The sequence below is a fragment of the Paenibacillus sp. JT22N15 genome, assembly GCF_059383755.1.
In genome coordinates, this window is sequence record NZ_JBXENV010000014.1 from 173,015 (window position 1) to 218,579 (window position 45,565).

Genomic DNA, 45,565 nt, shown 5'->3' on the forward strand with positions numbered 1-45,565 from the left:
AAGCGTCGTCATCCTCAACGGGGTCTGGCTTCTCGTATACAACGTACTCAACACCCATTGTTTTCGCCTCTTGAATGAAGCCTTCTCTACGATTCATGGTTTCACTGTAAACTGAAGTGACGCTTCCTATAAATGCCGGTTTTCTAGCACCCGCTTTTACTAGCTCCCTTAAGGCCAAACGCCCGCCTTCGTAATTATCCGAAGTTACGCAGGTAATTTTCTTGTTAAAATGCCTGTCGATACTTACAATCGGAATGTCGTTTCTCACGTTGTTCTCTATATCGTTGTAAGTAATGCCGACGATACCAGCCACTTTGTTTTGCTGAAGCATTTCCAAATAATAAAGTTCTTTTTCAGGCTTGCCTCCGCTATTACAGAGCATGAGCTTATAACCCTCAAGATCCAACTCATCCTCAATGTAATACGCCAGTTCAGAAAAAAATGGGTGCCAGATGCTTGGTAACATCAGTGCTACCATCTTGGATTTACGCATTTTGAAATTTCGGGCAATTTCATTAGGGACATAATTCAGCTCTTGTATGGCTTCTTCAACTTTTCTGCGTGTAGCGGGTTTTACAGCACCTGATTTATTAATGACACGGGACACGGTTCCTACTGCTACGCCAGCTAAGATGGCTACATCTTTAATACTCGACATCTAACCCCCCACTTAAACCCTCGATAAAAATTATAATATCACCAAATTGGAAACGTTTCAATATTTTTTTGAACGTTTCCATCAGAGTTCACTTCCTGCGGAATGTAGTTGTCCTTGAAGAATTGTCTGACCGCTAAGCCTCTAAGTGAAGGGCACTTCTGGCGGCATGTAATTTTCATGCGGTATGTTTACCATAGTTCTCCCTAACTCTCTTATCATGCAGACAGGAGTCCTTCTGATACCTAAATCAATACGGTTTGGTGCTACTTATGTAGCCTTGGAATAAAGTTTGATCATTTTCTGGCTATGATCTTCAACAATCGCGCCCGATTGCGGAGGATTAAAGAGAATACAGTTCTATTACTTTTTCTAAGGGAAATTGATTTGGAATACACATATCAACAAAATAGGGTAACTGCCATTTTTGAGTTTTCATCGCTTGTTTACTACTCGGACTATCCCAGCTAGGATAAACTCTTATTGCCATTTTGCCCTTTGTTGAAGTAGACCTAAGAATGTTCTGTTTTAAAAGTATTTCTTTTGGAAAAATAAATTGCCCAAACTCATTTTCATTTTTAAAGGTAGTTATAACTAATAAATCAGGGGCTTCCTCATATAAGTAAGGTTGATTTTGATTATTTTCGTCCTTTTCCCAAAATGCAACAAACTGCCCTACTTTGGTAGGGGTTATATTCGAAACTCTGAATCGCACTGTTTTAGAAGATAATTGAAATGTACCAGCACCATACTTAGAATTTTGCTTTTCTTCTTGAACTGACTTTACAGTTAAGTGATTCGGCTCATAAATCTTTTTATTTACATAAGTTAATGCTGTAAAAAAATTATTCATTTCTTCACTCCTAAAATTCACACAAAATGGCCCGATTGCTGAATTGTCATAATCCATCCTGTCGACGTAATTGTATCAAACTTTATTATAAATTATCGAACTTTATTCCAAAGCCACAACTTAACCCAGTCGATTCGGAGTATTGTCACTAAATAATGTATCAGGAAAAAAGTTCAATTATAATCGCTTTTTTAGACGCATAATTTTATCTCATTCATATAATTTCACTACCTTTTAAATTATTTGAATTTCATAAAGCCAATTTAACGGTGACACTAGCAAAACAATGTCACTTTAACAATCACGTAATGATAAAAATAAGGGTAGCCCTATAAATGACTTAGGGCTACCCTTGATGAATTATTAAGTTTTAAATTCCCGTTTCGTCACTTCCTATTTGGAAGAGAACAACACTTTATTGTAATGAATCAGATTGCATTAAACAAAAGGGCATAGACCCGTCGAGAAATGGGAGTGAAAGCCTCCAGAGGTGCGTGGAGCAGCGTGCAGCAGATCAACAAAAAAGGAGCAAAACTCGCCCCTTCTGTTCCCGCATGCTTGCCGGTTGCCCATTTTGACGGCTCTCGTCCCATTCAATCCGGGTTACGATCTTCTGGTGAAATCCTGCGAATAAGCGAGCATTAGTGAGAAAACTGCATCGTACCAAGGGGGCTTAATGAAGCATAGTCAGTCTAATACTTTATTTGCCGAGTCTAACATTTTATTTTCTTCTGACAGTAATGAATCAGTTACCACACTCCTCCGGACATGAGAATCCGTCATGAGCTACATCCGCCCAAGTTCTTGCCAGTAGATTGATCAGAGTTAGCCCTTTGCCATGTAAAGCTGAACACCACAATGTTGGAGCTGAACGTGTAAAAATAAATTCATAACAGCAACAAAAAATAAACAGCCTCAGTCCTATGGAATACAGGAAAAAGACCGTCTATTTTTCTAATTGTACTACCTACTTGACGTGGTGCAGTTCAGTCCTAGATTGCCGTTGTTAGTCTGAAGTATTAATGCTCCTGCAATACAATAAGGACTTTGTATTGTTCATTCTTTTATTTACTTGCAAGTAAAATAGAATGTTCACCTTGCTCTTGGCGAGTCGTTACTCTCTTGTGAAATTCTCCAACATCCCCGCAGGATATCGACTACCTGCCGATCCATTAGGAATGATTTCTGCAATACGCGCAAGGTCATTATCAGTTAGTTCAATATCCGCAGCCCCAACGTTCTCTTTAAGGCGACCAACACTTCGCGTTCCAGGAATCGGAACAATACTCTCATCCTGTGCTAGTAACCAAGAGAGCGCCAATTGTGCAACTGTGATCCCTTTGTTTGATGCCAATTCTTTAAGTTGTTGAACGGCCTTCAAATTATAGGTAAAATTCTCTCCCTTCCAGCGCTCATCTATACGACGAAAATCATCTTCAGGATACTCCTCAGCTGGTTTAACATCATTAGTTAGAAATCCTCTGCCTAACGGTGCATAAGGGACTAAACCAATGCCTAATTCCCTTAACACTGTAATTATGTTTCTATCTTCAAGCTCCCTCTCAAAAATAGAATACTCACTCTGCAATACCGATACTGGTGTCACAGCATGTGCACGGCGAATGGTATCTGGGCCAGCATTACTTAACCCAAAATATTTCACTTTTCCTTGTTGAATGAGGTCACCTACTGCACCAGCAACTTCCTCAATTGGGACATTTGGATCTGGAATGTGTTGATAAAAGACATCAATATAATCTGTTTGTAAGTAGCGCAAGCTATTCTCAGCCACTTTACGAATATTGTCTGGATGGCTGTTGAAACCTGCACCAACCTGCTCTGCTTTCATATCAAAACCAAATTTTGTTGCGAGCACAACTTTATCACGAAAATCTTTAACGGCTCTGCCAAGCACTTGCTCATTATGACCATTACCGTATAACTCTGCTGTATCAAAGAAATTGATACCGAGGTCATAAGCTTGTCGTATCGTCTCAATGCCCTCATTCTCATTAGAAGGACCATACGCTACTGAAATGCCCATGCAACCAAAACCAAGTGAAGAAACACGCAACCCCTGTTGTCCTAAAGAACGATACTGCATATTTTATTCTCCCTTCGTTTAAGGCTAATGAAAGCCTTGTAAATAATTATCTTTACTCCCTAGCGATCATCAACCTAATTGAAGTGGTCTACACTTCAGAGTTAGTATCATATCGTCGAAGTAATCATACCAAATTAAAATTACAAAGTAAACAAAAAGAATAAAGTTTGTATATTCTGTTTATAAAATGTATTATGTATTTCATGTAGAGGAGCGGTTATAATATTGAAAGGAGGGAATGAAATGAATAACAAGATTGTCACCGATAAGCACAATGAAACAAGAAGCAAACTCATGGCGAAATTACTTCCTTACGTGAGGAAAAATGGGTTTCAGTTGCTTACAATGGACGAAATATCTAGAATAATGGGCATTAGTCGAGCCACATTATATAAGTACTACTCTACAAAAGAAGATATTGTGGAATTTATAGTAGATAGTTTTGTTCAATATATTCATGAAATCGTTGATGAAACAAGTGGGGAGAAAATGGGGGATCGTTTTCAACAAATTTTCGAGCAAACCGTTTTATTAATGCAATACATTACAGATGTATTCTTGAAGGATCTTGAGGTCCATTACCCAGAGAAATTTGATCAACTCGGCGAGGCGCTAAAAACACGCGAGCAACAAATATTAGATTTTTATAATGCGGGAATAAAACAGGGGATTTTCAACAAAATTAACGTGAAGATTACCATTAAGCAGGATGAGATTTTAAGAGATATCTTGGATGCAAAGTATCTAATGGAAAATAATCTTACAGTATATAATGCGATTTCCGACTATTATACGATAAAAAAAATATTACTATTTATACCCGATAAACTGCATACCGTCGATGACAAGGCAATGACTCCGAAAATCGAATATATGGCTGCTAAAATAACCAAAAATCTTTTTTAATAATATCCACACTTAGGACTATACCAACTATAAGTATTCCCCTCTCCCTATTGATCAAAGAAGCCCTGCTAAGGGCTCTTTTGATTACACCTTTGATCAAAACAAAACCCTTGTTTTCATTACCCAAAACAAGCGCTCCCCAAGCATAGTATTTGCGCTGCCGCTTTAAAGGAACGGGGGTAGTGAAGAGGAACATACAAAAGTTTTAAATAAGTGTCCCATCTATTCAATCCTGCCCCTCCTCCCCACAAGGCTTCCCAGCCCTTTCTCCTCCCTTCTCCCTAACCCCTAAAGCATAATAAGTTTGAGCTGAGCTTAGGAAGTGATCAATCAGGTAAAGCAGTCGAGGAAACACCTGAGAAAATAGCTTGAGAACGCAGGCGTGTTACGGAATTCCAAGGCTGTGGATGCTGGGAAAAGCCTGCTTCCTGGGGAAAAGAGTGAGAAAAATGCCGAGCGAAAATCAGGGGTGGATACCTGAAGTTCGTCGGTGACGAAAGAAAACAAAGTTGTGGACTAAGAGGACGGCGAAGCTGTAGCCGTGCGCCTGCTTGTTCTTCCTGGATCGGTATGCTGGTGCCGGCAGCGGCGAGCTGCGGATCATGCTTCCAGTTTGTTCTTTCAGAAGTTCCTGTTCGGCACGATCTTTCACCGCCGGTCGCTCCAGTCTTCCAGCGTGATACAGTTGGTTTTTCAGTCTAATACCTATTTCGCTGGGCTGACAATTCTAACAGCTGTAAAGCGCGTAACATCAACCATGCTAGTCTACAACTTAATTTTCTTTCGACAGTCGACTCGTGAGCAAACTTTAAGTGGAGAGCGGCAAACATAGTGTGGAGAGTTGCAGACTTCAATGGAAGTCTACACCTATCTCATTCATTTGGTTTCACCGCTCATTCATTTATTTGAGCTACTAATAGCTAGTCTAAAAAATTCATTATTAAAAGTCATTTAAAAATCTCACGACGAAAAAACAAGGGCAGTCCTATAAAATAACTTAGGACTACCCTTAATGATTAAAAAAGTTTTAAACTTTCGTTTCGTCACTTCCTATTAAGAAAGAGAAAAAAGACTTTATTGTAATGAATCATGGACATAAACTATTTTGAAAAATCACACACTATATTGTTAAAGAAACGACTATATTGTCTAGACAACAACTTTAATGTCACTAGACACAGGGGGGAATTTATTACTCTCCCCTACTCCACCGTAACACTCTTCGCCAAATTTCTCGGTTTATCAACATCATGCCCGAGCGCAAGCGAAGCATAGTAGGAGATCAATTGCAGTGGTACAACGGACAGTGCTGGCGTCAGGATCGGCAGTGTGCGAGGGATCGAGAACAGTGTATCAACCGACTTGTTCGCTTCCTCTTCATAGCCAACATTACCAATACCGAGCACATTCGCGCCGCGCGCTTTTACTTCTTTAATATTGCTCAATGTTTTCTCATACAACTCTTCCTGCGTGACCAAAGCGATAACCGGAACGCCTTCTTCGATCAGCGCCAGCGTGCCATGCTTCAGCTCGCCAGCTGGGTAAGCTTCCGAGTGAATATACGAAATTTCTTTCAGCTTCAGCGAGCCTTCCAGCGCTACTGGATAGTCAATGCCGCGGCCAATAAAGAATAGGCTCGGATGCGAGGAGATCGATTCAGCAATATCGCGCAATACCGGCGCTTGCTCCAAAATGCTTTCCACTTGCTCAGGAAGCTCTTGCATCGCAGCAAGAATTTCGCTTACCTCCGCTGTATTTTTCGTTCCCAGCGTATCCGCGAAATACAAGCTGAGCAGGTAGAATACTACGAGCTGCGACGTATAAGCTTTCGTCGAAGCAACCGCAATTTCCGGTCCTGCCAACGTTACCAGCACATCATCCGCTTCGCGGGCAATCGAGCTGCCCACTACGTTCGTAATCGCCAATACGCGAGCGCCATTGCGCTTCGCTTCACGAAGTGCAGCAAGCGTATCCGCTGTTTCACCGGATTGGCTGACTACAATTACGAGCGTGTCTGGCGTAATGATCGGCGAGCGGTAACGATATTCCGAAGCGACATCCGTTTCAACCGGAATGCGGGCAATGGACTCAATAACCGTTTTACCAACAAGGCCAGCATGATATGCTGTTCCGCAAGCTACGATATGCACTTTACGAATCGATTTAATATAATCCTTCGTCATCGCCAGTTCAGACAGCTGTACCGATTTGCCGTCGTCAGCAACGCGGCCCAGCATCGTGTCGCGGTATGCTTTCGGCTGCTCATAAATTTCTTTCAGCATAAAATGATCAAATCCGGCTTTTTCTGCGGTTACCAGATCCCAATCGACATGGAATATTTCCTTGGAAATAGCTGCGCCTTCTGTCGTCATCAATTCGACACTATCACGTGTCAAAATAGCCATTTCGCCGTCGTCCAAAATATAAACGTCACGCGTATGCTCCAAAATCGCCGGAATATCCGATCCGATGAAGTTTTCGCCTTTGCCTACGCCGATGACGAGAGGGCTTGCAAAACGAACTGCAACCAGCTTCTCCGGTTCAAACTCTGTCAAAACGCCCAGAGCGAATGCTCCGCGCATACGTTTAACGGCACGCTGCACCGCTTCAATGATGTTGCCGTCATACTCATCAGCTACGAGATGCGAGATCACTTCTGTATCCGTCTCCGATACGAATACATGGCCTTTCGCAGTCAATTCATCTTTCAGATCCAGATAGTTCTCAATGATACCATTGTGAACGACCGAAAATTTAGCGGAATTGTCCGTATGCGGATGAGAGTTCACATCGGATGGCTTGCCGTGTGTTGCCCAGCGCGTATGCCCAATGCCGACGGAACCATGCAATGGCTCGCCTTGCAGCTTGCCTTCAAGATTAGCAAGGCGTCCTTTAGCTTTCGAAACTTCAAGACCGTTGTCTGTGAATACAGCAATACCTGCCGAGTCATAGCCGCGGTATTCCAGCTTTTTCAGCCCTTCGATCAAAATCGCCTGCGAGTCACGTTTACCAATATATCCTACAATTCCACACATAATTTAATAGACCTCCGTTTTAGGTATAATGCCCTTATGACGGATGCCTGCCTATATGCGGCACAGGCGCTATTCGGTTGTCACAAATTCAGTTCTGCTTTTGTCCAAAGAAGTTGTGTAACCCTCTGCCCATACCAGCCCCACAGGCGGCACCATAGACATACGGGAATAAAAGTTCAATTATTTCGTCTGTTGATGCCTGCTGAACGTTTGTATGAATGGTCGCCCAATCATTTTGCGTCTCAGCTTTCGGTTGGCATGCTATAACCGGGAGGCCCCCGCCGAACATTTCGAACACCTCCACCTCGTCAGCTTCCCGTATGATCGCCCCGAGTGCTTCTCCATAACCACTGTCCGCACATCCATCATGCAGTCCATATCGGTTACGTCGAGCATCAAAACGAATCATCACGCAAGCTCTGGCGCTTATATTGCAGTGTAACCTCGATCCTCGCTTTCCTTCTGGAATGAAATCATTACTCTCTATTGTATTCATTATCAGGCAAATATGCAACAGCATCGGGCTCGTGCCCATTCATAAGCAGCTATACCCACCGATTGTCTCCATTGCCTCATTCATTCTATGTCTCAACAAATTATCGGTGCCTAGCCGCCTGCCTCCCGCAAATCACCTTAGCATGCGCTCAAGCTTCAACGCATATGCTTCGGTTCAATCACCGGAGGCAAGCGGCCTTAATCATTAAAGGCACTGATTATTGTCATTTATGCCGCTTAACATTACTATCGTTTACTATTGCTCACATAAAAAATAAGTCACGTATAATATTACTGCCATTAAAGTATATAGGCGCCAACCCTTACGGACATTGAAGATTATGGTTGAAGTTTCCTATCGTTAACGATTATCGCCGCTGAAAACTCAGCCCATTAATCTTTAACCGAGTTCTTTTTTCACCACATCAACGATTTTTGCCACGTATGCTTCAACCTGAGCCTTGTCTGGCCCTTCTGCCATGACGCGAATGAGCGATTCCGTACCGGAAGGACGAACGAGCACGCGGCCATTGTCGCCAAGCTCACGAGACACTTCTTCCGCTGCTGCTTCAATCGCCTGGTTGCCCAGGTATTTGCTCTTGTCTTCTACGCGCACGTTAACAAGCACTTGCGGGAACTTGCGCATAATGGTTTTCAGCTCGCTGAGCTTGCGGCCGGAAGCTTTAATCGTATCGACCAGCTGCAAAGCGGTCAGAATGCCGTCACCCGTCGTAATATAATCTAGAAAAATAACATGGCCGGACTGCTCACCGCCCAAGTTGAAGCCGCCGCGACGCATTTCTTCCATCACGTAGCGGTCGCCAACAGCCGTTTGCGCGGTTTGCAGGCCAAGCTGCCCCGCCGCCTTGAAGAAACCAATGTTCGCCATAACCGTCGTAACGACGGTGTCATGCTTCAGCTTTCCAGCCTGTTTCATAGCGTCGCCAATGATGCACAAAATATAATCGCCATCGACCTCTTCGCCCTGGTCATCAATCGCAATCAGACGATCGGCGTCGCCGTCAAAGGATAGTCCCAAATCCGCTTTATGCGCCAGCACCTGCTCACGCAAATATTCCGGATGCGTCGATCCGACGCCCGCATTGATGTTGCGGCCATCCGGCTCCGCTCCTACCGTAATAATTTCCGCACCAAGCTCGCGGAATACAGCTGGCGCCAGCTCATAAGCAGAGCCGTTCGCGCAGTCGAGCACGATTTTAAGGCCGCTGAACCCGCCTCTAATCGTCGTTTTCAAAAAGTCCAGATAACGCTTCTTCGCGGAATCGTCATCGGTTACAGTGCCAATATCGCCGCCTACAGGGCGCGGCAATTCATCCTGCTCCGCATCAATCAGCTGCTCAATGCGAATTTCCGTCTCATCCGACAGCTTGAAGCCGTCGCCAGCGAAAAACTTAATGCCATTATCCTCAACCGGATTATGCGAAGCGGAAATCATAACGCCTGCATCCGCCTTCAGCTCGCGTGTAATATAAGCGACTGCCGGCGTCGACACGACACCTAGGCGCACAACGCTTGCGCCGATAGACAGCAAGCCAGCGATAAGCGCTGATTCCAGCATTGGACCGGAGATACGCGTATCCCGTCCAATAACGACTACCGGCTTATCTGCCTCTCCCGTTAATACAAATCCGCCGCAGCGGCCAATTTTATAAGCAAGCTCTGGTGTCAATTCCTGATTCGCGACACCGCGCACGCCATCTGTACCAAAATATTTCCCCATTGTCGTTCTAGCCCCTTTTATTATATCGATATTGACTGAAAAACCAGCCAATCCTATGCTGCTCATTAATCAACTAACCATTTGCGTTTGCGGAGCTGCCGTTGCTAGGCTCGCCGCCCGCATTCGTAGCTCCATTGCCATCATTGCCGCCATCGTTTCCCGAGTCAGGACTAGGCGTACTTTCTTCCTCATCCGGCGTTGCCGATGGCTCAGGCGTTGGAGTCGGCTCCGGCTTGGTCGTACCGCCGCTTTCTTCCGGATCTGCCGTCACCGGATCAGACTTCTCGCCAATAACTACCGTAGCGGTTAATGCCGCTTCTTCGTTCGTCAAGGTCACGAAACGCGGCACCGTTGTCGACAGCTTAATCGTATGCGTTCCAGCCTTCAGTCCCTGCAAATCAGCTGTCAGCTGCAAATCCTTGTCGCTAATTGCCGATAGCACATCTGGTGCGCCGTGAATGGTGAGGCTCGCCTCGCCGCTCTGCGGCTTGCTGATTTCAGCAAAAAGCCCTTCGCCAACATTTGTTAATTGAATCGCTCTCGTCAAGGTCAGCGCTTCCCATGAAACGACATTCACCTCAACATTAATTTCAGCAGGCTCAACCATCACTATGCCATCCAGCTTCGTGACCTTCGCCTTCACCGTGCCCGACTGCTCGACAGCTCCGAGATCAATCGTCACCCCATTATATACTTCGAGAGCATCAAGCGTTTTTTGATCCGCATAAACGGCAACTTTGTCGATTTCCGGTTTAATCGAAGCGATGCTTAAACCTTCCGGCAAGCTGCCCGTATAGCTGATCTGGAGCGGAACCATCTTGATTGGCGGAGTGACGGGAACCTCCACATCGACGATCTTCGGATCGGTAATGGCATGCTCCATCACTTTGCCTTCCGTATCATAAACGACAACACCCGCTTTTTTATCCTCAACTGTCGATTTCGCGCCTTCCACACTAACGGTCGCGCTTACCGAACCGACATATTCCATTTCATCCTTCGGAAGCGTCACTTTAACGGACGGAGCTGTTTCCTTGCCGACCAGTGATGGCGTTCCAACAATATAGCCGCTTGAAGGCGTACCAGACGTCTTCAGCCCCAAATCAAAGGACTTCGTCTGAATTTCTTCGATATCTACCTTTATCGTACGCTGTGAAATTTCCAGCAGGTTGACGCCGCTCGGCATCGTATACGTTAACGGCACAACATGCTCGCCTTCCCCAAGTCCGGTTAAATCAGCTGTAATAATATAATCCTCGTCTTTGGCAGTGAGCAGCTTGGAGCGGCGGCCTTCTACCATAATCCTGACAACGGTCGGCTCCATCTGCACGAGCGAATATTTAGCTTCATCCAGCCCGGTTGGAATAATTTGCGCGGCCTCGATAATTTTTTTATCTGTATTGGAGGTCACCGCAGCAGGAGTCGATTCCGGATCGAAATGCACGACTGCCCACAGCAGCAGCGCAATGACGATAGAAATAATTTTGATCGCTGTCGGATGACTAAGCCATTTATCCATCCTGGCCTCCTTTCCGCTTCCAGAACGCGAACGACTGACGTTCCTTCGTGCGTCCATTCGTCTTCGGAGTCAGCTCCTCGAACAGCTTCGAGATTAGCGATTCTTCTTTAATATCACGAACGATCATGCCGTTGAGCGCCAAGGAAACTTGTCCCGTTTCTTCCGATACGACGACCGACACCGCGTCACTAACCTCGCTGACGCCGATGGCCGCACGATGGCGCGTCCCAAGCTCCTTGCTTATAAAAGGATTTTCAGACAGCGGCAAATAACAGCCCGCCGCCATAATTTGATTACCCCGAATAATGACCGCTCCATCATGCAGCGGCGTATTTGGCGTGAAAATATTGTTCAGCAGCTCGGAGGTAATCCGCGACTCCATCTGTACACCTGATTCAATCAGTTCATTGACGCCGGTTGTCCGTTCAAATACAATTAGCGCGCCAATTTTTCTTTTCGCCATAAACTGAACAGCCTTCATCACTTCATCAATCTGCTCATTGACGACATCCTTATCCATGAAGGAGGAGCTGACGAACAGCTTTCCTCGTCCCACCTGCTCCAGCACCCGCCTCAGCTCCGGCTGAAAAATGATGAGGACAGACACGACGCCAAAGGTGAACATTTGGTTCATTACCCATTTGAGCGTATATAAATTAAACCATGTGCTAATCGCCCATACAGCAATAAGCACAAGGATTCCCTTCAAGAGCTGAACCGCTCTGGTTCCTTGTACAAGCAAAATGATTTTGTAAATAATATAGCTGACGATCCCGATATCAATGACGTCCTTGATGCCGTTCTGCCAAGTCAAATCTGCAAAGTAACTCATGTATGAACCCCCAAACAACCGAGCACGTATCGCATGTATTTTGAATTTCAACTTATTATTTTCTATATTCGGTGCGGAAACTCCTTTATTCAAGGTGAAACAGCTGTCGCCATCCTTTGGCGGTGCAGCACGTTTCATTCCGAGAAATATAGAGAAAGGATGGACACATCATATCCTTTCCTATATTTCCGAAAAAAAAGCTGCCTTCCCGTCAGGAAGGCAGCTCACCTAAGAAGCCAATCCGCTGAAAGTTGTCGTTACCTTATACCAGAACCAATCAAGTGCCTGATCAATGGTCCGGCTTTGCCCGGCAATAAAACCGGTCGAGGCCAAATTGAGGGAACCGTCAATGACCGTTACATTGCCATCGATTTCGCCTCTAACGTCGGCCATGCCATTTTCAACGATCAAATTTCCTTTAATATGCACACCTTCTGGAATTGTAACCGTGTTGCCGTCAATAACGACCTGATGCAGATCCTCGCCCGACACCACCAGCTTCGTATCGTGTCCCCACATGGAGACAAAGCTGCCCAGCATAACGAGTACAAAAATCGCTGCGACCGTTACGCCTGGGTACTTGTAGAGCAAACGCAAATACTGCGGACGAGTCTTCGCCTGCGGTTTCGGTATTTGGTCCAAAATAAGCTGCGTCAGCTTCTCGGAAGCCTGTATATCGTAATGCGGGACCACTGCGGCATGCTCTAAGGCGGAAAAAGTCATCGCTTCCGTCTTCTCCAGCTGTTCGAACCGAGCGAGGCAAGCGGGACAAGTACTCATATGCCCCTTCAAATCCATCGTACCTTGTCTGGTCAGATCACCGTCAAAATAGTCGTGCATCATTCCGATGGCGACTTTGCATTCCATAGCAGCCAGTCCTTTCTTTCTTTTGCTTACGTTAACGCCCTACTACAACTATAGGATACGTATCAAATCCGAAAGTGTTTCAAAATTTCGCGACAAGCTTTCGGCCAATTTTACAGCTTGTATTCCAGCTTCTTGCGCAGAAACTCCCGTCCCCGGTGTACCCTCGTCTTAATCGTCGTGACAGGGATATCCATGACCTCGCTAATTTCTTGAAGAGACAAATCCTCAATATAGCGCAGCATCATTACCGTCTTGTATTTCGGCGGAAGCGAGGCAATCGCCTGATGAATAATCCGCTGTGTCTCAGACAGCAGCGTCTCCGACTCGGGCGTTCGATTGTCGCTTGGAATCATCGAATAACCATCCAAACCTTCATGATCCGTCGATTCCGCATCTAGCGAATATACAGGCTTGCGCTTGCGCAGCTTGTCGATGCAAAGATTCGTCGCGATCCGATAAATCCAGGTGGAAAATTTCAAGGTTTCATCGTAACGCTCTAAATTTCTATACACTCGCATGAACGCTTCCTGCACGACATCTTCCGCCTCTTGACGGTTGCTCAGCATGCGGTACGCCATGTGAAAAAGCTTGTCCTGATAGAGCCCTACGAGCTCAGCAAATGCCCGCTGGTCGCCTTTTAACGATAATTTTGCAAGGCGGGCTTCCAATACATTCACTTCTACTCCTCCAAACTTTCCGTTTGAACGGATTGTTGCCGCGAGTGCTATTATGAATCAGCAATGCCTACTAAAACAAATATAACTCCTGCCGCGTCCTCTGCCCTTAAACTCTATAGAAAATCGTAATCCACATGGACTTAAAAAGCAAGATAAATGCGCAAGTTGAAACGGCTATTGCCGCCTTATTTGAACTATTATATACGTTTTCCACTCTTTATGGCAAAAAAGCAGCTCTCAAGCTTATCGCTTGATGCTGCTCTTGCCGGGCCTTTTACGGATGCGCTGCGTACCGCACTTCGTCCCAGCCTTCTTTTATAAAAGATATTATAAGGAATTGGTCATCAGTTTTTGAAGCACGCTTTGAATTTCGCTCGATGGAATGGCAAAACCAATGCCCTGCGCCTCGGTGCTTACCGCCGTATTAATGCCAATGACCTGACCGCTCGTATTGAGCAGCGGACCGCCCGAGTTGCCCGGGTTAATGGAGGCATCGGTTTGCAGCAAATGCTTGTAATCCTTCGTGCCGCCATCTTCGTCTTGGACGGATATCGGACGTTCTTTCGCGCTTAGCACACCCACTGTCATCGTGTGGTCAAAGCCATACGGATTGCCAATTGCAATAACCCAGTCGCCGATTGCTGTGCTGTCAGAGTCGCCAAGCGACAGCGTCGGGAACGCCGTCGTTCCGGTAATTTTCAGAACCGCCAAATCCAGATCGGCGCTGGAGCCTACCACCTTAGCCACAAACGGCTCATCATAACCTTCTACGGTTACCTTCACTTGGGAAGCTCCGCTAATGACATGCTCATTCGTTAAAATGTAGCCATCGGACTGGAATATAAATCCCGTTCCCGAGCCTGTAAGCTGCAAATTGGAATCGTCTGTTCCGCTCTGGTCATTAGAGCCTGCACTCGGCTGCTGCTGGCCGCTCTGCGGTGCCAGCTGCCCGAAAAACTGCCAGTAGTCTGAACTGCGTCCGCTTGCGCGTGTCGCTTGGCCGTAATTTTCAATTTTGACAACGGCCGGGGAAGCTGCCGCATAAATGTTGGAAATTTGGCTGTCCACCGAATTCGCTGCTGTTGTCACGCCCGCGCTGCTCTCGCTGCCATTGCTAACTACACTGCCGTTGGTCGTATTTACCGTAGCCACGCCGCCTGTGAACAAATTGCTGCGATCCGCCGTATACATAAAGCCGCCAATGACGACAGCCCCTGCTAAAAATGCTGCAAAAATGGACTTCAACGGCGTACGCTTCGCTGGCTTCTGTGAACCCTCATCGCCGCCTCTGCCTGCGTCGCTTTGTCCTCTGTCCGTCATCGTCCGCAGCTCACTGAGCTGCTTCTCATACGAATGGCGCAAGTTAGAGGGAGAACGCTCCGACTCGTAGATGTAGGAAGCAACAAGCGGCGCCGTCTGTTTTCCAGCTTCTTGCCCTGCAGCTGTTTCCTGCTGCGCCGCGGATGAATCTGCTTGCTGCGGCTTTGCCTGGCTGCTATCCGCATCCGCTGACGCCGAAGCCTCACGCCCCGGTTCAGCCGCATCTTCATAACCATAAACGGTTTTGAAAACTTGCTCACCCTCCGGCTTGCCCTCTTGCTTGCCAACTGCACTCGATTGCTTGATTTTGCTATCGCTTGCCCCCGCTGCGTTCATCTCCGCCTGTTGTTTCCCTTGTCCGCCGCCATTTACTTGATCCGACATACGTTCATCTCCCTGTCCATTCATGCTGTTATTTGTTCCTCTATATTGGTTGTCCTCGCTCATCTTGATTGCCTCCTTCAAGTTTTACCGAGTAAATTTCTTCACGTAAGCTAAGTATTGAGATAATAAGGATTAGTCAGTGTGTATTCGGTCATTTCGTTTGCCTTCTATGTATACATCATGCAGGATGCACCTTAAACCAAACTTAAGCGATATTTAAAGCAACATAAAACCTTTCGGGGCAGCCCTATTTGCGTACTAAAAAGCTGTACAAGCGCATAACAAGTCCCCTCGCTGCCGCTCAACCCACCTTTTCAACGCAAAAAAAAGCCAAGCTGGGCAATGGCTGCCCTGCTTGGCTTTCCTGTTTACGCCAGCGTTTTCTGGCGTTTATTTATTTGTTCAAGCGCCTTATTAGCCCGTGTTTCTCAGGCCGGCGGCAATTCCGTTAATCGTAAGCAATACTTCACGAAGCAGCTCTGGATCATCCTCGTCCTTCGCCCGCAGTCCGCGGAGCTCAGTCAGAAGCTGTACCTGCATATAGCTGAGCGGATCGACGTATGGATTACGGAGGCGAATCGACTCTTGAATAACCGGTACGTTATCCAAAATTTCCGTTTGGCCCGTAATGCTTAAAATCATTTGCGACGTCAGCGCGTATTCCGACTCGATTTGCTGGAAAATACGGTCGCGGATCGCCTCGTCGGAAATCATGCCCGCGTATTCCTTCGCAATAATAAGATCGGCTTTCGCCAGTGCCATCTGCAAATTGTCGATCAAAGAGCGGAAGAATGGGAACTGCTCATACATCGTTTTTAGCGTCTGCAGACGCTCTTCGCTTCCATCCACATATTGCTGGAGCGCTGTGCCGGCTGCATACCAGGCTGGCAGCAAATAACGGCTTTGCGTCCAAGCGAATACCCATGGAATCGCACGCAAATCTTCAAAGCGGTCACTGTTTTTCCGTTTGGACGGACGGGAGCCAATGTTCAGCTCGCCAACCTCAGGCAGCGGTGTCGACTCCTTGAAGTATGTGAGGAAATCCGGATCGCGGAAAATCAAATCCTGATATTTCTCCAGCGCCGTCTCGGAAATCGAACGGGCAATCTCTTCCCACTCTGGCTCGGCTGTCTGGCCTTGCTCCGGATATTTGGCCAAGCGCGCAGCTGTAATCAGCGCCCAAGTGGCCTGCTCCAAGCTGCGGTATGCGATACCCTGCATCGAATAACGCGAGGAAAGCACTTCGCCTTGCTCGGTAATTTTGATGCCGCCGCCTACTGTATGCGGAGGCTGTGCCAAAATGCTGCGGTTCAGCGGCATGCCGCCGCGACCGAGCGCGCCGCCGCGTCCGTGGAAAAACTTCAGCTTAACGTCGTATTCGTTCGCCGCTGCTGTAATTTCCTTAAGCGCTACACGCAGCTCCCAGTTAGCTGTAACCGCTCCGCCATCTTTATTGCTGTCGGAGTAGCCCAGCATGATTTCATGCAGATCGCCGCGAGCCGCAATGGCTTGACGGTAAATCGGCAGCTCGAACAGCTGCTTCATAATAGCTGGAGCCGCATGAAGGTCGTCGATCGTCTCGAACAGCGGCACCGATTGAACGGAGCAGTGAACGGTACCGTCGCGATCTTGGCGGAACAAGCCGACTTCCTTCGAGAAGACCATGACTTCCAGCATGTCGCTGGCGCCCTGCGTCATACTGATCAGGTAGCTCGAAATGCAGTTCGGGCCAAACTCTTGCTTCGCACGGTAAGCCGTATGGTAGACATCGAGGCATTCACGCGTTGCATCTGTATAGTCCAAATGGCTCGACGTCAACGGACGCGGGTCATTCAGCAGGCGATGCAGCAGCTCAACCTTTTCATCCTCATTCAAAGCCGCATAATTCGGCGTAATGTTCATTTTCGCCAAAATTTCCGTCATCGCATTTTCATGCTCTTTGCTGTGCTGGCGAATATCGAGCGTCATCAGGTGGAAGCCGAACAGCTCAACCTGGCGTACCAGCTTGCCGATATGCGTATCTGCGACATAATCCGCGAAGTGATTGCGCAGGCTGCGGTCAATAATTTTCAAATCCTCCAGCAGCTCTTCCGGGTTGTTATAGCGCATAGCGGAGCCTTTAAGCGCCTCATTGCGCGTATTGGCGAGCTTCTCCAGCATAAAGCCAAGCTTGATGCGGTAAGGCTCCTTCGTATTGCGCCACAGCTCTACGCATTTCAGCTCAACCTGCTCGCGGTCGCGGCGAATCGATTCGATCAATTCATCCGACACTTCCACAATGTTCGTGCTGAAGCTCAGTTGGCCCATCAGCTCATTCAGCGTTTCTTCATATTTGCGAATAGCCAGCAGGCGGTGCATCGTCAGCGCTTCCCACGTCACCTTCGCGGTTACGGAAGGGTTGCCGTCACGGTCGCCGCCGATCCACGAGCCAAAACGGAGAAAGTCTGGCGCATGCCATTTTTCACCTGGATAATATTTTTCAAGGCAGCGCTCTAGCTCCTCGTAAACAGCAGGCAGCACCTCGAACAACGTTTCATCAAAATAATACAAGCCGTTGCGAACTTCGTCGATAACCGTAGGCTTACGGTCGCGAAGCTCATCGCTTTGCCACAAAATAAGCACTTCATTCAATAGCTTCTCGCGAAGCTTCTCGCGCTCACGGTAAGTCAGCGTCGGATTATCAAGCTCCATCACATCTTCGGCAATCCGCTTGTGGATATCCAGTACCGCTCTGCGTGTCGCTTCCGTAGGATGTGCGGTCATGACAAGCTCCAGCGAAATGCCGCTCAGCATTTGCTGTACATCTTCCACTGCGATTTGACGTTCCTTCAGATCCGCTACAGCGCTCTCAATGGAGCCGCGTTGAACGCCTTCCCCAGTAGAACGCTCATAATCGCGCTTGCGGCGAATACGGTGATTTTGTTCAGCAATGTTAACCAGTTGAAAATAAATCGCGAAGGCACGAATGACCTGGTGCCTAATTTCCGGGCTCAATGACGACACGGTCGTCTTGAATTGCGCGAATAGCTCCGGAATATATTCCGCTCGCAACGATTTGCTTGTTTCGCGGATTTGCTCCACAATTTCAAGCAATTCCTTGCCGCCCTGGTGGACGAGCACTTCGCCGAGTATGTTGCCTAGAAACCGAACATCCCTACGCAGCAAATTGTTCGCTTGCTGGCGGCTTGCCGATAAATTCGTTGCAGCTTGTTCCGACATACTGAAATCCTCCTGTAGCGTGCCCTATAACGGACTCATTTTAACTATCTTACACTATACTACAAAATCCTTCATGGTTGAAGCCCCGCCATTTACCAAGATGTATGGGAGGATGTCTATCATGCTCGCAACTAAAAAGGGGGTATTTCTCATAAAATAAGGCGATGATCTTCTGCATTTCCGCCAACTCCCTACATTACCCCTATCTGCTTCATTTCTATCTAAATCACTATTTTTGAATAAATGTAATCGTTTTTTTATCCAGAAAAAAGAGTAGTTGCGATTCTCGTAAATCATCGGGTATGGTATAAAAAGGATTTTAAGGAGAAAAGGAGGGAACTTCCATGCTCCAGCTATACTTGCCATTGCTTTTGTTTATCGCAGCTATTGTTTATGTGACAGTTAAACTTACAGACAAAAAGGGCAGCTACCAGATGCTTGCCCCTTATCAAATCGCCGTTATCGCCTTCAGCTTGCTGCTTATGCTCGTGCAGTCATTTATCCCTTACCAGAATGTTACGTTTAGGGGCGGCGCATTGGCATCCTCGCTGCTGTCCACCGCCTTGTCCCTGCTCGCAATTTTCCTCACCTATTTCAGAAAAAATAGTTGGGCCTACCTCTCTCTTGCTGCTGCTTGCGCTTCGGGAATCGTGTCCGTCCTTCTGAAAATATATTAATGGAAAATTTTCCGAAAACCGAAATTTATAGAAAATAACAAAAGCCAACCAAACAGCGCTCGCTAGTTGGTTGGCTTTTATTTGGCTAAAGAATTACTAAATCTGCTTGCTACTTTTCAAGCCGCTTATTTCGACTCCACATCCCACTCATACACATTGATGAACGCGCCCAAATCCTTCGGCCCACCGACCAGCACGCGTTTGTTCGTTGCCAGCAGGCGGTAATCGGCGAACAAAGCAATTTGCGGCAGATCCTCCATGATTAGCTCCTGCACCTTGTCATAGATGACGCGGCGTTTGTCCGAATCCGTCTCCTTCGTGCCTTCCAGCAGCAGCTTGTCCATTTCTATACTGGAATAGCGGGCATAGTTTGTTTTGCTTCCCGTACCAAATACGGTCGTCAAATCGGGATCAAGAATAAAGATGAGGCCCAAAATATCCAAATCGTATTCGCCTTTGATCAGCTTCTGCACCGACGTGGCAAGATCAAACTTTTGCACTTGGGCGTTGATGCCTACCGCCTTCAAATTTTCGACAATAATGTCGGCAGCCTGCTCCCTCGTCTTATTGCCCGAAGGCACGACCAGCCTCAGCGTCTTGCTCGAATCCCAGCCTGCTTCCTTGAGCAGCTCCTTCGCTTTTTCCGGATTATACGTAATAGGCGTCAGGTTTTTGTTATAGTACGGGTGAATCGGCGTATATTGCACATCCATGCTCTCGCCTTCGCCTTTAAGCAGATTGTCGATCATCATCTCGCGATTAATCGCATAAGCGATGGCGTGGCGCACGCGAGCGTCGGTTATCGTCTCATTATTGAAATAAAGATTTTGATAGTTGAACGGTTTGCCGGACACCGCATTAACGTTGGACATGTTTTTCACTTTCTCAAAATCCTGTACCGAAATCGTGCCGATACCCGGGAAGTTCATATCAATCTCGCCGCTTTGCAGCTGGGCAACCAAATTGCTCGAAGGCATAATTTTAAAATTCAGCTTATCCAGCTTGGGCGCGCCTTTGAAAAAATCCTTGTTGGCTTGCAGCTCAATATATTGATCCTTGGCGTAAGTAACGAAGGTGAATGGCCCATTGACGACGGTCGGCTTTTGGAAAAATGGATTTTGCGCCAGCGTCTCTGGACTCGCGTCTTTCAATACATGCTCCGGCAGCGGCTTAAGGTTTTTGCCGAAGCTTTCCATGAACAGGTTAGGGTCCACTGGCTGCTTCGTGCGGAATTCGACGGTGTGGTCGTCGATTTTTTTCACGCCCGCTACATCGCTTGCCCCTTCCGGCAGCTTGCCTAGCTCATCGAAGCCTTCCAGCAGCGCATAACGAGTGGACAGCGATACAATCGACTTCGGATTGCCAATCAGCTTCACCGTAAATACGACATCATCCGCTGTGACGGGCTCACCGTCGCTCCATTTGGCCTTTTCATTCAGCTTTACGGTGTAAACCTGATTATCTTCGGTTTCAATGCTGTCGGCCAGCATCGGAACGAACTTCAAGTTTTCATCAAGCTCCATGAGCGGCTGGAACAAAATCGACGTCACAATAATCGACGTATTATCCGTCTGGTCAATGGGATTAAACATAAGCGGCGCATTCGTAATCCCAATGTTTACGACCTTGCTTTCCCCCGCTGGCTTCGCTTCGCTGCCGCCGCTTTCTCCGGCTGTAGCTGGACCGCTGCTTGAGCATGCGCTTAGTGTCAGCATAGATATCATTCCAACAAGCGCACAAACCATTTTCCAACTGTTTTTTGTCTTCATCGATGATTGTCCCCCTTAAAATGGTCGTTATTTCAAGCTTTTTGGATCCATTGCATCGCGCAGCCCGTCGCCGATAAAATTTACCGACAATACGCTAACGACGATCATGATGCCCGGCGGCAGCCACAGCCATGGCTGCGAGGTCAGCACCGTAAGCGATTGGGCATCGGTAAGCATATTGCCCCAGCTTGCTGTTGGCGGCTGAACGCCAAGCCCCAGGAAGCTAAGCGAAGCCTCGGATACGATAGCACCTGCAATACCGAAGGTTGCATTCACGAGAATCGGAGCCAGAGCATTTGGCAAAATGTGCTTGAACAAAATACGCGGCGTACCTAGTCCCAAAGCGACTCCCGCTTTGACATAATCCATCTGCTTAATCGACAGCACGCTTCCCCTTACAAGCCGCGCTACGCCCGTCCAGCCAAGGAAACCAAGAATCAAAATGACATTCGTCAAGCTGGGACCGACTACGCTGACCACAACGAGAATAAGCATCAGCTGGGGAAAGGACATAAAAATATCCGTCACCCGCATGACCGCCATATCCACAATGCCGCCAAAATACCCCGAAACGAGGCCCAGCACCGTCCCTATCGTGACGCTGATTAAGACGGAGCCCAAGCCGACCATAAGCGACACTCTCGCCGCGTATATTAACCGGCTCAACACATCGCGCCCTACCTGGTCGGTGCCAAGCAAATGCTCGGCGGAAGGCTCGGCTTCGAAAGCCTCCGTCACCTGATAAGGATCATGCGGAACGATCCAAGGAGCCATAATTGCTCCCAGCGAAAGCAGCGTCATGAGGACAAGCCCCGCTACCGCAAGCTTGTGCTTCTTAAATCTGCGAACGACCATCCCTGCATAGCTCTCTTCTTTATGGCTGCTTTTCACAGCCGTCTCTGCGAGCTGGCCGCCTCCACCTCCAGAGCCCGCTGCCTTGTTCGTGCTCATCTGCAGCATAGCCATGGCGCTTCCCCCTCTCCTTGTTGCGAGACTATCGTTTTCGTTACGTTCTTACTTAAATTTAATACGCGGATCTGCAACGGAATAAATAATATCTGTCAGCAGGTTTGCCGCAAGCACCATGAAAGCCGCCAATAAGTTTAATGCCATTAAGGTTGGATAATCCCTGTTCATAATGGAGCCCATCGTCAGCTGGCCGATCCCCGGCCAAGAGAATATTTGCTCGGTTACAACAGCACCGCCCAGCAGAATCGGCACTTCAAGCCCGATGACCGTGACAATGGGAATCAGCGCATTGCGCAAGGCATGCTTATTCACGACCATAAACTCGCGTACGCCCTTGGCGCGTGCGGTCCGCAAATAATCCTGGCCTAAAATATCAATGACGCTCGACCGCACATAACGAATCTTTTTCCCCGCAATGCCTGTCCCCAGTACGAGTACGGGAAGGATGAGATGCTTCAGCCGGTCGACGAACCCGCCATCCCCGCCAAGCGTAATCACGCCACCTGAGGGCAGCAGCTTTAATTCCAGTGAAAATACGTAGATTAAGCCCAGCGCGAGGAAAAAGTTCGGAATGGATATGCCGAGAAAGGAACCGCCAGTCGCCAAATAATCCAGCTTGGAATTTTGCCGGGTTGCGCTAATGATGCCGAGGGGAACCGCAATCGCCAAGCCGACGATGAGCGACAGCCCCATAAGGGTGACGGTCGGCCCAATGCGCTCGCCGATCATTTGCGCCACAGGCTGATAGGTCGTCAGCGAGAAGCCGAAGTTTCCTTTGAACACATCAACCAACCAGTGGATGTATTGCAAATACAGAGGGTCATTCAGCCCCAGCGCGTCCTTCTTCGCTTCAATGTCGGCTGGCGGCGTATTGGGGTCGATCATCATTTCGACCGGACTTCCGGGCGCCAGATTGATGACAATGAAATTAATGATGGTCACGCCCAGCAGCACCGGCACAGCAATTAACAGACGCCTAATGATATAGGCCAGCATGCGGCTCTCCCCCTCTTCTCATAAACGATAGACTCTAGTGAAAAATGTTCCCTGCGGGCATTCCCGCAATCTTGCAATCTTGCAATCTTGCGTTCTTGTGTTCTTGCTTTCTTGCATACCAGCTTTCTTGCAATTCCGCCACAACGTTAGGCTTCGCTCGCAAAGCACGCGACACTGTGCTGGGCGCCCTTCAGCTCCGGCTCCTGCTCGCGGCAGATTGCCATCGCCAGCGGGCAGCGTGTATGAAACCGGCAGCCGCTTGGCGGATTCGCCGGACTTGGCACATCGCCTTGAATAACGATGCGCTCCTTCGTCCGCAAATGCGGGTTAGGGACCGGGTAGGCGCTGAGCAGCGCCCGCGTGTATGGATGCTTCGGCTGGCGAAAAATGCTCTCCGTCGTCGCAATTTCAACGACCTTGCCCAAATACATGACCGCAATGCGGTCGCTAATATACCGAACGGCACCCAGGCCGTGACCGATAAACAAATAAGTGAGCTGAAACTCCTTCTGCAAGTCCTTTAGCAAATTAAGCACCTGTGCTTGAATCGATACATCAAGCGCCGATACCGGCTCATCGCAGACGATCAGCTTCGGTTTAAGCGAGAGCGCCCGTGCAATGCCGATCCGCTGGCGCTGTCCCCCCGAAAACTCGTGAGGATAGCGGTTTTTGTAGCTTTTTGGCAAGCCTACAATTTCAAGCAGCATCTCCACCTCGCCCGCCACCTGCTCCTTCGGCAAAATGCCATGCACCAGCATCGGCTCCGCCAATATATCGCTAATGCGCTTGCGCGGATTGAGCGAGGAGTACGGATCTTGAAAAATCATCTGCATGTCCGAGCGGACCTGCTTCATCGCCTTGCTGCCATAATGGGCAATATCGTCGCCCCGGAACAAAATCCGCCCCTCCGTCGGCTCCTCCAGCCTGACAATCGTGCGGCCAATCGTAGATTTGCCGCAGCCGGACTCCCCGACCAGCCCCACCGTCTCGCCCGGATAGATTGCCAAATTGACGCCATCGACCGCTTTGACATGCCCGACCGTACGGGAGATGACCCCTTTACGAATCGGATAATAGGTTTTCAACTGCTCGATTTGCAGCAGCGGCTGTCTGCCTGCCAGCTCCGGATTAACCATACGCAGCCTCCTTCGCCATGCTTGCCGGCTGCTCAGCGAGCCAACAGCGTGTTAAGTGATTTTTGCCGGAGGGAATTAATGGTGGAAGCTCCGCTTCGCATTTTTCCATCGCATGGGGACATCTGGCACGGAAGCGGCAGCCTGCCGGCATATTTTGCAAGGACGGGACGGAGCCCGGTATGGATGCAAGCCGTTCGCCAAGCTCCGCATCAATATGCGGAATGGACTGCATAAGCCCCTGTGTATAGGGATACCTAGGCTCATCGAACAATGTATACACATCCGTCTCCTCTACAACTTGGCCTGCATACATCACGATGACTTTATCCGCCATTTCCGCAATGACGCCAAGATCATGGGTAATGAGCATAATCGCGGTGCCCGACTCCTGCTTCAGCTTCTTCATCAGCTCCAAAATTTGCGCCTGTATCGTCACGTCCAGCGCCGTCGTCGGCTCATCCGCAATGAGCAGGCGCGGCTCGCAGGACAGCGCCATCGCAATCATGACCCGCTGTCTCATGCCCCCGGAGAGCGCATGCGGATATTCATCCACCATAACCTCGGGGCGGGGAATGCCTACCCTTTTCAACATTTCTATCGCATAGGCTCTAGCCGCCTTTTTATCCAAGCTCATATGCAGCCGAATCGCTTCAATCATTTGATGCCCGATCGTAAATACCGGATTAAGCGACGTCATCGGCTCCTGAAAAATCATTGAAATATCATTGCCGCGAATATCGCGCATCTGAGCTTCGGTCAGTTCCCCAAGGCTTTTATCCTCAAAAATAATTTCCCCGCGTCTGATGCGCCCCTTCGCCCCGAGCAATCGCATAATCGACAAGGAGGTGACGCTTTTGCCGCAGCCAGACTCGCCAACGATGCCCAGCGTCTCTCCCGGTTTAAGCCGAAAGCTGACATCATCAATTGAAATCACTTCCCCCTGATCGGTACGAAAGGCCGTCTGCAGCCGATTGACGGTTAGCAAATGCTCCATGCGCTTCTCACGCTCCCTCTGCAAATGTGTGTAAGCTGAACCTGATTCTTACCTTGCAACAACGGGCAGCGGCTTCGCTTCAGGCGGTATTAAGCTTTGGTAGGGCTTGCCCTCGCGCTCTGCCTCATGCTCCTGCTTCGCCAACTCAAGCAGCTCGGGATTTAGCAGAAGCTCCCCTGCCGTCGCCGCCATAACTTTGCCGGCATGCAGCATGCCTTTGTGTCCAATCGACGTGGCGCCTTGGGAGACGACCTGCCATGTATGAAGCGGTGTGCCAAGCGCAAGACATGCGGTTCCGCATTGCGCTGTCGGCACAAGCCAGCTTACATCGCCTACATCCGTCGAGCCGGGCACGATGCCGGCTTTGGGCTTGTACGCCTCCAGCTTATCGGCCAGCGGCTGCTCCGCATCCTCGCCCTGCTGCCTATCGCTTTGCAGCTCCTGCGGGGACAGCGTCTGGCGAATGTGGCTGGCGAACGCCTTTTCCTCCGCATCAAACTGCGGAATGCCAAGCCGTTCGAAATTTTGCTGCATCACCTTTTCAAGCGCCGTGTTCAAAATCATATTCGAGGAAGCCGCGTCAAAGCGGATTTCCAGCTCTGTTTCGGTCATCAGTGCTGCGCCGCGGGCAATGTTCGTTACACGCTCATACATTTGCGCCACCTGCTCATTCAGCGGAGCTCTCAGCTTATACAGCACCTCGGCCTCCGCCTGTACAACGTTTGGCGAAATGCCGCCGGCATTCGTAACCGCATAATGCAGGCGCGTTTCCTGCTCCAGATGCTCACGCAAGTAGTTGGCGCCCACGTTCATCAGCTCCACGGCATCTAGCGCGCTGCGTCCCAGATGCGGGCTGGCAGCGGCATGGGAGCTGCGTCCCTTGAACTTGTAATACACTTGGCACGTAGCGAGGAAGCCATAGGACATCACGCCATTGCGCGTGGAAGGATGCCAAGTCAATGCCGCATCTACACCGTCGAAAAGCCCGGCCCTCGCCATAAAGGCTTTGCCGCCTCCGCCCTCCTCTGCTGGACAGCCATAATATTTCACCGTGCCGGCCAAGCCATTTTCCAGCATGTAAATCCGAAGTGCTGCTGCCGCCGCTAGCGCCCCGGCACCTAGCAAATTATGTCCGCACCCATGTCCATTGCCGCCTGCCTCAATCGGCTGCTTCTCCGTCAAGCCTGGGCGCTGACTCAAATTAAATAAGGCATCATATTCGCCCAAGATGGCGATGACCGGCGCACCCGAGCCAAAGCTGCCAACGATGGCATGAGGCACATCGCCCGCTTCCCTCACAACGTCGAAGCCTGCCTGCTCAAGGGTGGCAGCGACAAGCTCCGCCGACTTCTGCTCCGTATAACGCGTTTCTGCATATGCCCAAATTTCATCGCTCAGGCGAATGAATGCCTCTCGTTTCTGGTCAATAATTGCGGATAAACGTTCTGCATGATGCGTCTTATTCGTTGGGCTCAAAGCAGTCAGCTCCTTTTCCTGTCTCTGTTATTCACTAGCGCGAATTGCGTGTGAACTTTCCTTACGTCAATTAAACAGGATTTTGAGCCGTTTTAGTAGGCATTGGATTTATGATTTGGATTCATATCTTGGCATAAAGCTGGAGGCTTGACGGCAATAGGTATCTTTATTTCATTTTTTCAGCTAAAATAGATACTTTTTCACCCAAGACAGCTAATGAAGATCCCTTTACAGCCTTTTCCATGAGACCAATGCTATTTAAAAAAGCTCCCACGACTAAAACTAGTCATGGAAGCTTTTTGTTCGGATGTTCATATGAGAGCCTATTCGCCTAAGAGTGTGTTATTTAGAAACGAAGGCTTGATCTGGAGGCAAAATAACGGGTTCCTTCCGCTGACGCAGCACCCATAAAAACGGCAAAACCGCAAATACAATAAGAGCAGCCAGAAGCGTGACGTCATTAATCGCCATCGTGTAGGCCTGCAGTTCTGTACCCGTATCTGGTGTTTGTGGGCCCTTTTCCGCCACATGCACCATGTGCCGCGTCGACAGCAGCGACGTAAACAAGCCTATTGCCAGCGATGCACTCGCCTGACGCACCCAATTGCTAGCCGATGAAGCATGAGCCGTCATCTGGCGGGCAATTTGCTCCATCCCCGCATTAGACACAGGCACAATGCCAAGCGCCACGCCAATGTTGCGAACAATCATCCAGCCTATCACGTAGCTATGCGGTGTATCCACCGTTAACCGCGACATCGCAAGCGTTCCAATCCCCATTAGCAAAAGGCCTGTCAATACTAGCCTCGCCGGGCCAACACGCCCATACAGCTTTCCAGCTATCGGAATAAAAACCGCCATGGCAATGGAAGCTGGCAGCATCACCAGTCCCGCCTCCATCGCAGAAGCCGATTGAATCGTTTGGAGGAAGACAGGGGTTAAATACGATCCACTGTATAGGGACATGCCAAGCACGCTGCTGACGACGAGACACATCGCAAACCGCCTGTTGCTGAATACGGACAAATCAAGCAGCGGCTCCGCAGCATTTCTCTCCCGCCATATGAAGGCAAGCAGCAGCAGCATTCCGGCAACCAGCAGCCCGACTGTTTTCCAAGAGCCCCAGCCCCATTGATCGATTTCACTGAACGCAATGAGCAGGAAGGAGCTGCATGTAATGACCAGCGCAAAGCCCGAGCTGTCGAACCGCTTCGGCTCGCTTAAGCGATAATGCGGAAGCAGCTTCCAAGCCGCAACCACCGCAGCAATGCCGAAGGGCAGATTCATCCAAAACACCCACTGCCAGGACAGCGACTGAATGAGCCACCCTGACAACGTCGGCCCAAGCGCAGGCGCAAGTACGGTGGAAAGGCTCCACATGCTGCTGGCGAAGGCTTGGCGCTCCCGCGGTATAACCTGATAAATAATCGTCATCGTCACAGGCAAAATCAAACCGCTGAACAGCCCTTGCAGCAGCCGGAAGACGATCAGCGCCTCCATGCTCCACGCCACTGCGCACAGCGCGCACGATACCGTGAAGCCGACAAGCGCCAAAATGTATAAATATTTCGCACTTAGCTTATCGACTAAATAGCCCGTCACCGGAGCAATAATGCCATTAGCCAGCATAAATCCCGTCAATGTCCATTTCACGGTGCTTAGCTCCGCCTGAAAATGGTTCATAAGCACAGGGATCGCCACATTAATCGAGGATATAGCCAATACGGATAAAAACGCTCCGAAAAATATCGCTGTCATAATCGGCCAAAACGAGCCTTCTGAAAATTCTCCTGTTGCTTCCTTGCGCGAAGCGGACATATCCCTCTCTCCTTTGGCGGCAGCCTATGCCGTGAGCGCACAGGGGCAGCAAGGCAAGCGCCGCATCAAATGCGGCTTTGCCCGCAGCGCCTCATGCTCCTGATGATAAAAGCTTAATTGCAAAAAGGCTGCATGCGCCCTATCCTCACGAGCTTCGCAGCCTTTTTGATTGCCCTTTGCTTTGCTTTTCGCTGCCATTGCTTTATTACTCCTGTTACGTTGTCACGCGCCCCTATCGTTGTTACTTTTTCGCCGATGGTTTTACATATGCAGGTATCGGGCATTCATAAGCTCCACCCTGCAGCCGCTCCTTCAGCTCCGCCTTCGCCTCCGCAATCAGCTCAGGCGATTGCAGCGCTTCGAGTCCGGTCATCGCCATCACCTTGGCGGCGTGCAGCATGCCTTTATGGCCGATGGACGAGGCGCCCTGCGCGACGACCTGCCACGTATGGAAGGGCGTGCCAATGGCGACGCAGGAGGTGAAGCATTGCACCGTTGGCACAATCCAGCTGACATCGCCTACATCCGTCGAGCCCGACATTCGGCTCCCGCCCTCCCGCTCATCAAAGGGCAGCAAAATGTCGCATAAATCCTTTCCTGCAACCTCCTTAATAGAAACGCTCGCTTTGTCCGCCTCCGACAGCGTAGCGCGAATCGCACGGGCGTAGCGCTGCTCCTCTTCGGAAAATACAGGCATCCCCAGTTGTTCGAACTGCTTATGCATAGCACGGCCAAGCGTATCGTTCGGCACCAAATTAGAGCAGGCCTTGTCGAACACGATTTCGACCTCGGTGCCTGTCATCAGCGCGGCCCCTCTTGCAATATTGCATACACGCTGATAGATTTCCTCTACCTGCGGCGTTTCCGGCGCCCGGATGAGGTACAGCACCTCCGCCGCCCCTTGCACAACATTCGGCGAAATGCCGCCCGCGTTCGTCACCGCATAATGCACTCTGGCTTCCGGGATGATATGCTCGCGCAAATAGTTCACGCCCACATTCATCAGCTCGACCGCATCGAGCGCGCTTCTGCCTAAATGCGGACTGCCTGCTGCATGGGAGGAGCGGCCCTTAAATTTATAATAAATTTGGTAGTTGGCGAGGGAGTTCCCCGGCATAATGCCGTTCAAGCCGCCCGGATGCCAGCAAATCGCCATATCCGCATCATCGAATAAGCCCTCTCGCGCCATAAACGCTTTGCCCGAGCCGCCCTCCTCGCCTGGACAGCCATAATAGCGTACCGTTCCGGCAATCCCGTTCTGCTCCATATAATGGCACAGCGCAACAGCCGCAGCCAGCGAGCCCGTGCCGAGCAGATTATGGCCGCATCCATGCCCATTGCCCCCCGGCTCAACCGGCTGCTCTTCCGACAGCCCCTTGTGCTGGCTCAGCCCTGCGAGTGCGTCAAACTCGCCCAATATCGCAAGTACAGGCGCTCCTTCGCCATAGCTGTAACTGCCAATGAAGGCCGTTTCTATGCCGCCGACACTCCGCTCGACTCGAAAGCCTTCCTCCTCAAGCGCCTTGCACAGCAGCTCAGCCGATTGGTGCTCTTCAAAACGTGTTTCGGCAAGTGCCCAAATTTGATCGCTTAACGCCGTGAACAATGGCTTCTTAAGCTCAATCATGTCGCTTATATCCAAACCCTGCTTCAGCATGCCCCAGCACCTCCAGATTCAACGTTAAATTACATAACATAATTGTAACAATAGAACCTAAAGCATAAACAGGGACTGCATTTGTGAATTACTCTCCTTTTTTAACGTATTTCTAGCACAGGCAAGGCTGAAAGGTATCATTTTTCAATATTCCGCCTCCATTTTTGACACTAACCTTCCTTCTCCTATTGTCCAAAACGAATAAAATCGCTCATTACCCAGTCATTTTTCATAGAATATCTGTTTACGCAATGCTATAATGTCACTTAACATAACATAATATCTTACTTTGGAAAAGGGGGCTGCCCTTTGTATAAGCTGTTGATCGCTGATGATGAGATTGAAATTCGCAATGGATTAAGCCAGTACATTCCTTGGGATCATATTGGCTTCGAGGTAGTGGGACAAGCAGCAAATGGCTTGCATGCGCTCGAATATATGGCGGAGAAGCCCGTGGACGTGCTTCTGTGCGACATTAAAATGCCGCAGATGGGAGGAATTGAAGTTGCCCGCAAGCTGTTTGAGCAGCGTTCAAGCGTAAGCGTTGTGCTGCTAAGCGGCCACCGGGAATTTGAGCTGGCCCAGCAGGCGTTAAACTATGGCGTGAAGCAATACTTATTAAAGCCGACGAAATACAGCGAAATCAATAAAGTTTTCGAGCGCCTGAAAGAGGATCTAGATCTCAAGGCTTTGCTTGAGCAGCAATCGGAGCCGTCAGATGATGCTCAAACCGAAGAACAGCCGGCACCCGAAACAGCGATTGATAAAATTAAGCATTATATTTCATGCCATTACAAGGAAGCCTCCTTGGAAAATGCCTCTAATGTCGTATATATGAACCCCTACTATTTAAGCAAATATTTTAAGCAGAAGACGGGTGAAAACTTCTCCGATTATTTAACGGCGGTCCGTATGAACAAAGCGGCCGAGCTGCTTAAGGACCCTTCCTATAAAACGTATGAAATTAGCGAGCTGGTTGGCTATAGCAATGCCAAAAACTTCACGCGCACGTTCCGCCGCTATTTTGGAGAAACGCCTAGAGAATACCGCAATATGGATGGCAGGCGATTGGAATGACCAAGGTGTATTTTAAATTTTTCGCCCGCAATCTGTTTACTTTTCTTATCCCAATGCTTGTACCGCTGCTGGTGCTTGGCACATTGTCCACGTTCCTCATTTCGCAATATATAACGAAGGAAATCAACAATAACAATATGAATCTGCTGAAGCAGACGAAAGGCAATATCGAGCTGATCTTTAACGAGCTAGATACGCTGAATCTGCATATTGTCGCCAGCGCGCTTCAGTTTACGAATTTGAAAAATATGATGACCAAAGAATTTCCCGAGCCCGTCGATTACGATCAGCTTGCCTCGCTCAAAAACTTTATCGATTCGCCCTCCATCGGCAAGCCTTATATTGATTCGATTTATATTTATTTAAATAATGACCGCAAGCGGTTTATTTCCTCAACGACTGGCGGCCTGGTCGAGCTGAATGACTTTTACGATTCGGACTGGTACAGCAGCTATCAAAGCCACCCTTTAGATGAGCTGATGTGGGCGGAAAGCCGGCCCGTCATCCGTCCGACAACTGGCCAGTCCACCGTGCAGACGAATGTCATTACAATGTTCCGCCGCATTTCCGTAGCAGCCGACAACGATGGCATCATTGTCCTCAATGTTAAGCCTGATTACATTACGCAAAGCCTAAACGAGCTGGATACGCTGCAAGGGCAAAGCATCTTTATTTTGGACCGTGACAATAACGTTATTTTTCGCAATCATCCGGACTATAAGCTGACCGCCGAAGATGCTGAGACGATTTACCGGACAGACAGCTCCTTCTTCTCCATGAAGGTCAATGGCGAAACGCAGGTGCTGAACAAGCTGGCTTCCGAAAAATATCAATGGACCTTTCTCTCAAGCGTGCCTAGCGACTCCTTATATGTCATACCGAATGGGCTCAAGCTGACTACATTAGTGCTGCTGATCATTTCGTTCGCAATCGGCACGATGCTGGCCTACTGGCTGACTCGTAAAAACTACAGCAATCTGAAGGCGATTGTCACGATTTTGGATTTCGCCAAGAGCGGCCGCCCGCTTCCGCCTCTGCCTCGTTACTCTAAGGATGTTTTTGGCTACATTTTGCAAAATACGCTTAACCATTTCATTGAGCATAATTTTCTAAAGGTACAGCTGTCCGAGCGAAAATATTTGCTGCAAACGCTGGAATTCGAAGCGCTTCATGCGCAAATCAATCCCCATTTTCTCTTTAATACTCTAGAAACGCTCAATTGGAAGGCGAGCAAGCTGACCGGTGGCCCTAATGATATGACCGATATTATCGAGAACTTATCCGATATTTTGCGCTATTCGCTCGAAGGCGGCTCGGGCATGGTATCGCTGCAAACAGAAATCAATCAAACGCTGCCCTATATCGCCATTCTCCGCACACGCTACAAGGACAAATTTGATGTCAGCTGGGACGTAGATGACAAAGCGCTCAAATATCATGTGCTCAAGCTGACCTTCCAGCCGCTCATTGAAAACAGCCTATATCATGGCATAAAAGAAAAGGACAGCTTTGGCCTAATCCGAGTGAAAGCACGGGTGTCCGGTGCGCGGCTGCTGCTCTCCGTCGTCGACAACGGCATAGGCGTAACGGCTGAAAGGCTCGCTTATTTGCGAACCCAGCTGGAAAGCAGCCTGGAGCAATCCCAGCATATCGGCATGTTTAATACACAAAAAAGATTGAAGCTTACCTATGGCAAAACCTTCGGTTTAACCATCCGCAGCAAGCTTGGCTGGGGAACTGGCATATACATCGCGATCCCGATTGATTAAGCGCGTACAGGAGCTCATGCAGCCTTGATACGGGTGTTCGGGATGAACTACCCGTCGCCATATCGCTTATCCCCTTCCCTCCTCTCGGTCTACTTCACCCCCCTCTAGATCAAAAAAAAGACGCCTGCTCTGTTCTACACAGAGCAAACGTCTCTTTTGATTGGGCAGCTGCTTGCATTTGCAGCAAATGTCTTTCATTATATTTTTCTATTTCTTCACCGCTGAAACTAATAAAAACATCGGACGGCGCATTTCCTCCTGCCAAGCTGGATGGCTATCCAGCAACTCCTTCGTTGGCGCAAGCTCCGAAAGCTGTTTAAGCTCAAACCCGGATTCAAGCAAAAGGTTCATATAAGTTGAAACCGTACGATGGTATTTAACGACATCATGCTCCAAAAATCTGGAATGGCGCAGGCCCTCCCGATGATAATCATCAAGCGGCCAATGCAGCTTTTCCCCTTCTACCCCATAATGCCAGTCCTGCCCCGCAAGCGCAGTGAACACCGGGTGCTCGACTGAAAATACAAAAGCTCCGCCTGGCGCCAAGCAATGATGGATTTTCTTGAAAAGGTCACCCAATTGCTCCACATAGTGCAGCGCAAGCGAGCTAATAACGATATCGAACTCCTCTGCTGGAAAATCGATGTCCTCAATCGCAAGCTGGCGATATTCAATCTGCTCATCGTCCGTCATTTCTTTTGCCCGTTCCAGCATGTTGCCCGAAAGGTCAATCCCAACAACCGAGCGGGCCAGCTGCTCCCGCGCATAGCGGCAATGCCAGCCAAACCCGCAGCCTAGATCGAGTACTTTTGTACCAGCCAGCTCCGGAAGCATTTGCCGAAAGAACGACCATTCTCCAGCGGCGTCCAGTCCCCCAATCGAACGAGCCATCTGGCTATAATTTGTGAAAAAAGAGGACTCATCATATTTGTTCTGCTTCAATATTTATCAGACCTCCATTACTTTAGGCGGAATGAGGGTAGAAATTATAAGATCGTTTCTGATGGACCTGATTTTTGATCTTCCATATCACCTAATATTTTTAAAGCAGCCTCGCTTCTTAGAACCAATTGCATGTTCTTTTTTAATATCTGGTCAAATTTCCGGGTAACACTAACCATTGGAAGCGGCATTTTGAAGGTAATGTTATTAATGTCTCCCGAAGAGGACACGTAAGATACGATATATACTTGCAACGTTTTCCCTTTTTTTGTACCGATGCCCGACATGCCACCTAATACCAGCCCTGCTGGACCAAAAATAAGTCCACCGACAATTCCACGGCCGATTACACTTTTTTGAACCTCTTCCATGTCCTTGTCTGTTGTCAGCGTTGATTCAAGAAAGTTAGCCAATGGAATTTTGAATGTGTTTTCCACATTTCTTTTAAAGCCTTTATAAGCATGCTCTACGATAATCAAATATTCGTTATCAAATGTAATCTCCAGTTGCGCCTCTGGGTCCTTCAAATTCAATCCATCAACTAAACTTACAATCGCTTTTACCATTAACAATCATTCCCTTCGCTTCAAGTATGTAATTAACAAATTATACAACATTGCTCCGCTCTTTACCTCCACTTTTCTACAAATAATGACAATCCCACGCAGCGACCTAACAATGGATCAAAAATATCCCATAACAAAAAGCCTTGCATGCCGCAAGGCTTTCTTCGTAATTAGAGGCATTAAAACCAAAAAAGCTGAGATTTGCCCCACGATCTGCCCCATAGACCAAAAGTACTCGTCCGAATTTGAAAAAACAGCAAGCAAAAAACCCCTGCTGCACAAGGGTTTCAAGTCTTTCTCTTCGTTAAGCGGGTGATGGGAATCGAACCCACGCTATTAGCTTGGAAGGCTAAAGTTCTACCATTGAACTACACCCGCAAATAATGGTCGGGACGACACGATTTGAACATGCGACCCCCTGGTCCCAAACCAGGTGCTCTACCAAGCTGAGCTACGTCCCGACAGACGATTCTTTTGTAAAGAAATGGCGTGCCCTAAGAGATTCGAACTCCTGGCCTTTTGATTCGTAGTCAAACGCTCTATCCAGCTGAGCTAAGGGCACACAATATGGAGCGGACGACGAGATTCGAACTCGCGACCCTCGCCTTGGCAAGGCGATGCTCTACCACTGAGCCACGTCCGCATTATATTTCCGCCTGTATTTCTCAAGTATTTCATCGCGGCGACAAGTAATAATATATCATGTTGCGGAGGGAATTGCAACTGTTATTTGCTCTTTTTCAAAAAAAACTTTTTTCCTCGTGCTGAGCTTTCCTTCGCTGCATGTCTCGCCATAAAAACATCAAACCGTGCTCCTTCCAGCACGGTTTGATGACCAACTATACGACTCCAGCTAATGCCGGTTTCTTATCAAGAATGACTTTGGATGCAGCCGACTCGCCTGCGAGCGCATACGGCATGCACAGCGGAACACCGGTACGCGGATCAGGCATAATATCCGCTTCAATGTTAAACACCTCGCGCAAAATCTCCGGTGTCATAACCTGTTGCGGCGAGCCTTCGCCAACGACACTGCCTTTTTTAATCGCGATCATGTGATGCGCATAACGCGAAGCGTGGTTCAAGTCATGGACAACCATAACGACCGTCCGGTTATTAACCTCGTTAAGCTTCTCAAGCAAATGCAATACTTCGAGCTGATGCGCCATATCAAGGAACGTGGTTGGCTCATCCAAAAATAAAATATCCGTTTCTTGCGCCAAAGACATCGCGATCCAGGCACGCTGGCGTTGGCCGCCTGACAGCTGGTCAACCGGACGGTCTGCAAAATCAACCATTCCTGTCGCTTCAATCGCCCATTGAATAATTTTACGGTCATCCTTGCTCACAGAGCCGAAGCCCTTCTGATAAGGAAAACGTCCATACGATACAAGCTCAGATACAGTCAGACCATCTGGAGCAGTCGGATTTTGCGGCAAAATCGCCAGCTGCTTCGCCACTTCCTTCGTCGCTTGCTTATGAATCGACTTCCCATCCAGCAATACGCTGCCTGCAGATGGATTCATCAGACGAGCCATCGTTTTCAAAATCGTCGATTTACCCGAACCGTTAGACCCTACCAACGCAGTAATTTTTCCTTGTGGGATAGCAATATTCAGATCTTGAACGATTAACCGTTCATCATAAGCAATGTCGAGATTCGATGTTGTGAGGCGAATCATGTGACATGCACGCTCCTTCCGATGCCCGCTTATACGGGTTTTTTGCTGATTTTATTATATAAGGTGAAACGGTTGTCGCTATCCTCTGGCGGCGCGGCGCGTTTCATTCCGAAAAATATAGAGATAGGATAGCGTTAGGTTACCCTTTCCTATATTTCAAGGTGAAACGGCTGTCGCCGTCCTCTGGCGCCAAAGCTACCGTTTCGCGTTGAAATATAAGCCCATTATAAGTGTGAAACTTATAAATGCTTATATTTTAAAAACACACGACTTATCATTCATTAAGCATGATAACTATTATCAGTATCATTCAATAATTAATGATAATCGTTCTCACGTATAAAGTCAATGAAAATAAAGCAATTGTTAAGGCTAAAATAAATTTGCACAGCCCAAACCCCGCCTAACGGCTTCTTATTGTTGCAAGAAGCCTTTGCTGCGGAGAAACTCGCCCATATGCAGACGCGGATGATTGATTTTGGCCGCCATTGATTCGGACCAGCTCGTATTCAGCTTTCCTTCTGACCGCTCCAGCATATACTGCCTAATCGTCTCGTCATACTCCCGAATGCCGCTTTCCACTGCTTTCTGATCATAGCTGTCTTCATGCAAAATCGCCTGCTGTGGCAATCTTGGACGCCTCAGCGGCGCTTGATCCGGCTCCCCCATGCACATTCCGAATACGGGGTACACATGCGATGGCAGCCCTAATAGCGCTGAAACCTCCTGCGGATTGTTGCGGATACCGCCAATATAGACAATTCCGTAGCCAAGCGATTCTGCCGCGATTGCTGCATTTTGAGCTGCCAGCGCAGTATCGACTGTGGCAACGATAAAATTTTCAACCGTGCTCGTCATATCGCCCTCAAAATGAAGCTTGGCTGCCTGTTCATAACGGAACAGATCCGCGCACCAGACGAGAAATACTGGGCATTCCTCAATATACGCCTGGTTGCCGGAAAGCTCGGCCAGCTGTTTCCGCTTATCTTGGTTACTCACGTTGATTACCGTGAAGCACTGCATACTGCTTGAGGTAGAAGCCTGCTGCGCCGCCTCTATTATTTTTGCCAGTGTCGGCTGTGGAATGGGGGTCGATTTGAATTTCCGTATGGAGCGGTGATTAAGCAGCACGTCTATCGTTTCAGGCCACATCATGATCAACTCATTTCTATATATAGTTTTACTCATTAACCTACATCTTCGTTGTGCAAAAGGGCAACCGCCTCATCAAGCTGCCCATCAATGGCCAGCGGTGAATACACCCACCATTTGTTAAAAGGAACCATATGCATGCTGCCACTGCGGACTGCCGCGAGATTTTGCCAGCGTTCGGACATTTGCAATCGCTTAAAAGCTTCTGGAGCTCCTTTATCCTTCGGATTGACCATAATTATGAGCCGATCGGCGTCGTATTTTGACAGCTCATGATACGGTTTAGGCTCGGAAAAAATAAACGGCGCTCCCGCCTCCATATGCTGCTTCACAAGCGGATGGGGATTGAGGCCAAGTGTCTGAAAAAAAACATGTCCCATATTTCGGCCCCCTACCACTCTGAACGTATCGCTTTCCATGACCAGCACGGCGCATGTCTCCTTGCCACCAATAAGACGCTGGACCCGTTCCCTCGCTTGATCCGCTTTAGCCAAATGCCGTTCCATCCATTCTCGTTCCTGTTTCCGCTTGCCTACAATGGCTGAAATTTGTCGCAGCTGCCCATATACGTCCTGGGCATGCCAATCGATAGGAATAACCTCGGCCAACTGGCTAAGCTGCTCCTGCTCCTCAGACAGCATATGCTCATAACCTAAAATCAAGTCAGGCTTCATAGCACGAACAGCATCCATGTCACATGGTTCCCATTTGAACGGGGTCATTGCTCTTGCATGCTCACGCACATAATAATTTTCGAATAGATGGTAATCGGGGGCACCTACAGGCACATGACCAAGGGCCAGCAAATGCGATGTATAGAGAAGGCCAATAACCCGGGGCTCTCTCGTCTGCATATATACCCGGGGCGATACGCCCACCTGCTGCTTAAACTTTCGGCTAAAATAAAATTCATCCTTGAAGCCAACATGGCTGGCTACTGTGACCATATCATTCGAAGCGACCAGCAGCAGCTTCTTAGCCCGGTCCATGCGCAGCTTGCCCAAATAATCCATCGGGCTTGCTCCCGTCACCTGCTTGAACAAATGAGTGTACTGTCGTATACCCACACCCGCTAAATTCGCGAGCTCCGGCAGTATTATTTTGCTTTTATAGTATTCCTTCATATATAAAATCGTTCGTTGTACGGCATGCTCCGCATCCCTGGAGTCGTTAGAAGCCGCAGCGGCGGCAGCAAATAAATAAATGGCCTCCTGCAGGTTAATATTGCGCTTAAATCGCTCCATTCCGCTCACAGCCGTTCGTAAATCAAACAATGAATCCATAACGTCCATGAATGGGGCAAACGGCTTTATGAAGAAGGGATAGCCCAAGGCAAAGGAGAGCAGCTCCTTGCCATCCTCTTCAACACTCGCGGACGCGGCTTCAAACTCAAGCGAATAATACTGAATCCGTCCATCCACCGTTCCATTGACCTCTATAGTTGAATTGGGCTCAAACAGAACGCAGGTGCCTGGCTGAAGCAATATAGGATGTCCTTGGAACAACACAGCTGCCGTTCCTTGCGTTATGGCCAATAACGTATATGCCCTAGCGTTTTGAGACAGCGCTGGTAACCCTCCAGTACATGAACCTTTGGTAATCTGAACCCAGCGGAGCTGCAAATCATCTAGGTGTTCACCCTTATCCGCCATTCGACCTTGTTCCCCTCCCAATATGATAACCGTTCTCAAAAATGCTATCATTTTATTGTAGCGGAAAAATGCCCAAGCGTAAACGGCTGAAGCCATCCTTTGGCGGCAAAGCTTCCGTTTCGCGTAGAAACATAGAGAAAGGATGGAAAAACCATATCCTTTCCTATATTTATAAAAAAAAGCTTTCCCATTGAATCAGGAAAGCTTCATTGCTAGCTGTTCGTTTATTTTTTGAATAACTGCATCGTTTCATCCAGCAAAGCGTCGGTCGAAAACAACGTATAGGACCACCATTTATCATGCGGTACGATATATACTTTGCCATTTTTCACTGCGGAAAGGCTTTTCCAAATCGCCGATTGCTGCATTTCTTCAAAAAATTGCTCTGAACCCGGCTGCGTAATATCTACCTTCACGATCAACCGATCCGCATCATAATCCGGCAGTTTTTCAAGCGATAGCGAATCGGTATACACAAAATAATCTTCGCTATCATCAATTTGCTTCTGAATGGATGGCAGCGGTTTAAGCCCCAGCAAATCATAAAGCACATGCCCCATGTTGCGATTGCCAGCTACCTGGAACGAGTTTTTAAAAATTTGGATCGCAGCAACTGTCTCATCTGGCTCAACATACTGCTTAATCTCTTCCTTGTATTTCGCCGCTTTCTCCTCATGCTGCTTAATCCACTGCTCGGCCTCTGCTTCTTTCCCTACTATACCGGCTATGAACTTCAGCTGCTCATACAAGTTTACTCCCCATGGATAAATTACCGTAGGTGCAATTTTGCTCAGCTGGTCAACAACATCGGCTTCAACAAAGGAAGAAGCAATAATAAGATCCGGCTTCAATTCCAAAACCGACTCATAATTAATCGGATAATCTCCAGCGATCGTAATTTGATCTTTATAACTATTTAAATAATAATCCGGTGTAATTTCATAATTCAAGCCGCCAATCGGCGTAATACCTAGTGCCAGCAATGGCGTAGTAGCACTCACTGAAAAAATGCGCTGCGGATTAGCCGGAATTTCCTTCTCTCCGTATGAGTCAGTGACTATACGTGTATTAGAAGCGGCAGCTGGCTCCTGCCCCGTCGCTGCATTTGTCTGTTGTGCTGGAGACGCTGTTGATTCCGAGCCCGAATTTGCCGCTGTACCACAGCCTGCGAGAACGATTAGACATCCTATAAGCAGCGTTGCTAACCTAATCGTGTATTTCCTTGTTCCATTTACCACCGAACCCACCCTTTTCTGTTTCTTCATTGATAGTAATTCTCACTGCTATGCCATTATACACAATCAAACCTACAAGCAACATGGAAAATCGGGCGTACTTTACTGGATAAATTGGAGGAAGGACCTTGATAAAAAACATCAAAAAACCCTTCTTATCTTTTTCAGATAAAAAGGGTTGAATTTAATTAAATGGCGCGCGTGGAGGGACTTGAACCCCCACGTTGTGAAACGCCAGATCCTAAGATTGGTGAGTACCTAGGCGGTGATTCATTCCGCTCGTTTTAGCGAAAATTGTTATAATATCAAGTTTTCTCGCCGATTGCAAACTTTTTTTCGAAATCCAAAACATCGATTTTTGCACAGATTTAGCGAGTGCATATTCCCTATTGCTTAGTGCAACCGATAAGCAGTCTTCGCGCTAATCTTTTTCTCACTAATCCTTCCCGAGGAAAGGATGATTTATTCCATGAAAACTCACGGCCAACACCACGAACGGTCTCATCCGTACCTGCTAAGGCTTCTTCAAATTTTTATGGCAAGACGGCAATAAGGGAACCAATCTGGCAGAAGGACTTAAGGTGATGAAAGCCCAAAATCAAATGCTGGTCACCTTTACCGATCGTACCGATTCAAATGACGTGTGCTAAAGCACTTATACGGTTCATACAGGAACGCGGTACACTACCATTTGAAGAAATCTGGATTACCTTGAACAACAAATCATTGCAAAAAAGTGGCACTCAAAGGTGTTCGGGGCTCCTGCCATACCTTCCGACACACAATGGCAAAAATGTACCTTTTCAATGGCGGCGATCTCCTTACACTTCAATATATTTTGGGGCATTCCACGTTGGATATGACTCGCCGCTATATCGCATTTTTCGGCAACGACATTCATCTGCAGCATCAAAAATCCAGCCCTTTTGAGTTTTTACTGCAATCCGCTGAACAGGAGGCGGAATAACAATGGCGCGTCGAAACAATAGCTTGCAGTCTCCTGAGCAATCCGTCGAGCCGCAAAACCAGCAAATTACGTTCGAACAGGCCGTCAGATCATTTATTTTGAACGGTGTGTTGTCCATAGGCGCAAAGAAAGACGCGTACACCTTCAGTAATTATACGTTTGGTTTGTTCCTCCTCCAAAGTCCCAGTTTTTCTAGGTTGATTGAATACCAACAAAAACGTTAATGCAGCGAAGTGCTTTGTAGCCATTTCAGGATCGGGCACATTGAGTAATCCGGTTTGTCCAAACTCTGTAAACCTCCTGATAATCCCCTCTTCCGTCGCGTTGTCCAGCCTTTCTAGGAATAAGGCTGGCAGATTCGCGGCTTCCGTCAGAACTAGACGGATCAAAGCGGTGTAATCGGACGAACCATTCGCAGAATCAACAATTTGTTCGCAAAATAAGATGAGCGCCTGATTCAAATCCTTGAATTCCCTGAGGTGGTCTGAAATTCCTTGCTCAATCATGTCCAGAACCGCCGAACTGGTTTCTTCGAGAACAGTGAGCAATAAGTTCTGTTTGTCCCCATAATAATCATAAACTGTCCGTTTGGAAACTCCCGCTTTAGCTGCGACCGTATCGACGCTGGTACGATCAAACCCCTCTGAAAGAAACAGGTCTCGTGCCGCCGCAATAATTTTAGCTCGTTTGTCTGAAGAGCCTTTGCGGATTTTCTTGTTTTCCGTATGATCCATTCTCAAGTTTCCCCCTAGTATGAGCAAATAATTCAAAACTCGTTGTTTCGCTTTACAAATTACACTATACGGTGTAGTATATCATTTGTGGCATAACAAAGCAATAATCAAGGAGGGTTTTATCCATGAAAACCATGCAATCTTTTGTTGATGTTCTCATTGTCGGAGCCGGACCAACCGGACTTACACTTGCGTGCGACCTTGGCCGTCGAAACGTAGACCATCGCATTATTGAACGAAGCACCTTGTATAACGTAGCATCTCGCGCCAAAGGAATCCAGCCCCGCTCGCTTGAAGTCATCGATGATTTGGGGGCCGTTCGCTACCTTGTTGACACAGGCGTCGTGGATTTGCCTGTCCGTTATTATACCCCAGATGGCAGAAGCGTGGACAAGCCGGCTATTACCGTGGCAGCCAGCGCCGAACTTGAGACACCTTATCGTGATCCGGTCTGGATTGCTCAGTTTGATGTGGAAAAAGCATTGCGCGACCGATATGCGTTGCTTGGCGGTCAAGTTGAGTTGGGCGTGGAAGCAGTTGGGCTTGTTCAGGATTCGGATGGTGTAACGGTAATCGTGAATACACCACAAGGAGAAGAGCAAATTCGCGCCCGATATGTAGTTGGCGCTGACGGGGGCAAAAGCAATATCCGCAAGTTTATTCATTTGCCGCTGATTGGGGAAACACACGATCATGAGCGGTGGTACCTTGGCGATGTACGTTTGGAGGGGCTGGATCGTGACCATATCCATATCTGGACATCTCCAGAGGGGATGGTCGGGGTGACACCATTGCCGAATTCGGACATTTGGCAACTTCAGGCTACAATTGCAGCAGAAATCGAAGAACCGGAGAAGCCGTCACTAGAAGAGTACCAAGCCATGATTGACCGACGAGCAGGCGCCGGACGTGTCCGGCTCACGGATGCCTCATGGCTATCCATCTACCGGATCAACGTCCGCATGGTTGAATGTTACCACAACGGCAGAGTTTTCCTTGCTGGCGATGCCGCTCATGTTCATTCGCCGGCCGGTGGCCAAGGCATGAATACGGGGATACAAGATGCTTACAACCTCGGATGGAAGCTGACAGCCGTCATACGAGGAGCAGGCCCCGCCTTGCTCGACACGTATAATGAGGAGCGCCACCCCGTAGCTCGAGCCGTGCTTGAGGACAGCACAAAGAAGATGGGAGGGGTCGTAGGAACGGCGACTGAAAGCATAGCGTTGTCCCAATCCTTAAGCGCCATATCCGACGATCTGACGAGCGGACTTCTCATTTCTTACCGGTCAAGTTCTCTTACCCGTCCGTCTGCTCGAACGAATGTTACCCGTTCATTGCCCGGAGATCGTGCTCCTAATGCCGAGAGTCTTCAAGGCACAGGGCTCGCTGGAAGTGCTTTTGACCTGTTCCGCGGCCCACACTGGACGCTATTAGCTTTTGTAAATTGCTCAGATCATCCTTCTTTGGAGAACTTCACTTACGACGAACTCCACGTGCATTGCATTCTGCCCTCCCATGCGGGGGAAGCCAAAGGCATAATCGACACGGCAGGAAATGCCTATCGAGTATACGATGTAACAAACGAAGAACTCATATTGATTCGTCCCGATGGTTATATTGCGCTACGCACCCCTATTGAGGACACTTCATCGATTCCACAATACTTGAACTCTATTTATCGCGCTATTTGATTTGAGTCAGGCTGGCGGGCATTCTCAGATGCCGCCGGCTCTTTTATAGAATGCATTCAATCAAGGCTATGGAGGGACTGTTACTATGGAAGATATTATTCGAACCGTTAACCTGACAAAGCAATACGGAAATAAAGTCATAGTGGATGGGGTTTCGATTTCCGTTAAGAAGGGAGAAATCTATGGCTTCCTAGGGTTAAACGGCGCCGGGAAAACGACAACTATCCGTGCCCTTCTCGGCATGAGCAAGCCTTCTTCCGGAGAAGTATATCTATTCGGTCAGCGATGGACCAACCGGAATTTCGACTTGTCCAGACGGGTAGGTTATATGGTGGAAGTCCCTTATGCTTATCCCCAGTTTACAGTTAGGGAAAACTTGAACTTGATGGCCAGGTTGCGAGGATTAATGGTTCCAAGGACAGTTAACGATATGATGGAGCAATTAAAATTGGCTGAATACGCGAATACCAAGGCCAAAGATTTGTCACTGGGCAACGCGCAAAAGCTTGGATTGGCCAAAGCATTAATTCATAAACCGGACGTTCTGATTCTTGATGAACCAACCAATGCGCTTGACCCCGCGGGAATTGTAGAAATTCGTGAAATGCTTAAAACTCTAGCAACTCAACATGGTGTTACCGTCTTTATATCGAGCCATATCCTTGAGGAAATCTCCAAATTGGCTTCTCGAATCGGTATTATTCACAAGGGTGTACTCCTGGAGGAACTTACAACAAAAGACTTTGAAGCAATTCGCCGAAAGCAGTTGATGATCGGAACGAAGGATGCTTGGAAGGCTCTATCTATTCTATCTGACTCTGGGTATACGGTACATTCGACTTCGAATAACTGCCTAGCGCTAACGGATGATCATGCCGTTAATCATCCCGAACATATTGCGAAATTGCTTGTGCATCATGAAGTGCCGCTCGCCATGCTTAAAATTGAAGAAGAGAATCTGGAGCATTATTTTTTCAAAGTAATCAGAGCTCGAGGAGGGAACAACGAATGAGACAGTTGTTGACAGCCTGCAGCGTTGAGATTTATAAATTGCGTCGATCCTTTGTTTTATGGGGGACGCTTCTGTTCACCTTGTTCGTTATCACGTTGTTCCTGGGGCAGTCCGATTGGTCTTCCTTTTTTGAAAAGATTGTGTTTTTGTATGCATCCGTATTTGGGCTGCTGGGATTTGGATTGATAACAAGCTGGACATTTGGCCGTGAGTATTCCGATCGAACACTTAAGGATCTGCTAGTGCTGCCTATATCGCGCGGTAAAATAGCAATTGCCAAATATACCGCAATTGTATTCTGGTGTATTGTGATGATGCTGATCAGCTTAGCATACGCCGTAATAGTTGGTTTCGCATCTGGACTACCTGGATTCTCATCAGCAACTGTACAGCATTATTTTTTCCTGATACTTACAATTGGAATTCTTCACCTATCTATAAGTGCACCTCTTGCCCTATTGGCCTGCATTTCACGCGGTTATCTGGTACCGATCGGCTTTGCTTTTACAACTTTGATGCTGGCACTGGTAATCGGGCCAACCGCTATTGGTGCTTATCTACCTTGGTCTGTTCCTGCTTTGCATTTGAAGGAAAACGGAGTAGCTCTTTTCCCCTTGACGGGCATTAGTTATTTTCTGGTATTCATAACAGGACTAGCAGGCTTCATTGGGACGGTTAAATGGTTGCAAAACAGGGAGCAACGATGAGTGTCCCCATAACCTCAAACAAGTTATTCGGTAGATCCCGGACATATCTTTACAACCGTGATTCCCTTATCGTTTACTTCCGCCAAAAAAGCCTCACTCCAGGACATAACAAATGACATTGTTCCGCTTATATACGACCATAAACTGCATAGGTTGAAAAGCGACTGTGGCAGTCACATTAATAATGTCCCGGATTTACGCTAAAAGCATGACTTTGCAAGAAGAAATGCGTTGTCGCGGCGCACTGGCGGGGAAGTGGGGGGGGGCCCACAGGGTG

Annotated in this window: 36 protein-coding genes and 4 tRNA genes (1 of these 40 only partly in view); 8 read left to right on the forward strand and 32 right to left on the reverse strand. The window is 48.3% G+C overall.

Features of this window, described 5'->3' with window-relative positions:
- The 3 genes from AC50X8_RS25125 to AC50X8_RS25135 form a co-directional block, all read right to left on the reverse strand.
- On the reverse strand, positions 1-658 hold the 5' portion of the coding sequence (locus tag AC50X8_RS25125) for a LacI family DNA-binding transcriptional regulator (RefSeq protein WP_056033190.1). 311 nt of this gene lie to the left of the window's left edge; only the first 658 of its 969 coding nucleotides appear in the window; the start codon lies at positions 656-658; its stop codon lies off the left edge, out of view.
- Positions 659-998: 340 nt separating this feature from the next.
- Positions 999-1,508 carry a MepB family protein gene (locus AC50X8_RS25130; protein WP_494882177.1) on the reverse strand — a complete coding sequence of 170 codons (510 nt, stop codon included), beginning with the start codon at positions 1,506-1,508 and terminating at the stop codon, positions 999-1,001.
- Between the two features lie 1,114 nt (positions 1,509-2,622).
- Positions 2,623-3,612, reverse strand: a complete 990-nt coding sequence (locus AC50X8_RS25135) for an aldo/keto reductase (protein WP_494862818.1) — start codon at positions 3,610-3,612, stop codon at positions 2,623-2,625.
- 243 nt (positions 3,613-3,855) lie between these two features.
- On the opposite strand from AC50X8_RS25135, the gene AC50X8_RS25140 reads away from it, so the two are divergent.
- Positions 3,856-4,518: a TetR/AcrR family transcriptional regulator gene (locus tag AC50X8_RS25140; protein ID WP_056033181.1), complete on the forward strand. Its 663-nt coding sequence runs from the start codon at positions 3,856-3,858 to the stop codon at positions 4,516-4,518.
- A 1,202-nt stretch (positions 4,519-5,720) separates the two neighbouring features.
- Here AC50X8_RS25140 and glmS read toward each other — a convergent pair.
- The 9 genes from glmS to ppc all read right to left on the reverse strand — a co-directional run bounded on the left by glmS (position 5,721) and on the right by ppc (position 18,607).
- Positions 5,721-7,553: a glutamine--fructose-6-phosphate transaminase (isomerizing) gene (glmS, locus tag AC50X8_RS25145; RefSeq protein WP_056033178.1), complete on the reverse strand. Its 1,833-nt coding sequence runs from the start codon at positions 7,551-7,553 to the stop codon at positions 5,721-5,723.
- Between the two features lie 88 nt (positions 7,554-7,641).
- The gene (locus AC50X8_RS25150) at positions 7,642-8,049 is read right to left on the reverse strand and encodes a hypothetical protein (RefSeq protein WP_494882181.1); all 408 of its coding nucleotides are present in this window, start codon (positions 8,047-8,049) and stop codon (positions 7,642-7,644) included.
- 399 nt (positions 8,050-8,448) lie between these two features.
- Positions 8,449-9,789, reverse strand: coding sequence for a phosphoglucosamine mutase (gene glmM / locus AC50X8_RS25155; protein ID WP_494862850.1), 1,341 nt, complete (start codon positions 9,787-9,789; stop codon positions 8,449-8,451).
- Between the two features lie 73 nt (positions 9,790-9,862).
- Positions 9,863-11,308, reverse strand: coding sequence for a CdaR family protein (locus AC50X8_RS25160; protein WP_494882183.1), 1,446 nt, complete (start codon positions 11,306-11,308; stop codon positions 9,863-9,865).
- Positions 11,301-12,140, reverse strand: coding sequence for a diadenylate cyclase CdaA (gene cdaA / locus AC50X8_RS25165; RefSeq protein ID WP_056033166.1), 840 nt, complete (start codon positions 12,138-12,140; stop codon positions 11,301-11,303). The genes AC50X8_RS25160 and cdaA overlap by 8 nt, the downstream gene beginning before the upstream one ends.
- Positions 12,141-12,368: 228 nt before the next feature.
- Complete coding sequence (locus AC50X8_RS25170) at positions 12,369-13,007, reverse strand: zf-HC2 domain-containing protein (RefSeq protein WP_056033159.1); 639 nt, start codon at positions 13,005-13,007, stop codon at positions 12,369-12,371.
- 110 nt (positions 13,008-13,117) lie between these two features.
- The gene (sigW, locus tag AC50X8_RS25175) at positions 13,118-13,684 is read right to left on the reverse strand and encodes an RNA polymerase sigma factor SigW (RefSeq protein WP_056033156.1); all 567 of its coding nucleotides are present in this window, start codon (positions 13,682-13,684) and stop codon (positions 13,118-13,120) included.
- A 327-nt stretch (positions 13,685-14,011) separates the two neighbouring features.
- The gene (locus AC50X8_RS25180; RefSeq protein ID WP_494882185.1) at positions 14,012-15,451 is read right to left on the reverse strand and encodes a S1C family serine protease; all 1,440 of its coding nucleotides are present in this window, start codon (positions 15,449-15,451) and stop codon (positions 14,012-14,014) included.
- 351 nt (positions 15,452-15,802) lie between these two features.
- On the reverse strand, positions 15,803-18,607 hold the full coding sequence (ppc, locus tag AC50X8_RS25185) for a phosphoenolpyruvate carboxylase (RefSeq protein ID WP_494882187.1): 2,805 nt from the start codon (positions 18,605-18,607) through the stop codon (positions 15,803-15,805).
- Positions 18,608-18,951: 344 nt separating this feature from the next.
- Here ppc and AC50X8_RS25190 point away from each other — a divergent pair, with 344 nt between their 5' ends.
- Positions 18,952-19,284 (forward strand): hypothetical protein, encoded by a 333-nt coding sequence (locus AC50X8_RS25190; RefSeq protein WP_056033147.1) that lies wholly within the window; start codon positions 18,952-18,954, stop codon positions 19,282-19,284.
- Between the two features lie 125 nt (positions 19,285-19,409).
- On the opposite strand, the gene AC50X8_RS25195 is transcribed toward AC50X8_RS25190, so the two are convergent.
- The 9 genes from AC50X8_RS25195 to AC50X8_RS25235 form a co-directional block, all read right to left on the reverse strand.
- Positions 19,410-21,053 carry an ABC transporter substrate-binding protein gene (locus AC50X8_RS25195; protein WP_494882189.1) on the reverse strand — a complete coding sequence of 548 codons (1,644 nt, stop codon included), beginning with the start codon at positions 21,051-21,053 and terminating at the stop codon, positions 19,410-19,412.
- Between the two features lie 27 nt (positions 21,054-21,080).
- A complete protein-coding gene (gene opp4C, locus AC50X8_RS25200) occupies positions 21,081-22,013 on the reverse strand; it encodes an oligopeptide ABC transporter permease (RefSeq protein WP_494862908.1) in 933 nt (310 codons plus the stop codon).
- A gap of 54 nt (positions 22,014-22,067) precedes the next feature.
- On the reverse strand, positions 22,068-23,018 hold the full coding sequence (locus AC50X8_RS25205) for an ABC transporter permease (RefSeq protein ID WP_494882191.1): 951 nt from the start codon (positions 23,016-23,018) through the stop codon (positions 22,068-22,070).
- Positions 23,019-23,164: 146 nt separating this feature from the next.
- Positions 23,165-24,154, reverse strand: coding sequence for an ABC transporter ATP-binding protein (locus AC50X8_RS25210; RefSeq protein WP_494862866.1), 990 nt, complete (start codon positions 24,152-24,154; stop codon positions 23,165-23,167).
- Positions 24,147-25,148 (reverse strand): ABC transporter ATP-binding protein, encoded by a 1,002-nt coding sequence (locus AC50X8_RS25215; protein WP_494882193.1) that lies wholly within the window; start codon positions 25,146-25,148, stop codon positions 24,147-24,149. Before AC50X8_RS25215 ends, AC50X8_RS25210 begins: the two co-directional genes overlap by 8 nt.
- A gap of 48 nt (positions 25,149-25,196) precedes the next feature.
- Positions 25,197-26,624, reverse strand: coding sequence for an amidohydrolase (locus AC50X8_RS25220; protein ID WP_494882195.1), 1,428 nt, complete (start codon positions 26,622-26,624; stop codon positions 25,197-25,199).
- A 342-nt stretch (positions 26,625-26,966) separates the two neighbouring features.
- A complete protein-coding gene (locus tag AC50X8_RS25225; RefSeq protein WP_494882197.1) occupies positions 26,967-28,442 on the reverse strand; it encodes an MDR family MFS transporter in 1,476 nt (491 codons plus the stop codon).
- 24 nt (positions 28,443-28,466) lie between these two features.
- Positions 28,467-28,640 (reverse strand): hypothetical protein, encoded by a 174-nt coding sequence (locus tag AC50X8_RS25230; protein WP_494882199.1) that lies wholly within the window; start codon positions 28,638-28,640, stop codon positions 28,467-28,469.
- 43 nt (positions 28,641-28,683) lie between these two features.
- On the reverse strand, positions 28,684-30,099 hold the full coding sequence (locus AC50X8_RS25235) for a M20 family metallopeptidase (RefSeq protein ID WP_494882201.1): 1,416 nt from the start codon (positions 30,097-30,099) through the stop codon (positions 28,684-28,686).
- A 309-nt stretch (positions 30,100-30,408) separates the two neighbouring features.
- On the opposite strand from AC50X8_RS25235, the gene AC50X8_RS25240 reads away from it, so the two are divergent.
- Both AC50X8_RS25240 and AC50X8_RS25245 read left to right on the forward strand, forming a co-directional pair.
- A complete protein-coding gene (locus AC50X8_RS25240) occupies positions 30,409-31,176 on the forward strand; it encodes a response regulator transcription factor (RefSeq protein ID WP_056033119.1) in 768 nt (255 codons plus the stop codon).
- A complete protein-coding gene (locus AC50X8_RS25245; protein WP_494862874.1) occupies positions 31,173-32,945 on the forward strand; it encodes a cache domain-containing sensor histidine kinase in 1,773 nt (590 codons plus the stop codon). Before AC50X8_RS25240 ends, AC50X8_RS25245 begins: the two co-directional genes overlap by 4 nt.
- A gap of 207 nt (positions 32,946-33,152) precedes the next feature.
- Here AC50X8_RS25245 and AC50X8_RS25250 read toward each other — a convergent pair whose 3' ends face one another.
- From AC50X8_RS25250 to AC50X8_RS25295, 10 genes are all read right to left on the reverse strand, one after another.
- Positions 33,153-33,887, reverse strand: a complete 735-nt coding sequence (locus AC50X8_RS25250) for a class I SAM-dependent methyltransferase (protein ID WP_056033110.1) — start codon at positions 33,885-33,887, stop codon at positions 33,153-33,155.
- Between the two features lie 44 nt (positions 33,888-33,931).
- Entirely contained in the window at positions 33,932-34,453 is a 522-nt protein-coding gene (locus tag AC50X8_RS25255; RefSeq protein WP_494882203.1) for a hypothetical protein, read from the reverse strand.
- A 307-nt stretch (positions 34,454-34,760) separates the two neighbouring features.
- A tRNA-Gly gene (locus AC50X8_RS25260) sits at positions 34,761-34,831 on the reverse strand.
- Positions 34,832-34,837: 6 nt separating this feature from the next.
- A tRNA-Pro gene (locus AC50X8_RS25265) sits at positions 34,838-34,914 on the reverse strand.
- A 24-nt stretch (positions 34,915-34,938) separates the two neighbouring features.
- Positions 34,939-35,015: transfer RNA gene (locus AC50X8_RS25270), tRNA-Arg, on the reverse strand.
- Positions 35,016-35,021: 6 nt separating this feature from the next.
- Positions 35,022-35,096, reverse strand: a tRNA-Gly gene (locus AC50X8_RS25275).
- Between the two features lie 196 nt (positions 35,097-35,292).
- Positions 35,293-36,135 (reverse strand): ABC transporter ATP-binding protein, encoded by an 843-nt coding sequence (locus tag AC50X8_RS25280; protein ID WP_056033104.1) that lies wholly within the window; start codon positions 36,133-36,135, stop codon positions 35,293-35,295.
- Between the two features lie 414 nt (positions 36,136-36,549).
- Entirely contained in the window at positions 36,550-37,323 is a 774-nt protein-coding gene (gene nfsA / locus AC50X8_RS25285) for an oxygen-insensitive NADPH nitroreductase (protein WP_494882205.1), read from the reverse strand.
- Complete coding sequence (locus AC50X8_RS25290) at positions 37,323-38,822, reverse strand: helix-turn-helix domain-containing protein (RefSeq protein WP_494882210.1); 1,500 nt, start codon at positions 38,820-38,822, stop codon at positions 37,323-37,325. Before AC50X8_RS25290 ends, nfsA begins: the two co-directional genes overlap by 1 nt.
- A 341-nt stretch (positions 38,823-39,163) precedes the next feature.
- On the reverse strand, positions 39,164-40,204 hold the full coding sequence (locus AC50X8_RS25295; protein ID WP_494882214.1) for an ABC transporter substrate-binding protein: 1,041 nt from the start codon (positions 40,202-40,204) through the stop codon (positions 39,164-39,166).
- A 706-nt stretch (positions 40,205-40,910) separates the two neighbouring features.
- Here AC50X8_RS25295 and AC50X8_RS25300 point away from each other — a divergent pair.
- On the forward strand, positions 40,911-41,141 hold the full coding sequence (locus tag AC50X8_RS25300) for a site-specific integrase (protein ID WP_494882216.1): 231 nt from the start codon (positions 40,911-40,913) through the stop codon (positions 41,139-41,141).
- A gap of 89 nt (positions 41,142-41,230) precedes the next feature.
- Here the strand turns inward: AC50X8_RS25300 and AC50X8_RS25305 are convergent, their stop codons facing one another.
- On the reverse strand, positions 41,231-41,875 hold the full coding sequence (locus AC50X8_RS25305; protein ID WP_056033091.1) for a TetR/AcrR family transcriptional regulator: 645 nt from the start codon (positions 41,873-41,875) through the stop codon (positions 41,231-41,233).
- A gap of 125 nt (positions 41,876-42,000) precedes the next feature.
- Between AC50X8_RS25305 and AC50X8_RS25310 the strand changes: the two genes are divergently transcribed.
- From AC50X8_RS25310 to AC50X8_RS25320, 3 genes are all read left to right on the forward strand, one after another.
- Complete coding sequence (locus tag AC50X8_RS25310) at positions 42,001-43,569, forward strand: FAD-dependent monooxygenase (protein ID WP_494882218.1); 1,569 nt, start codon at positions 42,001-42,003, stop codon at positions 43,567-43,569.
- A gap of 85 nt (positions 43,570-43,654) precedes the next feature.
- The gene (locus AC50X8_RS25315) at positions 43,655-44,581 is read left to right on the forward strand and encodes an ABC transporter ATP-binding protein (protein WP_494882220.1); all 927 of its coding nucleotides are present in this window, start codon (positions 43,655-43,657) and stop codon (positions 44,579-44,581) included.
- Complete coding sequence (locus AC50X8_RS25320) at positions 44,578-45,288, forward strand: ABC transporter permease (RefSeq protein ID WP_494882222.1); 711 nt, start codon at positions 44,578-44,580, stop codon at positions 45,286-45,288. The genes AC50X8_RS25315 and AC50X8_RS25320 overlap by 4 nt, the downstream gene beginning before the upstream one ends.
- Positions 45,289-45,565: the final 277 nt, after the last annotated feature.

Coding starts and splice junctions, on each gene's coding strand:
- AC50X8_RS25130 (WP_494882177.1), bottom strand. CDS start 1,508: ATGAATAATTTTTTTACAGCATTAACTTATGTAAATAAAAAGATTTAT.
- AC50X8_RS25135 (WP_494862818.1), bottom strand. CDS start 3,612: ATGCAGTATCGTTCTTTAGGACAACAGGGGTTGCGTGTTTCTTCACTT.
- AC50X8_RS25140 (WP_056033181.1), top strand. CDS start 3,856: ATGAATAACAAGATTGTCACCGATAAGCACAATGAAACAAGAAGCAAA.
- glmS (WP_056033178.1), bottom strand. CDS start 7,553: ATGTGTGGAATTGTAGGATATATTGGTAAACGTGACTCGCAGGCGATT.
- AC50X8_RS25150 (WP_494882181.1), bottom strand. CDS start 8,049: ATGAATACAATAGAGAGTAATGATTTCATTCCAGAAGGAAAGCGAGGA.
- glmM (WP_494862850.1), bottom strand. CDS start 9,789: ATGGGGAAATATTTTGGTACAGATGGCGTGCGCGGTGTCGCGAATCAG.
- AC50X8_RS25160 (WP_494882183.1), bottom strand. CDS start 11,308: ATGGATAAATGGCTTAGTCATCCGACAGCGATCAAAATTATTTCTATC.
- cdaA (WP_056033166.1), bottom strand. CDS start 12,140: ATGAGTTACTTTGCAGATTTGACTTGGCAGAACGGCATCAAGGACGTC.
- AC50X8_RS25170 (WP_056033159.1), bottom strand. CDS start 13,007: ATGGAATGCAAAGTCGCCATCGGAATGATGCACGACTATTTTGACGGT.
- AC50X8_RS25180 (WP_494882185.1), bottom strand. CDS start 15,451: ATGAGCGAGGACAACCAATATAGAGGAACAAATAACAGCATGAATGGA.
- ppc (WP_494882187.1), bottom strand. CDS start 18,607: ATGTCGGAACAAGCTGCAACGAATTTATCGGCAAGCCGCCAGCAAGCG.
- AC50X8_RS25190 (WP_056033147.1), top strand. CDS start 18,952: ATGCTCCAGCTATACTTGCCATTGCTTTTGTTTATCGCAGCTATTGTT.
- AC50X8_RS25195 (WP_494882189.1), bottom strand. CDS start 21,053: ATGAAGACAAAAAACAGTTGGAAAATGGTTTGTGCGCTTGTTGGAATG.
- opp4C (WP_494862908.1), bottom strand. CDS start 22,013: ATGCTGCAGATGAGCACGAACAAGGCAGCGGGCTCTGGAGGTGGAGGC.
- AC50X8_RS25205 (WP_494882191.1), bottom strand. CDS start 23,018: ATGCTGGCCTATATCATTAGGCGTCTGTTAATTGCTGTGCCGGTGCTG.
- AC50X8_RS25210 (WP_494862866.1), bottom strand. CDS start 24,154: ATGGTTAATCCGGAGCTGGCAGGCAGACAGCCGCTGCTGCAAATCGAG.
- AC50X8_RS25215 (WP_494882193.1), bottom strand. CDS start 25,148: ATGGAGCATTTGCTAACCGTCAATCGGCTGCAGACGGCCTTTCGTACC.
- AC50X8_RS25225 (WP_494882197.1), bottom strand. CDS start 28,442: ATGTCCGCTTCGCGCAAGGAAGCAACAGGAGAATTTTCAGAAGGCTCG.
- AC50X8_RS25230 (WP_494882199.1), bottom strand. CDS start 28,640: ATGGCAGCGAAAAGCAAAGCAAAGGGCAATCAAAAAGGCTGCGAAGCT.
- AC50X8_RS25235 (WP_494882201.1), bottom strand. CDS start 30,099: ATGCTGAAGCAGGGTTTGGATATAAGCGACATGATTGAGCTTAAGAAG.
- AC50X8_RS25245 (WP_494862874.1), top strand. CDS start 31,173: ATGACCAAGGTGTATTTTAAATTTTTCGCCCGCAATCTGTTTACTTTT.
- AC50X8_RS25255 (WP_494882203.1), bottom strand. CDS start 34,453: ATGGTAAAAGCGATTGTAAGTTTAGTTGATGGATTGAATTTGAAGGAC.
- AC50X8_RS25280 (WP_056033104.1), bottom strand. CDS start 36,135: ATGATTCGCCTCACAACATCGAATCTCGACATTGCTTATGATGAACGG.
- nfsA (WP_494882205.1), bottom strand. CDS start 37,323: ATGAGTAAAACTATATATAGAAATGAGTTGATCATGATGTGGCCTGAA.
- AC50X8_RS25295 (WP_494882214.1), bottom strand. CDS start 40,204: ATGAAGAAACAGAAAAGGGTGGGTTCGGTGGTAAATGGAACAAGGAAA.
- AC50X8_RS25305 (WP_056033091.1), bottom strand. CDS start 41,875: ATGGATCATACGGAAAACAAGAAAATCCGCAAAGGCTCTTCAGACAAA.
- AC50X8_RS25310 (WP_494882218.1), top strand. CDS start 42,001: ATGAAAACCATGCAATCTTTTGTTGATGTTCTCATTGTCGGAGCCGGA.
- AC50X8_RS25315 (WP_494882220.1), top strand. CDS start 43,655: ATGGAAGATATTATTCGAACCGTTAACCTGACAAAGCAATACGGAAAT.
- AC50X8_RS25320 (WP_494882222.1), top strand. CDS start 44,578: ATGAGACAGTTGTTGACAGCCTGCAGCGTTGAGATTTATAAATTGCGT.